This window comes from Flavobacterium xanthum (assembly GCF_900142695.1).
In the GTDB taxonomy this organism is placed as follows: Bacteria; Bacteroidota; Bacteroidia; order Flavobacteriales; family Flavobacteriaceae; genus Flavobacterium; species Flavobacterium xanthum.
In genome coordinates, this window is record NZ_FRBU01000007.1 from 1 (window position 1) to 57,671 (window position 57,671).

43 protein-coding genes, 1 tRNA gene and 1 pseudogene are annotated in these 57,671 nt (G+C 35.3%); 18 read left to right on the forward strand and 27 right to left on the reverse strand.

Annotation, left to right across the window (positions count from 1 at the left end; all coding sequences use genetic code 11):
• Positions 1-97 precede the first annotated feature (97 nt).
• Positions 98-889, reverse strand: a pseudogene (locus BUC11_RS04250) (AraC family transcriptional regulator); the annotation flags it as partial.
• A 188-nt stretch (positions 890-1,077) separates the two neighbouring features.
• Here BUC11_RS04250 and BUC11_RS04255 point away from each other — a divergent pair.
• Positions 1,078-1,674, forward strand: coding sequence for a hypothetical protein (locus tag BUC11_RS04255; RefSeq protein ID WP_073352255.1), 597 nt, complete (start codon positions 1,078-1,080; stop codon positions 1,672-1,674).
• 90 nt (positions 1,675-1,764) lie between these two features.
• Here BUC11_RS04255 and BUC11_RS04260 read toward each other — a convergent pair whose 3' ends face one another.
• From BUC11_RS04260 to aspS, 17 genes are all read right to left on the reverse strand, one after another.
• Positions 1,765-2,481, reverse strand: a complete 717-nt coding sequence (locus BUC11_RS04260; RefSeq protein ID WP_073352257.1) for a DsbA family oxidoreductase — start codon at positions 2,479-2,481, stop codon at positions 1,765-1,767.
• Positions 2,482-2,661: 180 nt separating this feature from the next.
• Positions 2,662-4,032 carry an NADH-quinone oxidoreductase subunit N gene (locus BUC11_RS04265; protein ID WP_073352259.1) on the reverse strand — a complete coding sequence of 457 codons (1,371 nt, stop codon included), beginning with the start codon at positions 4,030-4,032 and terminating at the stop codon, positions 2,662-2,664.
• Positions 4,033-4,045: 13 nt separating this feature from the next.
• Complete coding sequence (locus tag BUC11_RS04270) at positions 4,046-5,488, reverse strand: complex I subunit 4 family protein (RefSeq protein WP_073352261.1); 1,443 nt, start codon at positions 5,486-5,488, stop codon at positions 4,046-4,048.
• A 9-nt stretch (positions 5,489-5,497) separates the two neighbouring features.
• Positions 5,498-7,381 (reverse strand): NADH-quinone oxidoreductase subunit L, encoded by a 1,884-nt coding sequence (gene nuoL / locus BUC11_RS04275; protein ID WP_073352263.1) that lies wholly within the window; start codon positions 7,379-7,381, stop codon positions 5,498-5,500.
• Positions 7,382-7,387: 6 nt separating this feature from the next.
• Positions 7,388-7,708, reverse strand: coding sequence for an NADH-quinone oxidoreductase subunit NuoK (gene nuoK, locus BUC11_RS04280; protein ID WP_066079401.1), 321 nt, complete (start codon positions 7,706-7,708; stop codon positions 7,388-7,390).
• Position 7,709: 1 nt separating this feature from the next.
• Positions 7,710-8,222, reverse strand: coding sequence for an NADH-quinone oxidoreductase subunit J family protein (locus tag BUC11_RS04285; RefSeq protein ID WP_073352265.1), 513 nt, complete (start codon positions 8,220-8,222; stop codon positions 7,710-7,712).
• Complete coding sequence (locus BUC11_RS04290) at positions 8,222-8,767, reverse strand: NuoI/complex I 23 kDa subunit family protein (protein ID WP_073352267.1); 546 nt, start codon at positions 8,765-8,767, stop codon at positions 8,222-8,224. The genes BUC11_RS04285 and BUC11_RS04290 overlap by 1 nt, the downstream gene beginning before the upstream one ends.
• 150 nt (positions 8,768-8,917) lie before the next feature.
• On the reverse strand, positions 8,918-9,970 hold the full coding sequence (gene nuoH / locus BUC11_RS04295; RefSeq protein ID WP_073352268.1) for an NADH-quinone oxidoreductase subunit NuoH: 1,053 nt from the start codon (positions 9,968-9,970) through the stop codon (positions 8,918-8,920).
• Positions 9,963-11,012 (reverse strand): NADH-quinone oxidoreductase subunit G, encoded by a 1,050-nt coding sequence (locus tag BUC11_RS04300; RefSeq protein WP_073352270.1) that lies wholly within the window; start codon positions 11,010-11,012, stop codon positions 9,963-9,965. Before BUC11_RS04300 ends, nuoH begins: the two co-directional genes overlap by 8 nt.
• A gap of 67 nt (positions 11,013-11,079) precedes the next feature.
• Positions 11,080-12,447, reverse strand: a complete 1,368-nt coding sequence (gene nuoF / locus BUC11_RS04305) for an NADH-quinone oxidoreductase subunit NuoF (protein WP_073352272.1) — start codon at positions 12,445-12,447, stop codon at positions 11,080-11,082.
• A gap of 1 nt (position 12,448) precedes the next feature.
• Positions 12,449-12,979, reverse strand: coding sequence for a complex I 24 kDa subunit family protein (locus BUC11_RS04310; protein WP_073352274.1), 531 nt, complete (start codon positions 12,977-12,979; stop codon positions 12,449-12,451).
• A gap of 50 nt (positions 12,980-13,029) precedes the next feature.
• Positions 13,030-14,268 (reverse strand): NADH-quinone oxidoreductase subunit D, encoded by a 1,239-nt coding sequence (locus tag BUC11_RS04315; RefSeq protein ID WP_073352276.1) that lies wholly within the window; start codon positions 14,266-14,268, stop codon positions 13,030-13,032.
• Between the two features lie 35 nt (positions 14,269-14,303).
• Positions 14,304-14,825, reverse strand: a complete 522-nt coding sequence (locus BUC11_RS04320; protein WP_073352277.1) for an NADH-quinone oxidoreductase subunit C — start codon at positions 14,823-14,825, stop codon at positions 14,304-14,306.
• A gap of 3 nt (positions 14,826-14,828) precedes the next feature.
• Entirely contained in the window at positions 14,829-15,377 is a 549-nt protein-coding gene (locus tag BUC11_RS04325; protein ID WP_066079375.1) for an NADH-quinone oxidoreductase subunit B, read from the reverse strand.
• Between the two features lie 84 nt (positions 15,378-15,461).
• Positions 15,462-15,827, reverse strand: coding sequence for an NADH-quinone oxidoreductase subunit A (locus BUC11_RS04330; RefSeq protein ID WP_066079373.1), 366 nt, complete (start codon positions 15,825-15,827; stop codon positions 15,462-15,464).
• Positions 15,828-16,116: 289 nt separating this feature from the next.
• Entirely contained in the window at positions 16,117-16,311 is a 195-nt protein-coding gene (locus tag BUC11_RS04335; RefSeq protein ID WP_007137066.1) for a cold-shock protein, read from the reverse strand.
• Between the two features lie 132 nt (positions 16,312-16,443).
• Positions 16,444-18,189: an aspartate--tRNA ligase gene (gene aspS / locus BUC11_RS04340; RefSeq protein WP_073352279.1), complete on the reverse strand. Its 1,746-nt coding sequence runs from the start codon at positions 18,187-18,189 to the stop codon at positions 16,444-16,446.
• Between the two features lie 227 nt (positions 18,190-18,416).
• Here aspS and BUC11_RS04345 point away from each other — a divergent pair, with 227 nt between their 5' ends.
• The 7 genes from BUC11_RS04345 to BUC11_RS04375 all read left to right on the forward strand — a co-directional run bounded on the left by BUC11_RS04345 (position 18,417) and on the right by BUC11_RS04375 (position 27,253).
• Positions 18,417-18,764, forward strand: coding sequence for a toxin-antitoxin system YwqK family antitoxin (locus tag BUC11_RS04345; protein WP_073352281.1), 348 nt, complete (start codon positions 18,417-18,419; stop codon positions 18,762-18,764).
• Positions 18,765-19,276: 512 nt separating this feature from the next.
• The gene (locus tag BUC11_RS04350; RefSeq protein ID WP_073352283.1) at positions 19,277-20,872 is read left to right on the forward strand and encodes a site-specific DNA-methyltransferase; all 1,596 of its coding nucleotides are present in this window, start codon (positions 19,277-19,279) and stop codon (positions 20,870-20,872) included.
• Between the two features lie 33 nt (positions 20,873-20,905).
• Positions 20,906-21,901 carry a virulence RhuM family protein gene (locus BUC11_RS04355; RefSeq protein WP_073352285.1) on the forward strand — a complete coding sequence of 332 codons (996 nt, stop codon included), beginning with the start codon at positions 20,906-20,908 and terminating at the stop codon, positions 21,899-21,901.
• Positions 21,902-21,952: 51 nt separating this feature from the next.
• Positions 21,953-22,813: a hypothetical protein gene (locus tag BUC11_RS04360; RefSeq protein ID WP_073352286.1), complete on the forward strand. Its 861-nt coding sequence runs from the start codon at positions 21,953-21,955 to the stop codon at positions 22,811-22,813.
• A gap of 58 nt (positions 22,814-22,871) precedes the next feature.
• Positions 22,872-25,562, forward strand: a complete 2,691-nt coding sequence (locus BUC11_RS04365) for a DEAD/DEAH box helicase (RefSeq protein WP_073352288.1) — start codon at positions 22,872-22,874, stop codon at positions 25,560-25,562.
• Between the two features lie 210 nt (positions 25,563-25,772).
• Positions 25,773-26,741, forward strand: coding sequence for a hypothetical protein (locus tag BUC11_RS04370; protein WP_073352290.1), 969 nt, complete (start codon positions 25,773-25,775; stop codon positions 26,739-26,741).
• Positions 26,738-27,253: a hypothetical protein gene (locus BUC11_RS04375; protein WP_073352292.1), complete on the forward strand. Its 516-nt coding sequence runs from the start codon at positions 26,738-26,740 to the stop codon at positions 27,251-27,253. Before BUC11_RS04370 ends, BUC11_RS04375 begins: the two co-directional genes overlap by 4 nt.
• 73 nt (positions 27,254-27,326) lie before the next feature.
• Here the strand turns inward: BUC11_RS04375 and BUC11_RS04380 are convergent.
• Positions 27,327-27,406: transfer RNA gene (locus BUC11_RS04380), tRNA-Leu, on the reverse strand.
• A 290-nt stretch (positions 27,407-27,696) separates the two neighbouring features.
• On the opposite strand from BUC11_RS04380, the gene BUC11_RS04385 reads away from it, so the two are divergent.
• The 7 genes from BUC11_RS04385 to bioB all read left to right on the forward strand — a co-directional run bounded on the left by BUC11_RS04385 (position 27,697) and on the right by bioB (position 35,450).
• Positions 27,697-28,638: a ribose-phosphate pyrophosphokinase gene (locus BUC11_RS04385; protein ID WP_073352294.1), complete on the forward strand. Its 942-nt coding sequence runs from the start codon at positions 27,697-27,699 to the stop codon at positions 28,636-28,638.
• A gap of 89 nt (positions 28,639-28,727) precedes the next feature.
• On the forward strand, positions 28,728-29,339 hold the full coding sequence (locus BUC11_RS04390) for a 50S ribosomal protein L25/general stress protein Ctc (RefSeq protein ID WP_066079356.1): 612 nt from the start codon (positions 28,728-28,730) through the stop codon (positions 29,337-29,339).
• Positions 29,340-29,631: 292 nt separating this feature from the next.
• On the forward strand, positions 29,632-30,306 hold the full coding sequence (gene pth, locus BUC11_RS04395; RefSeq protein ID WP_073352295.1) for an aminoacyl-tRNA hydrolase: 675 nt from the start codon (positions 29,632-29,634) through the stop codon (positions 30,304-30,306).
• A 169-nt stretch (positions 30,307-30,475) separates the two neighbouring features.
• A complete protein-coding gene (locus tag BUC11_RS16900) occupies positions 30,476-32,512 on the forward strand; it encodes a M43 family zinc metalloprotease (RefSeq protein ID WP_175547726.1) in 2,037 nt (678 codons plus the stop codon).
• Positions 32,513-32,611: 99 nt separating this feature from the next.
• Positions 32,612-33,541 carry a bifunctional riboflavin kinase/FAD synthetase gene (locus BUC11_RS04405; RefSeq protein ID WP_073352430.1) on the forward strand — a complete coding sequence of 310 codons (930 nt, stop codon included), beginning with the start codon at positions 32,612-32,614 and terminating at the stop codon, positions 33,539-33,541.
• A 115-nt stretch (positions 33,542-33,656) separates the two neighbouring features.
• Positions 33,657-34,112 carry a hypothetical protein gene (locus BUC11_RS04410; protein ID WP_066079607.1) on the forward strand — a complete coding sequence of 152 codons (456 nt, stop codon included), beginning with the start codon at positions 33,657-33,659 and terminating at the stop codon, positions 34,110-34,112.
• Positions 34,113-34,364: 252 nt separating this feature from the next.
• Positions 34,365-35,450: a biotin synthase BioB gene (bioB, locus tag BUC11_RS04415; protein ID WP_073352299.1), complete on the forward strand. Its 1,086-nt coding sequence runs from the start codon at positions 34,365-34,367 to the stop codon at positions 35,448-35,450.
• A 62-nt stretch (positions 35,451-35,512) separates the two neighbouring features.
• Here the strand turns inward: bioB and BUC11_RS04420 are convergent, their stop codons facing one another.
• The 3 genes from BUC11_RS04420 to BUC11_RS04430 form a co-directional block, all read right to left on the reverse strand.
• The gene (locus BUC11_RS04420) at positions 35,513-39,346 is read right to left on the reverse strand and encodes a delta-60 repeat domain-containing protein (protein ID WP_073352301.1); all 3,834 of its coding nucleotides are present in this window, start codon (positions 39,344-39,346) and stop codon (positions 35,513-35,515) included.
• Positions 39,347-39,558: 212 nt separating this feature from the next.
• Positions 39,559-44,778 carry a T9SS sorting signal type C domain-containing protein gene (locus BUC11_RS04425; RefSeq protein ID WP_073352303.1) on the reverse strand — a complete coding sequence of 1,740 codons (5,220 nt, stop codon included), beginning with the start codon at positions 44,776-44,778 and terminating at the stop codon, positions 39,559-39,561.
• Positions 44,779-45,034: 256 nt separating this feature from the next.
• Positions 45,035-49,009, reverse strand: coding sequence for a T9SS sorting signal type C domain-containing protein (locus BUC11_RS04430; RefSeq protein ID WP_073352305.1), 3,975 nt, complete (start codon positions 49,007-49,009; stop codon positions 45,035-45,037).
• A gap of 461 nt (positions 49,010-49,470) precedes the next feature.
• Between BUC11_RS04430 and BUC11_RS04435 the strand changes: the two genes are divergently transcribed.
• Complete coding sequence (locus BUC11_RS04435; protein WP_073352307.1) at positions 49,471-49,950, forward strand: regulatory protein RecX; 480 nt, start codon at positions 49,471-49,473, stop codon at positions 49,948-49,950.
• Positions 49,951-50,121: 171 nt separating this feature from the next.
• Here the strand turns inward: BUC11_RS04435 and BUC11_RS04440 are convergent, their stop codons facing one another.
• The 5 genes from BUC11_RS04440 to BUC11_RS04460 form a co-directional block, all read right to left on the reverse strand.
• Positions 50,122-51,297, reverse strand: a complete 1,176-nt coding sequence (locus tag BUC11_RS04440) for a beta-ketoacyl synthase N-terminal-like domain-containing protein (RefSeq protein WP_073352309.1) — start codon at positions 51,295-51,297, stop codon at positions 50,122-50,124.
• Between the two features lie 155 nt (positions 51,298-51,452).
• Positions 51,453-52,724, reverse strand: a complete 1,272-nt coding sequence (bioA, locus tag BUC11_RS04445; RefSeq protein ID WP_073352311.1) for an adenosylmethionine--8-amino-7-oxononanoate transaminase — start codon at positions 52,722-52,724, stop codon at positions 51,453-51,455.
• Between the two features lie 57 nt (positions 52,725-52,781).
• Positions 52,782-53,399 (reverse strand): dethiobiotin synthase, encoded by a 618-nt coding sequence (bioD, locus tag BUC11_RS04450; RefSeq protein ID WP_073352313.1) that lies wholly within the window; start codon positions 53,397-53,399, stop codon positions 52,782-52,784.
• Between the two features lie 49 nt (positions 53,400-53,448).
• On the reverse strand, positions 53,449-53,835 hold the full coding sequence (locus BUC11_RS04455; protein ID WP_073352315.1) for a GxxExxY protein: 387 nt from the start codon (positions 53,833-53,835) through the stop codon (positions 53,449-53,451).
• Positions 53,836-53,883: 48 nt separating this feature from the next.
• Positions 53,884-55,023: an aminotransferase class I/II-fold pyridoxal phosphate-dependent enzyme gene (locus tag BUC11_RS04460; RefSeq protein WP_073352317.1), complete on the reverse strand. Its 1,140-nt coding sequence runs from the start codon at positions 55,021-55,023 to the stop codon at positions 53,884-53,886.
• Between the two features lie 295 nt (positions 55,024-55,318).
• Between BUC11_RS04460 and BUC11_RS04465 the strand changes: the two genes are divergently transcribed.
• A complete protein-coding gene (locus BUC11_RS04465; RefSeq protein ID WP_073352318.1) occupies positions 55,319-55,858 on the forward strand; it encodes a hypothetical protein in 540 nt (179 codons plus the stop codon).
• Between the two features lie 582 nt (positions 55,859-56,440).
• Complete coding sequence (locus BUC11_RS04470) at positions 56,441-57,460, forward strand: hypothetical protein (RefSeq protein ID WP_217651035.1); 1,020 nt, start codon at positions 56,441-56,443, stop codon at positions 57,458-57,460.
• Positions 57,461-57,671 lie beyond the last annotated feature (211 nt).

Genomic DNA, 57,671 nt, shown 5'->3' on the forward strand with positions numbered 1-57,671 from the left:
ACCTCGGAAAAGGCATCAATTTGATTCTCCAAATGAAGTATATTTACAATTATTAAACAATAATCAGGAATTCGCATTAATTAATTGAATCCACCTAACTAAAATTGTTGAAACCGCTTTCATAACAAATCTCAGTAATACTGATGGGTTTCTCCGCCAGCAATTTCGAAGCATGAACCAAGCGATAATCATTGACGAATTTGGTAAAAGTTTTATTCGTAATCTTTTTGAAATACCTACAAAAAGAAGGTTCTGTCATACTCACTAATTCTGAAACTTCTTCCAGCGTAATATGTTCCTGAAAATTATCTTTTACGTAATTAAAAACTGCGTTGATTCGGTCATTGTCTTGCATTTGCATTTCCATCGAAAATCCATCTGCATTCAAAACGGTCATTTCTTTAGATAATTAAAGTTCATTTAGAATACTTAACATGGTCAACAAGCGATCAAATTGCGTCTGCTGTTCCATTGATTCTATTTTCTTTCCTATATTTTTTTTGGTTTCATCATGAAAAGCAATTCCAGCTTTAGCTTGACTAAAAAGATTCCGAATATTCGTCATTTCCGAAATATCAAAAAATCCATTGCCCAAGAAATCTGGTTTCATTTGGATTACCGTTTCGTTTTTATTGCCGGTTTCTTCATTGGTAAACCCACAATGCGGTAAATTACTTCCTATCAAAATCAAATCACCATCGGTATAATACGAAATGTGACTTCCAATCTGCCGTTTTCCGGAACCACCATTCACATAAACCAATTCAATTTCAGGATGGTAATGCCATAAGTGCGCCTTACTATTCGCGTTTTCAACATATTTCGAAAAGTAAAAAGAACTCCCAAACGATGGCGCAATACTTTCAAAAGCTGGCGGTATAATTTTCATACGAATCCGTATTTAGAATGAGCACAAATTTACCAAAAACAGACACTCAATTAACTTTTTTAACCTTAATCGATTTCGTAAAAGGTAAAATAGCACACTAATTAGAAAATTCAGCATTACTCATACGCAGTAAGTTGCATTAATTTAGCACCAGATAAGTATCATTATAAATCTAAAAATTTACAATTATGAAAAAGATTTTAAAATTTAGTTTAGTGTTAGCCGCAGTAGTATTGACTGCCGTACAAGCACATGCAGGAAATGCAGATTTTTCACTGGATTTAATAAAAGAAGAAGGAAAAACGGTGAGTTTTAGTTTGAAAGAGACAAAGAAAATTGATTTGTCCATTTACGACACCAATGACGGATTAATCTATCAAGAAAAAGTTACATCCGAAGATAATATCAGCAGAACATACGATTTGACTGCTTTACCAGACGGAATCTACTTCCTGAAAGCAGAGAGTGAACTTAAAATTTCAAAGTATAAAATTGAAATTATAGGCAACAAAACTAAATTAGCAGCTGATGCTATTTCTGAAGTGTACAAACCCGTTTTGGTAAACAAAAACGGAATGATTACCGTAAACATTTTAAACTTAGAAAAAGCTCCAGTTACTGTTGCACTTTACGACCCTAATCAAATAGAAGTCTATAATGAAACTTTAGCTGCCGACCTTTATGTTGGGAAAAAGTTTGACTTAACTAATGCTCAAAACGGTATATATACGTTTGAGATTACTTACAATGGCAAAACGTTTATCGAAACTGTTGCTACAAAGTAGTGATTAAATAAATAATCGTAATTAAAAGGCTGTCTTTTTTTGGAACAGCCTTTTGTTGTGGTAAAAATTGAAAACACTACAATTTATAGTTTAATTACAACCATCTATCCCGCAGCTGTCTCCATCAGTAGTGTTTAATAGCGTTGGTTTAGCTTCAAATTTGCCCTCTTCCCATACTTTTTCCAATGTTTTCACAAATGTTTCGACATGTTGCGCACCCGAAACTGCATATTTATTATCGAAAACAAAGAACGGAACGCCTTGAACACCGATAGATTGCGCCTCATTAATATCCTGCTGTACTTCATCTGCGTAAGCATTAGAATGCAATACTTCATCAATGGATTCAGCGTGTAGTCCTACTTCCAGTCCCAATGCTCTCAATGTATCCAAATCATTAATATTCCTACCATCGGTTAAATAGGCTTTGAATAACAACTCTTCTAGGTCATTTGCCAAATTATACTTTTTAGCCAAATGCAATAAGCGATGCGCATGCAATGAATTGGCCATAACCGCTTTTTCAAAATGAAAATCCAATCCTGAATTTTTAGCATTTTGCGTCATATCATTAAGCATTCCTTGAGCCCAATCTGCATCTTGTCTATATTTTTCTGCTAAATGCTCGACCATATTATCTTCTGGAGAAGCAATAAAACTTGGGTCCAACTGAAAACTCTTCCATTCAATCTGGACTGCGTCTTTATGTTCAAAATTTTGTAAAGCACCTTCTATTCTTCTTTTTCCTATGTAACAAAATGGACACATGATATCGGACCAGATTTGTATTTTTAATGTATTCTGCATCTTCTTTTATTTAATAATGATTAAATCATTTGTATATACAAATTTACGAAAAACAAACAGAAAATGAGCATACATTGTATTTATATTATGAATAGACAAATTAGAATTAGTTTACAACAGAACATAAAAAAAACCATTAACATTGCTATTGATGGTTTTTGAATTATCTTAAAATTTGGTTTATGCCAATAAATCTAGTACTAAAGAAGGAAACAATCCTAACGCGATGTTCAAAACAATAGCTACGACAGCCACTGCATAAATTACAAATGGAGTTGGTTTTTTTTCTTCATTTGGCTCTTTGGAATACATTGCCAAAATCAATTTAAAGTAGTAACCAACACTTATAATAGAGTTTACTACGGCTACAATTACTAACGCTAAATAACCCGCCTGAATCGTTTGGCTAAATAAAACCAACTTAGCGAAGAATCCAGCAAAAATAGGAATACCCGCCATAGAAAGTAAAGAAGCAGTAAGAATAGCCGCTAACAAAGGATTCGTTTTTCCTAAACCATGAAAATTTACAACATCTTCATTATCTCTATTTTTACAAACGTATAAGATTACACTAAAAGCAGCGATTCCAGATAGCGAATACGCTGAAGCATAATACAACAAACTTCCTGCTGAAGTAGAAAGACTAAGTAAAGTCATTAACATGAATCCTGCATGTGAAATACCGGAAAAAGCCAACATCCTTTTTACATTTGTTTGTCTCAATGCCATAATATTTCCTACGGTCATCGACGCCATAGAAATCACTACTACAACAATTTTGAATGACTCTGACACATCAGCATTCATAACGGATAACAATTTGTACAAAGTAGCCATAGCAACTACTTTAGCCAAGGTACTCATTAATGCGGTTGTCAATGCTGGAGAACCTTCATATACGTCTGGTGCCCAAAAGTGAAATGGAACTGCAGCCACTTTAAACAACATTCCTATCGTAACTAATACAATTCCAATAGGAAACCATACCGGCAATTCCGCTGATTGTGATAACTCACTGATTTCAGTAACATCAAAACTCCCCATCGCTCCATAAATCAAACAGATACCAAAAAGAATGATTCCAGAAGCAAAGGATCCCATTAAGAAATACTTCATTCCCGCCTCGTTACTCTTTAGATTCATACGATCACTAGCAGCAAGTACATAGAGCGAAATAGACAATACTTCGATTCCTAAAAAGAACATGGCTAAGTTTCCAAAAGAAACCATTGCCACCGCCCCAGCCAATAAAAATATTTTTATGGCAATATAATCAGAGATTTTAGATTGGTGATTTTCGTAAAAATTATGTCCTAAAGTCACTAAGAAAATAGTTAGAACAATAAACAAAGACGAAAAAGTAGTCGAAAATTTACTCACAACAATCATATTGTTATAGTAACTTTCTGTTGAATTAAATTCAGAGATAGTCAAACCAAGAACTCCTAACAATCCAATAATTGTAAGTGGCACAATGGCTTTTCGTAAATTAAAAATTTCAAATAAAAGGCATAAAACACCTAATCCTATTATAGCTATTAATGTATTCATTTTTTTACTTGACTTAGTTTATTCGGTTTATTTGAATTAAAATTTCTTCAAGACTTGGTGTGATCAAATCTATAATCGGTTTTGGATACATTCCAAAAAAGAATAACACGGCGATTATTAGTACCAAAGTTATCCCTTCGTTGCTAGTTACATCCGTAAATATTCGTGTATTAGTTTCACCTAACATGGCCTGTTGAAACATTTTCAACATATAATAGGCTCCTAAAATTATCGTAGTTCCCCCTAATATGGCAAACCAAATATTAATTTGTGAAAGACTGTATAAAACGGTAAATTCTCCAACAAAGTTAAACGTAGATGGCAACGCAACTGAAGCCACAACTAAGATTAAAAACATGGAGGTGAATTTTGGTGTCTGCGAACGAATACCCCCCATTTCAGCAATTACTCTAGTTTCATATCTTCTGAAAATGATCTCCGCAATATAAAACAATCCAACAACCACAAATCCATGAGCAATCATTTGTAAAACTGCTCCACGTAATCCGTCTAACGTCAAAGTATAGCTACCTGCAGCAATTAAACCCACGTGCGCTAAGGACGAATAAGCCAATAATTTCTTTAAATCTTTCTGTTTCAAAGCCACGATAGATCCGTAAATCACACCTGCAATCCCAAGTCCAATAAAAATATACATATATTCTTTAGCGGCCATTGGAGCCAAAGGCAATTGCCAACGAATAACGCTATACAATCCCATTTTTAACATGATCCCAGATAAAAGCATCGTTCCAACGGTCGGTGCTTTTTGGTACACATTGGCTTGCCAAGTGTGAAATGGAATTAATGGAATCTTTATGGCATACGCCAAGAAAAAAGCTAGGAATATCCATAACTGTTCTGCAGCAGATAAATTTACTTTGTACAAGTCCTCTAATAAAAAGCTTCCCGCTTTTTGATACAGATAAACAAATGCTACTAGCATGAACAAGGAACCTGCTAGGGTATAAATAAAGAATTTAACAACTGCTTTTTTACGTTCTTCTGCATCTCCGTTACCCCAAACCAAAGCGATGAAGTAAATAGGTATTAAAGATAATTCCCAAAAAATATAATACAATAAACCGTCTGATGCTAAGAATGTTCCCGCCATAGCAAAAGACATAAACAAAATCAAAGCATAAAATGATTTGGAATTTTTAAATTCATTTCCAAAAGAAGAAAATATAATGATAGGAGTCAAAACAGTAGTCAGTAAAACCATAGCCAATGACAATCCATCTGCTTTCAGCGCAAAAGATATATTGGGTTGTGTGATCCACTGATTGATGAAACTAATATTTTCACCTAAATTATAGTGATTTAATAATACAATAGAAGCGCCTGCAGCAGCTAAGCCAAACAACAATGCTACTTTTGAAGCTAGTTTATCACCCGCGAGAAAGGTTGCAAAAGCACCAACTAAAAGAATAATTAAAATAAGAGATACGTTCATAATGAAAAATTATTGAGCTAAAAATAAATAAGAAACAATGGCACAAAGTCCTAAAACAAAGGCAAAAAGATAAAGACCTATACTTCCGTTTTGTACTTTCTTTCCTTGATAACTTATTTCGTTGGTCAGTTTTCCGAATCCAAAAACCAAAGCTGATAAACCTGATTCTACTGTATCTCTGAAAAAACGAGACAAGAAATTAATCGGTTTGACAAAAATAGCATCATAAAATTCATCAACATAATATTTATTGTAGAGCACTTTAGAAAATCCTGTAATCGCTGCATCTTCGCTTGGGACAGCATTTTGTTTTATGTATTTGGCGTAAGCAATACCAATACCAACTAATCCGCCTATAACAGCAATAGCCATCAAGATATATTCAGTAGTTCCTAAATGGTGTTCAGCGGTTGCTAACTTAGGTAAAATAGGAGTTAAATACTCATTCAACCAACTATTTCCAGGCAAACTAATCAATCCACCGATAGTAGCTAAAAATGCTAGAACAATCAATGGAATGGTGATCAACGGAGAACTTTCGTGCAAATGGTGTTTTTGTTCTGCAGTTCCTCTAAATTCTTTAAAGAACGTCAAGAACATTAAACGGAACATATAAAAAGCTGTCATTATAGAAGCAATAGAAGCCACAACCCATAACGGTATGTTGTGATGAAACGCCACTAATAAGATTTCATCCTTAGAGAAAAAACCAGAAAACAATGGAACTCCTGAAATAGCCAATGACGCAATAAGCATGGTCGCAAATGTAATTGGCATTGCTTTTTTCAAACCACCCATGTTGCGCATATCTTGTTCTCCGTGCAACGCGTGAATAACGGAACCGGATCCTAAGAACAAACAAGCTTTGAAGAAAGCGTGAGTAATCACATGGAAAACAGCCACTTCGTAAGCACCCAATCCCAAAGCCAAGAACATTAATCCCAATTGTGAAACGGTAGAATAAGCCAATACTTTTTTGATGTCATTTTGAACTAAACCAATTGTTGCCGCTACTAAAGCCGTAACAGCTCCCACTATGGCAATTATATTTTGGACATCCGGAGTCAAATCAAACAAGAAATTTAATCTCGTAATCATAAAAATCCCTGCAGTAACCATCGTCGCTGCGTGAATCAATGCCGATACTGGCGTTGGACCTGCCATCGCATCCGGCAACCACGTATATAAGGGTATTTGTGCGGACTTACCGCAAGCTCCAATAAACAAAGCAAATGCAGCTACCGAAAGCCAATACATATTAAGATCAGTTGCGCCAGAAATAGCCGTTTTCAATGTGGCAAAATCTAAAGTAGAAAATAACATTCCTAAAATAAAAATCCCAATCAACAACCCTAAATCACCAATACGATTCATAATGAATGCCTTTTTTGCCGCATCATTAAATTCTTGGTTTTTATGCCAGAATCCAATCAACAAATAGGAACAAAGACCAACGCCTTCCCATCCGATGAACATTACTAATAAATTGCTACCAATTACTAGTGTAATCATGAAAAATACAAACAGATTCAAATAGGCAAAATATTTATGCATATTCTCATCATCATACATGTAATTGATCGAATACAAATGAATCAATGAACCAATTCCAGTAACGAATAGCAACCATAAAACGGATAATTGATCCAATTGAAATCCAAAATCAACTTTAAAATTACTGATTTGAATCCATTCAAAAAGTGAAATATGAATCCCTTCTGGTATTGCAGCAATTGCTCCAAAGAAATAAAATGTGACCGCAAATGAAACAGCAACAGCCATTGTCCCGATTATTCCGGACAATGTTTTTCCCAAACGCGATCCAAATAAAATATTTAATAAAAATCCTAAAAAAGGAGCTAATAATAAGAGTAAAGCTAAATTCGTATTCATTATAGTTTATCCTTTTAAGTTTTTCAAATTATCGATAGTAATAGAGCCTAAGTTTCTAAAAATAGAAACTAAAATTGCCAATCCTACGGCAACTTCTGCCGCAGCAACTGCCATCGAGAAAAACACAAAAACTTGTCCTTGCGCATCTTGATGATAAGTCGAAAATGCAACGAACAAAAGATTCACGGCATTCAGCATTATTTCTATCGACATAAATACGATTATGGCATTTCGTCTGTACAATACTCCGAAAACACCAATACAAAAAAGTATTACGCTTAGGAATATATAATTTTCAATACCAATGTGGTTTAAAATATTGTTCATCTTATTTTTGCAATTTTTCTTTTTTAGACAATAATACCGTTCCAATCATAGCCACTAAAAGTAAAATAGAAGCAAATTCAAATGGAACCATATATTCATTCAATAGTACTTTACCCAATACTTTTATAGACTGATAATCTTCGCCAGTAGTTACATATTCACCAACAATAGGTTTTGAGTTGATGAAAATAGCGATCAATATTAAACAAATTAAGCAAAAAGAAACAATTGCTCCTAAGCGCGTAATCCTAGGTCGGTGCACTTCTTTTTCTTCATTCAAATTCATCAACATAATGGTAAACAGGAATAAAATCATAATCGCTCCAGAATACACAATAATATGAACAATCGCTAAAAACTGGGAGTTTAATAAAAGATAATGACCTGCTATCGAAAAGAAACAAATCACTAAATAAATAGCACTATGAATTGGATTTCTACTGAAGATTGTCAAAAAAGCGGTTGCCAAAGTTACCGCGGATAGTACGCAAAAAATTATAAGTATCGTAGACATTAATTAGCGTTTTTAAGTTGAGCATTTTTCATTGCGATATCTAAAGGCATCACTAATTTATCTTTTCCAAAAATAAAATCTTCTCTTTCGTAACTCGAAGGAACTAATACTTTGGAGGTAGTCAAATAAATTGCATCTTTAGGACAAGCCTCCTCACACAAGCCGCAAAAAATACAACGCAACATATTAATTTCATAAATAGAAGCATATTTTTCTTCTCTGTACAAATGTTTTTCATCGGCTTTGCGTTCTTCCGCCTTCATCGTAATTGCTTCCGCTGGACAAGACAACGCACACAAACCACAAGCCGTGCAATTTTCCCGACCTTCTTCATCACGTTTCAACATGTGTTGACCGCGATAAACCGGACTCATTTCACGTACCTGCTCTGGATATTGAATCGTTACTTTTCTAGTAAACAAATGCTGAATTGTAATTATTAATCCTTTGACAATCGCAACAAGATACATTCTTTCCCAAAAAGTCATCTCCTTGTTAGAGACTAGCTTTTTTCTTCCCGATAAGGATATACTTTCTATACTCATTTTTTATTTTATTTGTAGCTGTTTCCTGCTATCCGTTTCAATCTTTTAATCGCTGCGGCGATTAAAAGGATTTATACTGCTATCAGGGCTAGGGCTTTTTCTGTCTCAATTCTATTTTATCTTGCTATTTCTTGCTCTCCATTTGGATTGTTAAAAACCAAAATAGGCCGCAATATCCGCTCTTAACATTACAATTCCAGTAATCATAATATTTACAATCGATAACGGAATTAGTATCCTCCAACCCAAATGCATCAATTGATCGTATCTAAATCTTGGAATAGTCCATCGAACCCACATAAAGAAAAATATAAACCCACACAATTTGATAAACAAAGCACCAAATCCCATTATATTGGCAATATTTACACCCCAATTTTCAACAACCCAACTCATTCCTGGATAATTATATCCTCCAAAGAATAAAACTGCTAAAATGGTAGAGGAGATAAACATATTGGCATATTCAGCAAATAAATAGAATCCCATTTTCATCGATGAATATTCTGTGTGGTATCCTCCAATTAATTCTGTTTCACATTCCGCTAAATCAAAAGGTGTTCTGTTGGCTTCTGCGAAAGCACAAATTAAAAAGATAATAAAAGATAAGGGTTGGTAAAAAACATTCCAATCCATCCCAGCTTGTTGCGCCGAAATTTCTCTTAAACTTAAAGTCCCAGTCATCATTAATAAGGCGATCAAGGAAAGTCCCATGGCAACTTCATAAGAAACCATTTGCGAAGCAGCACGAACAGCTCCAATCAAAGAGAATTTATTATTTGAAGCCCAACCCCCAATCATAATTCCATAAACTCCCACGGATACAACTCCAATAAAATATAATAAACCTATATTCAAATCGGTGGCTTGTAATAAAATATCTCTTCCAAACAAGTGCAATCTGTCTCCCCAGGGAATCACAGCACTTGTCATCAAAGCCGTACTCATTGCAATAGCAGGACCTACAAAAAACAAAAAACGATTTGGTGTATTCGGTTCAAATTCCTCTTTCGAGAATAATTTTAAACCATCAGCTAGCGGTTGAAACAATCCAAAAGGACCCGCTCTGTTAGGTCCAACACGATCTTGAAGCCAGGCGGCCACCTTACGTTCCGCCCAAGTGGAATACATTGCCATCAACATTGTTAAAGCAAAAACCGCTACAATAATGACACCTTTTTCTATGATAATAGTACTATCCATTATTGCCCAAACTTTTTTGATTTATAATATCTTCTTCGGTCAATGGAAATTCAGCCATACTGATTTTTTTACGATCTTCTTCTCTACCAATAAGGATATGCGATTCAGTAGCTATTTCAACTTTTTCTAACTTTCTGTTGTATTTATTTTGATTGATAACCGAGTCTTTTTCAAAAGCTCTTGGCCCTTCAATAATCCAGTCTTTCACTTCTTTGTGATCAAAACGACAACCATTACAAATAAACTCATCTACTTCATGGTATTCGTCTTTTCTTCCAGTAACACGTTGAATTTCGTCACCAAACATCCAAACGGTAGTTTTTCCAGAACAAGTAGGGCAATCTCTATGTGCGTTATACGGCTTACTGAACCAAACTCTAGATTTAAATCGAAACGTTTTATCCGTCAATGCGCCTACTGGACAAACATCTATCATATTTCCTGAGAACTCATTATCAACCGCTTTTGAAATACAAGTCGATATATTCGAATGATCTCCTCTATCCATAACTCCGTGAACACGATCATCTGTCAATTGATCTGCTACCATTACACAACGGTAGCAAAGAATACAACGATTCATGTGCAACTGAATATTTGGACCTATATTCTCTGGTTCAAAAGTTCTCTTTTCCTCAATAAAACGAGTTTCTGATTTCCCGTGCTCAAAGCTTAAGTTTTGCAAATCACATTCTCCTGCTTGATCACAAACGGGACAATCTAAGGGGTGATTGATCAACAAAAATTCAGTTACTGATTTCCTTGCTTCTTGCACTCGAGGCGAGGATTTACTATTCACTTCCATTCCGTCCATGCAACCGGTTACACAAGATGCCATTAATTTTGGCATTGGTCTTGGATCCGCTTCACTTCCTTTAGCAACTTCCACTAAACAACAACGGCATTTTCCACCGCTTCCTTTTAGTTTAGAATAATAGCACATCGCTGGCGGAACTACTTCTCCACCTATCATACGTGCTGCCTGCAGGATGGTTGTTCCTGGTTCAACTTCTATTGAATGTCCGTCTATTGTTACTTTCATTATTTAACTCTATTTAACTCCTACGGAGTATCTTATTTCTGAAATCAAAAATCGTTAATCAGCAATCTTAAATCAATTCCTTCGCTACTAAATACTTTACTTTTTCAAAAGGTTCAGCAACAAAATGATCTCTATTTTTTATTTTTTCTGGGAAACGAATGTGGTATTCAAATTCCTCTCTAAAGTGGCGAATCGCTGCTGCCACTGGCCAAGCTGCTGCATCTCCCAATGGACAAATCGTATTTCCCTCAATTTTACTTTGAATACTCAACAGCAAATCGATATCTTCTTCACGACCGTGACCATTTTCTATTCGGTGCAATACTTTTTCCATCCACCCAGTACCTTCACGACAAGGGGAACATTGTCCACAGCTTTCATGGTGATAAAAGCGAGAGAAATTCCAAGTATTACGAACAATACAAGATGTATCATTGTAAACAATAAATCCACCTGATCCTAACATCGATCCTGTTGCAAATCCACCGTCACTCAAGGATTCGTATGACATCAAACGATCCTCACCGTTAGCTGTTTTATAAATTAAATGAGCGGGTAAAACAGGAACAGAACTTCCTCCTGGCACAAATGCTTTCAATGGTCTGTCAGAACTCATTCCACCTAAATATTCATCAGAATTCATGAATTCATAGACACTTAAACCCAATTCAATTTCGTAAACACCAGGATTTTTAATGTGTCCTGAAGCTGAAATTAACTTAGTTCCTGTAGAACGACCAATACCAATTTTAGCATATTCTGCACCTGAATTATTTACAATCCAAGGCACTGCGGCAATAGTCTCTACGTTATTTACAACCGTTGGATTTGACCAAAGTCCTGAAATAGCAGGAAAGGGTGGCTTAATACGAGGATTTCCTCTTTTCCCTTCCAAAGATTCAATCAGCGCGGTTTCTTCTCCACAAATGTAAGCTCCAGCACCACAATGAACATAAAGTTCTAAATCGTAGCCTGAACCTAGTATGTTTTTCCCCAAAAACCCAGCAGCTTTTGCTTCGTTTATGGCTCTCTCTAATATTTTATAAACCCACATGTACTCTCCACGAATGTAGATATAAGATAGGTTTGCTCCCAATGCATAACTAGAAGTAATCATTCCTTCAATCAATAAATGAGGAATAAATTCCATCAAATAACGATCCTTGAAAGTTCCTGGCTCTGACTCATCCGCATTGCAAACTAAATGTCTCGGTTTTCCTGATTTTTTATCAATAAAACTCCATTTCATTCCAGCTGGGAATCCAGCTCCACCACGGCCACGTAATCCAGAAGTTTTCACTTCCTCTACTACTTCATCCGGTGTTAATGTTTTCAGGGCTTTTTCTACAGATGCATATCCTCCGTTTGCACGGTATACTTCGTAGGTTTTAATTCCTGGAATAGTTACTTTGTCTAATAATATTTTTTGTGACATATTATATATCGTGTAGTATTATTGTATCATTTTTGCAATCTTCAATTAGCTGATCTACTTTTTCCTTTGTCAAATGTTCTTTGTAAAAATCACCTAGTTGCATCATTGGCGCATAGCCACAAGCTCCTAAACATTCTACACCTCTTACCTCAAAAAGACCATCTGGAGTAGGCTCGCCTACTTTTACACCTAGCTTTTCACAGGTATAATCCATAAGATCTTCTACACCATTCAGACAACATGGAGAAGTTTGGCAAAATTCAAACATGTATTTCCCGATTGGCCTTTGATTGTACATGGTATAAAATGAAACTACTTCATAAACCTCAATAGGTTTTATTTGAATAATTTCGGCTACTTTATCCATCAATTCAATACTCAACCAATTCTCGTGCGCATCTTGAACTTCATGCAAAACCGGCAATAGAGCCGATTTTCTTTTGTCTTCAGGATAATGATTGATTAACTCATTGATGCGAGACATCAATGCTTCAGTTATGTTTATTTCTTGTTTGTAATGTGTTCTTTCCATTTTTCTTTTAAATCTGAAATCTAAAATCGTTAATCAGCAATCTTAATTCGTTAAGCGTCTAGCTCGCCTGCAATAACATTTAAACTCGACAAAATAACAATCGCATCTGAGAGCAAAGCTCCTTTAATCATTTCTGGATACGCTTGGTAGTAAATAAAACAAGGTCTACGAAAGTGCAATCTATAAGGTGTTCGACTTCCGTCAGTAACTAGATAAAAACCTAATTCTCCATTTCCACCTTCTACAGGATGATAAACTTCGGCCACTGGAACAGGAACCTCTCCCATTACAATTTTGAAATGATAAATCAACGATTCCATACTTGTGTAAACATCTTCTTTTGGAGGAAGGTAATAATCCGGAACATCAGCGTGAAAGTCATTTCCTTCTGGCATCTTTGCTAGTGCTTGACGAATGATACTTAAACTTTCCCATACTTCAGCATTACGAACACAAAAACGGTCGTAGGTATCACCTGATTTCCCTACAGGAATAATAAAGTCAAAATCTTCGTAAGAAGAGTAGGGCTGCGATACTCGAACATCATAATCAACTCCTGCAGCACGTAAATTTGGACCAGTAAAACCATAAGCCATGGCTTGTTCAGCGGATATTGGTCCAACATTTACTGTTCTATCAATAAATATTCTATTTCTTTCAAATAAGTTTTCAAATTCCTTCCAAGCAGCTGGAAATTCTTCTAAAAACGTGTTTAGTAATTCAAATGCCTTTGGTGACCAATCTCTTTCGAAACCACCAATTCGACCCATATTAGTAGTCAAACGTGCTCCACAAATTTCTTCGTAGATCTCGTATACTTTTTCTCTAAATTGGAATACATATAAAAATCCAGTATAGGCTCCAGTATCCACACCAAGGATAGAATTACAGATGATATGATCCGTGATTCTTGCCAATTCCATTACTATAACTCTTAAATATTGCGCTCTTTTAGGAACTTCAATATCCAACAATTTTTCTAATGTCATCCACCAACCCATGTTGTTTATAGGTGATGAACAATAATTCATTCTGTCCGTAAGTGGCGTGATTTGGTAAAAAGGACGGTTTTCTGCAATTTTTTCGAAAGCTCTGTGAATGTAACCAATGGTTGGTTCCGCTTCCAGAATTCTTTCTCCATCCATCAGCAAGATATTCTGAAAAATACCATGTGTAGCTGGGTGTGTTGGTCCTAAATTCAAGATAGAAAGCTCGCTTCCGTCTTCATTTAGTTGTTCTTTAATTCTTTTAGCATAGCGATGCTCTGGTGGTAATAATAGTTCTGACATTTATTTAATGTGAAAAATTATAATAGTGTGTGTTTTTAATAATTGTCGGTTGTTCTTCCAAAGAAACGATCATCTTTATCTGTTCTTCCGCTATCTTCCATCGGGAATTCTTTTCGCATTGGAAAAGAAATCATTTCATCCATATTTAAAATTCTTTTCAACTGAGGATGTCCTATGAAGTTTATTCCATAAAAATCATACGTTTCTCTTTCCATCCAATTGGAGCATAAGAAAATATTTGATATTGATTTTATTTCTGGATTTTCACCCTTGATATAGGTTTTGATCTTGATTCTTTTGTTTTCATACCAATTATGTAAATGATATACCACTGCAAATTGATGCTCTTCATCATTGTCAGGATAATGAATCCCACATAAATCTGTTAAAAAATGAAAACGTAATGTTGGATCATTTTTCAAAAAAAGAATCACTGCAGTTATTTTATCCGCAGCGACTTCAAATGAAAACAGATCTCTTTCTTGCTTGAATTCAAAAACAACTGAATCAAATGATTCAACTAATTTTTCTTGAATTTGTATCGTTTCTAAAGCCATTATTTATTTGATGTTATAAGAAGCTAATAATTCTTGGTATTCAGGAGAACTTCTTCTTCTTACCGATTCTGTTCTCACCAACTCTTGCAATTTCATAACGCCATCTACAATTTGTTCCGGTCTTGGTGGACAACCTGGGACATAAACATCAACCGGAATCACTTTATCAATCCCTTGCAAAACGGAATACGTGTCAAAGATTCCACCAGATGAAGCACAAGCTCCCACAGCGATTACCCAACGAGGTTCCGACATTTGCTCATAAACCTGACGTAAAATAGGCGCCATTTTTTTTGAAATCGTTCCCATTACCATTAACATATCCGCTTGACGAGGAGAAAAACTAACGCGCTCCGAACCAAATCGTGCTAAATCGTAATGCGAAGCCATCGTTGCCATAAATTCGATTCCGCAACAAGAAGTGGCGAAAGGCAAAGGCCACAATGAATTTGCACGAGCCATTCCCACTACGTCATTAAGTTTTGTAGCGAAGAAACCTTCACCAACAACACCCTCTGGAGGGGCAACCATATTTATATTTGAATCACTCATTTTTTGTTATTTAGAATTAAAAATTCTGAATTATAAATTAAAAAAAACTTTTTATAATTTATAATTCAACATTTAAAATAAATTTTACTCCCACTCCAACGCTTTCTTTTTGATGATGTAGAAAAAACCCACCAAAAGCAAAAGCATAAAGATCACCATTTTCACCATTCCTTCCATTCCCAACTCCTTGAAATTTATTGCCCATGGATAGAGAAAAATAACCTCAACATCAAACAAAACAAATAAAATCGCAACAAGAAAATATTTTACTGAAAAGGGTATTCTAGCGTTTCCAACGGACTCAATTCCGCACTCGAAGTTTTTATCTTTGTTTTCAGAAGAACGTTTAGGACCTAATTTCCCTGAAACTATTATCGTTCCTACAACAAATCCTACAGCTAAAATAAACTGCATTAAAATAGGAATATAATTTAATTGATCGGATTGCATATGGCAGTTATTTATGAATAAGAATAAGCGACAAAGATAACTTTCAAATTATTAAATAACAATTAAAACAAAGAAATACATCGCCACTACATCGATGTAAATTTACAATTTTTATTTATTATAAATAAGAAACGACGGTTCTATTAAGATGTGTTTAACGTTTAGAGGATTTAACAACACTAATACATCGCATTCTTATGCCCATTTAGGATGGATATAAAACAAAAAAAACGTTCCGAATTTAATCGAAACGTTTTACACATTCTTAGACAAAAAATAAATTTTTTGCTTAGATAACTGCTACTTTCGCAGCAACTTTTCCTTTTCTTCCTTCTTCTTCTTCATAGCTTACTCTATCACCTTCGCGTAATTCTTCCGCGTTGATTCCTGATGCATGAACAAAAATGTCTTTTCCTGTTTCTTCGTCTGTAATGAATCCGTAACCTTTAGATTCATTGAAAAATTTAACTGTACCTGTACGCATTGTAATTGTAATAATAATTTATAATGAGGCAAATGTAATATTTAATATAATACGAAATACTATCTTATGTTTTTATTTTGTAAAAATATTGATATTCAACGTTTTCTAACAAATTTTACCGATGAACAACAATTAAACTAATTTAATGTGAAGCTCTTTCAGCTGCGATTCATCTATTTTAGATGGAGCATCAATCATAACATCTCTTCCAGAATTATTTTTTGGAAAAGCAATAAAATCACGAATGGTTTCCTGCCCACCTAAAATTGCGACTAACCTGTCCAGTCCAAAAGCCAAACCTCCATGAGGCGGCGCACCAAATTGGAACGCATCCATTAAAAATCCGAATTGTGCTTTCGCATCTTCTTCGGTGAAACCTAAATATTTGAACATTAATTGTTGTGTTGCTTTATCGTGAATACGAATTGATCCACCACCGATTTCATTTCCATTTAAAACCATATCATACGCATTGGCACGAACTTTCCCTGGATCTGTTTCTAATAAGTGCATGTCTTCCGGTTTTGGGGAAGTAAACGGGTGATGCATGGCATGGTAACGACCACTTTCTTCATCAAACTCTAATAATGGAAAATCAACTACCCAAAGCGGAGCAAATTCCGCTGGATTTCTTAAGCCTAAGCGAGTTGCTAATTCCATTCGCAATGCACTCAACTGTGTTCTTGTTTTATCCGTAGGACCAGAAAGTACAAAAATCATATCTCCAGGTTTTGCTCCGGTAATTTTTGCCCATTGCGCTAAATCATCTTGATCGTAGAATTTATCAACGGATGATTTATAGGTTCCGTCTTCATTGCATTTTACATAAACCATTCCGGATGCGCCTACTTGAGGACGTTTTACCCAGTCAATTAATCCATCTATTTCCTTACGAGTATAGTTTCCAACTCCCGGAACTGCAATACCAACCACAAATTCAGCAGCATTAAAAACAGGGAATTCTTTGTGTTGTGTTACTTGATTTAATTCCCCAAATTCCATTCCGAAACGGATATCCGGTTTGTCATTTCCGTATGTTTTCATCGCATATTCGTAGGTAATTCTTGGGAATTTTTCTACTTCGATGCCTTTAATTTCTTTTAGTAAATGTCTTGTCAATCCTTCAAAAACATTCAAAATATCTTCTTGCTCCACAAAAGCCATTTCACAATCGATTTGTGTAAATTCCGGTTGTCTGTCTGCACGTAAATCTTCATCACGGAAACATTTCACGATTTGGAAATACTTATCCATTCCACCCACCATCAATAATTGCTTGAACGTTTGAGGCGATTGTGGTAATGCATAAAACTGACCTTCATTCATTCTGGAAGGCACCACAAAATCTCTAGCTCCTTCTGGAGTAGATTTAATTAAATAAGGCGTTTCAACTTCACAGAAATCTAAATCAGAAAGATATTTACGCACTTCCATGGCTACTTTATGACGAAACATCAAACTGTTTTTTACCGGATTTCTTCGAATGTCAAGGTAACGATACTTCATTCGGATATCTTCGCCACCATCCGTTTCATCCTCTATTGTAAAAGGAGGCGTCAATGATGCATTTAGAATAGTCAACTCCGTAACTAAAATTTCAATATCACCCGTGGTCATGTTTTTGTTTTTGGCTTCCCGCTCAATAACAGCACCTTTAACTTGGATTACAAATTCACGACCTAATGTTTTAGCCAACTCAAAAACAGATTTTTCCGAACGACCTTCGTCAAAAATTAACTGCGTAACTCCATAACGGTCGCGTAAATCAACCCAATTCATAAATCCCTTATCTCGGGATTTTTGAACCCATCCCGCAAGTGTAACTTCTGTATTAATATGTGAGGCATTCAATTCGCCACAGTTATGACTTCTATACATGTTCTAAATTTTTGATTATTTTGCCCTTTGGACACCGCTGCAAATTTAGGACTAATTATGAATAATGAATTGCGAATTCACAAATTTTAGTGATTGGTTTCAAAGCCCATTTTATTTCGAATGTTAAATTTTACTCTAATGTTACTAAATTGTTAAGTAAAAGTTTTTTTATTGTAAAATGTTTTATACATTTGTTAAGCTAATATGAATTTAAAAATCCAAACGACATGAAAAAATATATAATATTAACCGCATTACTTTTCTCAGGGATAGCATTCGCTCAAGAAAACAATCCAAAACTAGAAGCTGTAGGTGAATTAGTTAAAACAACGTACTACTTTGAAAACGGAAAAGTACAACAAGAAGGTTTCTTTAAAAACGGGAAACTGGAAGGAGTTTGGACTTTATACGATACGAATGGTAATAAACAATCTGTTGCCACTTATAAAAACGGAGAAAAAACTGGAAAATGGTTTTTCTGGAATGGAAATAACCTAAGTGAAGTAGATTATTCTAATAGCCGCATCGCTTCCGTAAGAACATGGAAACAAGACGCATTGGTTAATCGAGATTAAAAAAAACCTCATTATAATTTACAAAAGCTTTCGTTTATGCGAAGGCTTTTTTTGTGGAATCATTTGTTTATTCGAATATTAAAAAAATGCAAAATTAGTTATTTCGCTTACTGCTAAAATTAAAAATAAAGTAGTCGGCACGAAGATGTTGCAATTTTAATGATCGAATTTTACTTAAAACTCGATGTTCAAATTTGCCTTACTTAGAATCCATAAACGCTTCGCAAAGTTTCCAACTTTGAGGATGTGAATTTCAGTTTTAAACTGACGATAACGCCCAAGTAAGCGAAATTTTTTTTATGGAGCGGTTCTTAAACAAGTGGGAGACACTTGAGAATTTCTAGGCCTCCGCGCTCGTTATTATAGGCATCTTTTACCAATTGAAAAGTCCGAAAAAGAATTACTACCAATACTATTTTAACTAATTTTAATCAATTCGAACAAGTCAGTGTAGTACCTATTTAACAATAATGTCCTATTTTTACCCAACTTAATAAAATACAAGAATTGCAATGCCTACACTAAACTGGATTGGAAAAGAAAAAGTAATCAATCATCATCAAGATGTTCCTTATAAAATACTAGAACCGCAATATGGTTTTACGGATGGAATAGAACAACCTGAACCCAATAACAGTGGTAATAAAATCATACATGGCGACAACCTTGAAGCCCTAAAAAGCTTATTACCCGAATACGAAGGCAAAATAAAATGTATTTATATTGACCCACCTTACAATACAGGAAATGAGAGTTGGGTGTATAACGACAATGTAAACCACCCAAAAATAAAAAAATGGCTAGGTGAAGTCGTGGGTAAAGATGGTGAAGACCTTACACGACACGATAAGTGGCTGTGCATGATGTATCCAAGATTGAAATTATTGCATAAATTATTAGCGGATGATGGTGCAATTTTCATTAGTATCGATGATAATGAACAGGCAAATTTGAAATTGATATGTGATGAAATTTTTGGGGTGAGAAATTTTGTTACAAATGTTATTTGGGAAAAAAACTATTCACCTAGAAATGATGCCAAATATTTTTCTGCATCACATGATTTTGTGCTTGTTTTTGCAAAATCTAAAAATAATTGGAAATTAAATCTTGCTCCCAGAACTGAAAAACAAAATAAATTCTACAAATACAACGACGATGATGGTCGAGGAGTTTGGAGACCAGATAATGTTTTAGTTAAGTCATTTTCTCAGTCAGGAGTTTTTGGAATTGAAAATCCAAATAACGGCAAAATACACTTTCCTCCTCAAGGAAATTGTTATCGTTTCAATGAAGAAAAATCCAAATTAATGTTAGCTGAAAATAAATTTTATTTCGGAAAAGATGGAAATGGAAAACCTCAATTAAAACGATATTTATCAGAAGTAAATGACGGAGTCGTTCCACAAACAATATGGAAATATGATGAAGTATCGCATAATCAAGAAGGTAAAAAAGAATTAAACATTATCATAGAGGGTAATGTTTTTGACAGTCCAAAACCACATCAATTAATTAATCGAGTTTTAGAATTATCAACCGATAAAAACTCTATAATCCTAGACAGCTTCGCAGGCTCAGGAACAACGGCTCATGCAGTTCTGAATCTGAACAAGCAAGATGGTGGTAATCGCAAATTCATTTTGATAGAAATGGAAGAGTATGCTAATACAATTACTGCCGAGCGAGTGAAAAGAGTTATTAAAGGCTATGGTGAAGACAAAAAAGGCGTAGAAGGCACAGGCGGTAGTTTTGATTATTACCAACTGGGCGAACCTTTATTTCTTGAAGAAGACATTCTAAACGAAGCCGTTGGGATTGATAATATCTTAAAATACATTTGGTATTCAGAAACGAGAACAGCATTCACAAACATTCAAAATTTAGAACAGGATAACTATCGTATTGGTTCAAAAGATCAAACCGATTATTATTTTTATTATACAAAACAAGCCGTAACCACAGTTGATTACGATTTCATGGCACGAATAAAACACAAAGCCAGTCAATATATCATTTATGCTGATAATTGCTTATTAGAGAAAGATTTCATGTTGAAACATCATATTATTTTCAAGAAAATACCAAGAGATATTACTCGTTTTTAAAATAAAACAAGAAATTTATAATTGCACAAGATTATGGAAGAAGGTTTAAGTAAATTTATATTATACACAGCACCGAGCGGAGCCATAAAAGTTGATGTTTTGTTGAAAGACGAAAGTGTTTGGCTTTCACAAAAAGCAATGTCGGCATTATTTGAATGTTCTACTGATAATATTTCATTGCATTTAAAAAACATTTTCGAAATCAATGAGTTAGAAGAAGATTCAGTTACCGAGGTTTTCTCGGCAACTGCTTCCGATGGTAAAAATTATAATACAAAACATTACAACCTCGATGCTATAATTTCAGTAGGATACAGAGTAAATTCGATAAAGGCAGTTCAGTTCAGAAAATGGGCGACACAAGCCTTAAAGGAATATATTGTAAAAGGATTTGTACTTGATGATGATAGATTAAAACAAGGACAAACACTTTTTGGCAAAGATTACTTTAGAGAATTATTACAAAGAGTACGTTCGATCCGCGCCAGCGAAAGAAGGATATACCAACAAGTAACTGATATTTTTGCGGAGTGTTCAATTGATTATGACAAAAATGCCGATATAACCAAAGGCTTTTATGCTATGGTTCAAAATAAATTCCATTTTGCCATAACCGGCAATACTGCAGCTGAGATCATAGCTAAAACTGCAGACAGTCAAAAAGAGAATATGGGATTAACTTCATGGAAAAATGCCCCTGTTGGACGAATACTAAAATCAGATGTTATTATTGCTAAGAATTACTTGCAGGAAAAAGAAATCAAACAATTAGAAAGAACCGTAACGGGTTATTTTGATTACATCGAAGGATTGATTGAGCGAGAAAACACTTTTACTATGGAAGGACTAGCAACTAGCGTTAATAAATTCCTATCTTTTAACGACTATAAAGTTTTAGAAGGAAAAGGCAAAATGAAAAAAATCACCGCTGATAAAAAAGCGATTGCAGCATACGAAACATTTAATAAAACCCAAAAAATAGTGTCTGACTTTGACAAGGTAGTTAAAGGATTGAGGAAAGGAAAATAGTTAGGAGTTATAGCTGATAAAAACTTGAAGAAGAACTAAAAACAGAAAGAGATGGAAGATAAGAAATATTATTCTCTTAGGAAAGAAATGATTTCAGACGAACAGCAGATGAGTTTTGAAAATCTAAAAAAAACATTTTTAATAGCTTATAATAGCCTAAAAGTAGGTCTTTATTTCCAGAAGTATTTAGAAGAAACCGTATCCCATCAAGATCATCCAATTAGCGTTGAAAATAAAATTTTTCTTAAATTAAGAAAAGACAGTTTATATCCAATTGAGGAATACTTACCTAATTATACTGAAGAGGATCTTTTTGATATAATAGAATTTCTACACGATCATTGTTCTAAGGGTTTAGACCCGGGATATTTAACGAATGAAACTGGTTGGAATTATTATGGCTGTACTGAATTTGATGATATTGAAGGACAAAAACATTATATAGAATTACTAAACCCAATTTTACAAGAATACAAACATGGGTTTGAGATTTCAGGAAGCGGGCATATTTTAAATCTCCCCGAAAATGGACTTTCTAATTTATTAGAGGCAATTATTCCAACAGACGATACCGAAAATATAAAAAACAGAATAGACTCTGCTATTCTAAAATTCAGGCGTTCTAAATCTACACATGATGAAAGATTTGCTGCCATTAGAGAACTTATTGATGTTTTAGAATTCATAAGACCATCTATTAAAGAACATTTGATAAGTGATGATGAAAAGGCTCTTTTTAATATTGTCAACAATTTCGGAATCAGACATCATAACCAAAAACAAAAGACAGATTATGATAAGCCCATTTGGTATAGTTGGATTTTCTATTGTTGCTTAGCGACATTACACGCTGTTTTACGATTAGCAGAAAAGAAAATAGTATTTAATCAGTTTGACGAAAATAAAAAATAATTATGAATGAGGAACAACAACTCATAATTCATAACTTAAAACTCATAATTTTAAAAATATGGAGTTAAAATCCTACCAACAACAAGTTATTACCGATTTAGATTTTTTTTTAGAATATCTCCAAAAATACGACACACCTTCCCTTGCCTTCAAACAGTATTGGGAAGACAAAGTAGGAGCATATGAATTGAAGCTTGACGGTACTTATAGTGGAATGACAGCCTATAAAGACAATATCAAAAACACGCCTCACATTGCCATAAAAGTACCTACCGCGGGAGGAAAAACCTTTATTGCTTGTAATGCTATTCATTCCATCTTTAGCAGTTATGAAAGTAGCCGTCCTAAAGCAGTTGTTTGGCTTGTGCCCTGGAGTAATCTTTTACAGCAAACCGCATCAAATTTATCAGATGCATCGCATCCGTATCGTCAAAAACTAAATACACTATTCAATCATAGTGTAGAAGTCTATGAAAAAGAAAGTTTGTTGCAAGGAGCTAATTTTAACCCAACATCGGTTTCGGAACAATTGAATATTTTCGTTTTCAATTTTAGCAGTTTACGCATCAATTCTAAGAAAAAAGACGACCGTAAAATTTACCAACAAAACGGAGCATTAGAAGCTTTTAGAGATAGTGTTGTCGGGCAAGATTTAGTGTTACCAGACACAGATGAAAGTGCTTTAATCAATATTATCAGAAGCTTGAACCCTTTAGTTATTGTTGATGAAAGTCATAATGCCGAAAGTGATTTAAGTATTGAAATGCTTCAAAACCTTAATCCTTCTTTTATTTTGGATTTAACGGCGACACCAAAGAAAAACAGTAATATTGTTAGTTATGTAAATGCCATCGAGTTGAAGAAGGAACACATGGTAAAACTACCAGTAATTGTATACAACCACAGCCGAAAAGAAGAAGTAATCAACAGTGCTTTACACTTACAAAGACAATTAGAACAATTGGCGATTCAAGAAAGCTTAGACGGTGGTAAAAAGATAAGACCTATTATTTTATTTCAAGCACAATCTAATATCAAAGGAAGCGACAATACCACCTATACTAAGATCAAAGAAAAGCTAATCGAATTAAAAATTCCCGAAGAACAAATCAAAATCAAAGTTAGTGGTTTAGACGAATTAAAAGGAATAGATTTAATGGACGAAAAGTGTCCAGTTCGCTACATTATAACCGTCAATGCTTTAAAAGAAGGTTGGGATTGTCCATTTGCTTACATCCTTGCATCATTGGCAGATAAATCATCGGCAGTTGAAGTAGAACAAATTTTAGGTCGAGTTTTGCGCCAACCTTATGTGATTAAACATAAAGAACCATTGTTGAACCTTTCATTCGTTTTAACAGCATCAGCTAAATTCAATGAAACTTTAGACAACATTGTTAGAGGTTTGCAAGATGCCGGTTTTAGCAACAAAGACTACTATGCGGAGGAAATCATAAGCGAAGAGGTAACTACTGTTCTTACAGATAAAGAGGTTCTAAGCAATGAATTGTTTGGTTCTACAGAAAACAGTACTATTCCTTCTTTTGACGATGCTGACATTACAAATATCAATGTAGGTGCCATTAATTTTGACCCTACAGAAAAAATAATACCATCTACTACCAATACAGCCATAAATCTAATAACTCAAAAAGCAATTGAGGAAGGCAAAGCGTTTGAAACAAGATTGACTACAGAGGATGGAGACAATACGGAATACCTTTTAAGAGAAATGGGAAAAGAACCAAAAAGATATAAAATAGTAGAACATTTTAATCAAGTAGCAGAAACAATATCACTACCTCAATTTTATAAAAAATTAGAGGAAAGTGTATTAAATCAAGAATTAGTTTTTGAAGAATTGAGCCAAGGAGAAGTATTCCTAAACAGAGACCAATTATTGAGCACCTTCAAGTTGTCTTCTAAAAACATTGAAATAGATTTTAATAGCGTTACTGCTGATGTAGTAAAAGTGGATTATGATGAAAAACGAAAAGATACTGTAATTTCAAAATTCAGTATTCAGGCAAAAAAAATGCTGACTGATACCATTCTTGCAAAGCCTAAGGAAAAACAAGTTAAAGACATAACGAGTATTATGGTGGGTAAAATTGGTAATATGACACCCATTGCAGAACAAGAAATAAAAAAATATATCGAGCGAATTTTTAGCGAATTTTCTACCGAAGAAATTATTGATGCCGTAAATAATGAATACAATTACATTTATAAAATAAAAGCTAAAATTATAGAATTAGCAAACCAACACGCTAAAGAAGAATTCAAAAAATTACTGGACACTAATAAAATAATTGTAAAGCCAAATTTCAAATTCAAAAGTACTTTAGTTCACAGCAAAGAAGGAGCTATGATTAATAAATCGCTGTATGAGCGTGAGGGAGACATGAATAATTTTGAACAAAGTTTAATAATGGATGTTGCCTCATTGGACAATATTTTATTTTGGCATAAAAACTCAGAGAGCAAGGACAAAGGTTTTTATCTTAACGGATTTAATAACAATCATTATCCTGACTTTATTATTTACACTCAAAAACAGAACATCATATTAGTAGAAACCAAAGGCGATTTTCTAGATAACGATGATAGTAAAGCCAAAAACATTTTAGGCAAAAAATGGGCCGAAAAATCAGGCGAAAACTATAAATACTTCATGGTATTTGAGAATAAAAATGTTGAAGGTTGTTATACAGCTAAGAATTTTTTAGATATTATTGGGGCTTTATAAAATTTTTGATGTAACATTTTTAAAATAAATCAATGGCTATTAATAGAATGATGAACTTTAAATTTATAAAATAAATCCGATTCAGAGATATTTAAATTGTGTAGACGAATAGTTACGTCAAAATATTTAATTAAATCTATGATAAATTAAAACCTCACAAAAAAAGACTTTATTTGTATAAATAATTAACAACAAAGTTATTATAGATAAATGGATATCATTCAAGAAAACCTTACAGAAGTTAAGTTTCAATATTTCTCCTTAAAATTTACTCCTTTAAATCATTTAAGCGAAAAACTGGATAGTAACGACATTATGAGAAACGTTATTACCTACATATCAAATAAACTTATACAAGATAAGGAAGGGCATTTAATTGACAGACATGAAGGAAGACCAAATAGCAATAGAGAACTCTTTATGAATCGAGCGGTATTTCTTCATAAAGACAAAAGAATTAGATGTTCTATAGCTTTATTAAGAAGTGGACGATTGCCTTTACTAAAACCCAAAGAGCAATATAAATTAGTTTCTATGAAAGAGCTCGGAAGCATTGCAGAAGAAACACATTTTTTTATTGATTATAGCAAAAAATTTCCTGTAATATGTTATGAATATCAACATTATGGCCCACGTATGTCTGATATTGAGTTCTATTTTAGAAATGTTGCTCATAAAGTTCTAAGGCAGAGTAAAGCCACGGAAGTAAGTATTTATATGGATGTATCTATAGATAAGGCATTAAGTAATTTAAAAAATGTTTTGAATATGGAAATAAAAGTTCAGCCAAAAAATCTCCCTCAACTCGATGCAGATATACAGGGAAAATATTTTAGTGGAATGAACAACATATCAAATACTTTAAAACCTAAATTCATTAAAATTGAAACTTTATTTCAAACTCCTGGAAAGGGTATTACAAGTAGCGAATTGAACAAGGAGGCAAATAAAATGTTTACTGAAATGCTTCAAAGATTTAAAAGACCTACTTTCAATTTGGACACTTTCGATTCATTTGTCGTAAAATATGAAGACAAAGAAGGACAAGAGGAAGTATTCAATCTATTAAATAGTAAACGGGAAACTTTACTCGTAGTCGATTTGAAGACTGTTACAAAATCAAAAGACTGGTATAATTTAATTAATGAAGACTTTAACACTTTGATGGATACATTATGATCTTAGACAAGTATTTCAAGAGACCTTTTTTATGGGATTCTTCGTTTGCAGTACTTTTTACAATATTAGGTTACTTATTAGTTTATAAACAAATAATTATAATACCTAAAATTGACGACTGCATTTCAATTACAACAGATGTTATAAACATTAGCCTAACGATGTCTGGTTTCATATTAACCCTTCTAACGGTTTTAATAACTTTTAAAGGAGGTTCAAAAATTAATAAGCTTGAAATTGATAGTAAGGAAACATTATTTGACCTCTTCTTTGCAACTGGTTTATATCATGAAACTGTTCGACATCTAAAAAACTGTATCAAGTCTCTAATTATTGTGGCTATTATTGGATTTACTGTAAAGATATTTTGTCCAGAAACCTTTAAGCCAAATATTTTTTATTTTAACATTTTTGGATTTACAATCATAATGATGACAATTTCTAGATGTCTTTTGATTTTAGAAAAGATTATGGACTTACAGAAAGAAAATGACGAAAACCAAAACTTATAAAAATTTGGCCACCCTTTTCGTCCCCCACTAAAATCAAAAAACCTCTCAATCATATGATTAAGAGGTTTTTAAGTACCCGGAGCCGGAGTCGAACCGGCACGGTTTCCCACAGGTGTTTGAGACCAGCGCGTCTACCAATTCCGCCATCCGGGCTTAGCAGACCTGAAATAGCGACAGCTATTTCAACGCAATAAAAGAGGTGATTGTGTTTAAATCAATCATCAATTCCTTTAACACGGTGCAAATGTAAAAAATAATATTAAATGTTCAACTAAAAATACTTAATTTTTTCCTTTCAGAGTTGAATAAATTTTATAAATTTGCACCTCGTTAAAAACACAACACACAACTAACTACACCCGAGGCAAATACAAACAGAGAGCAGATGCAAAATCACAAAGTAAGCCTGTTTGTAGCAAATCGGAATAAAAACAACAAACTAAATGTTACACCTAGAACCAGAAGCTAAAATTTTTGCTTGTTCACAAAGTGTCTATCTTGCTGAGAAAATAGCAAAGGAATACGGAATCCCTTTAGGGAAAATTACCATGTCAAAGTACAGTGACGGTGAGTTTCAACCTTCGTATGAAGAGTCTATAAGAGGATTGCGCGTATTTATTGTTTGCTCTACTTTTCCAACAGCAGATAATTTAATGGAAATGTTACTAATGATTGATGCTGCAAAACGTGCTTCGGCAAGACACATTACGGCAGTAATCCCATACTTCGGTTGGGCAAGACAAGATAGAAAAGACAAGCCGAGAGTTCCGATAGGAGCTAAACTAGTAGCTAATTTATTAGATGCAGCAGGCGCAACAAGAGTAATGACCATGGATTTGCACGCCGATCAAATTCAAGGATTCTTTGAAAAACCGGTAGACCATCTTTTTGCATCAACCATCTTTTTGCCTTATGTGAAAAGTTTAGGACTAGACAACTTGACTATCGCTTCGCCAGATATGGGTGGTTCAAAAAGAGCCTACGCCTATTCTAAATTTTTAGAGTCGGATGTGGTGATTTGTTACAAACAAAGAAAAGAAGCCAACATTATCGACACCATGGAATTAATTGGCGAGGTAAAAGGTAGAAATGTAATCTTAGTCGATGACATGATTGATACCGGAGGCACTTTGGCGAAAGCCGCTGATTTAATGATCGAAAAGGGAGCATTGAGCGTTAGAGCCATCTGTACCCACGCTATTTTATCAGGAGACGCCTACGAAAAAATAGAAAAATCTAAATTACTAGAATTAATAGTGACCGATTCTATTCCGTTGAAGAAAGAATCAAAAAAAATAAGAGTGTTGAGTTGTGCACCTCTTTTTGCTGAAGTAATGCACATGGTACACCACAACAATTCCATCAGTGGAAAGTTTATCATGTAAATCCTTACCTACTCGCGATGGCCATCGAGCCAATCAAAAGGAGAGGAGAGAAAAAATGAATAATAATTATTAACTATATTTTTTTTACAATGAAATCGATTACAATTAAAGGATCAGAAAGAGAAAGCGTGGGCAAAGTTGCGACTAAAGCCTTACGTAATGCTGGATTGGTTCCTTGCGTATTATACGGAGGAAATCAGGCAGTTCATTTCTCAGCAGAAGTTATGGCTTTCAAAAACTTGGTTTACACTCCAAACGCTCACACAGTTGAGATCGATCTTGGAAAAGGAAAATCATTTAACGCAATTTTACAAGACATTCAGGTTCACCCAGTGTCTGACAAGATTTTACATATTGACTTCTTTCAATTATTTGATGACAAAGAAATCACTATGGAAGTTCCTGTAAAAGTTGTTGGAACCTCTAAAGGTGTTCTTGCAGGTGGTGTTTTACGTTTGAACACGCGTAAACTTAAAGTAAAAGCTTTACCAAAAAATCTTCCAGATTTTATTGAAGCTGACATTACTCCACTTGAAATGGGGAACAAATTGTACGTTACTAAATTAGCAAACGACAACTACAAATTGATTCACCCTGAAAACACGGTTGTTGCTCAAGTAAGAATCTCTCGTGCGGCTATGAAAGCAGCTCAAGAAGCAGCAAAAGCAGCGAAAGCTCCAGTAAAAGGAAAGAAAAAATAATCTTTTTTCTATCAAATTTAAAAGCATCAGTTGTAAAACTGGTGCTTTTTTTATGATTTATAATCGCTACTTATTTCGCATTTTTAGGAGCAACACTCCTTCGATATTACACCCTAATCGTCCCGCTTTTCGTTGCAATCTTATTGCACGCTAAAAAGCGAGCAATAAGGATTTTCACTACAATCTGGGCTACTCTACACTTTTATTATTCTTTATGTAATTCCTCCCTAACATCTGGAAATTATCTAAATATGTAATAGTCAAATCATGTAATTAAGTTTACTTTTGCAATATGATAAAATGGATTTCAAATTTAATCTCATCACCACAAATAGAAGACAATACAGCTAATATGAAACCGGAGGTTCACGAACACAAAAAAAACAATATAGAAAGCGTGAGTAATAAATTTTTAATAGTTGGACTTGGTAATATAGGCGCTGAATACGTCAATACAAGACACAACATCGGATTTAAAATAGTGGATTTCTTGGCTAAGAAAGAAGGAATCAATTTTGAAACTGTCAAACTAGGCGCACTAGCGGAATACAAATTCAAAGGAAGAACGTTTCTACTTTTGAAACCAAACACTTATATGAATTTGAGCGGTAAAGCCGTTCAATACTGGATGGACAAAGAGAAAATTCCTTTGGAAAATATTTTGATAATTACTGATGATTTAAACCTCTCTTTTGGAACCATTCGCATCCGACAAAAAGGAAGCGATGGTGGACACAACGGATTAAAGAACATCAACTTAGTACTAAACACGCAGAACTACGCTCGATTCCGCTTTGGCATCAGTGATGAATTCAAAAAAGGAAAACAAGTAGACTATGTGCTTGGCGACTGGGATGATACAGAAAAAACAGCACTGCCAGAAAGACTAGAAGTAGCATCAGAGATAATAAAATCTTTTGGCACCGCAGGATTAGAAAATACCATGACTGCTTTTAATGGGAAATAAAAAAGCCTTAATGTCCATCGAAAAGAAAAATTATTTAATTTTATACCAAAATAGCATCTTTAACTTGACCTCGTTCACCTACTTACGTAGAAAAATATAACCCTAATCCTATTTTCGAATCTCACCAATAATTAAGCTGATTTCCTTGAATTCAAAAAATACTGACACCATGAAAAAAATTACTTTTCTTTTATTATTAACTCTCCATTTTACGGTCAGCGCTACTTTCGCTCAGGTCAGCAACACAAAGGAAGTAATGCTTTTTGGCAAAAAGAAAGTAATCAAAGCAGGCTCCATAATTCGATGTGCCACCACGGAATATGAAGACTATTTGAAAGCCAAAAATCCTAAACGATTGTCTACAGCTGAATTTGAACAATGGATTGCTCCCAAAGTCAACTTGGAGAAAAACAAACCAGAAAATTCGCCTAAAGAATTTAAAACAAATGCTGTTATAACCATTCCTGTAGTTGTGCACGTGATTCACAACGGAGACTTATTAGGTGCAGATGAAAATATATTTGATGAGCAAGTAATTTCTCAAATTCAAGTACTAAATGAAGATTTTAGAAAAAAACTAAACACTCCAGGCTATAACACCAACCCAGTAGGAGCCGATGTAGAAATTGAATTTGCTCTAGCAAAACGAGATCCTGCAGGAGTATTATCAAACGGAATAAACCATGTGAATTTAGAGCAAGAAAGCTGGTCTACCGATGACATTAATACTATTGTAAAACCACAAACACAGTGGGATCCTGAAAAATATTTAAACATTTGGATAGTAAAATTTACGAGTACAGAACTTTTAGGCTATGCACAGTTTCCAAGTGGATCTGGACTTTCTGGCATAAGCGCAGATCCTGGAACAGCTGCTACCGATGGGGTAGTCATTGGATATGCTTTTTTTGGATCATCCAGCTACTTTCCTGGTGGGACCTATTTAACAAATTACGACAAAGGACGAACTACCTCACATGAAGTAGGACATTGGCTTGGCCTAAGACATATTTGGGGAGACGGAGGTTGCGGTGTAGATGATTTTTGCAATGACACACCCATCGCGGGACAATCAAATGAAGGCTGTCCAACAGGTGTTGACTCCTGCCCCACTTCTCCTGGCTTAGACATGATTGAAAACTATATGGACTATACCAATGATGCCTGCATGAACATATTTACGGCAGATCAAAAAACGCGTATGATCACCGTTATGAATAATTCCATAAGAAGAGCCGCTTTAAAAACCTCTGATGCGCTTACCCCAGGCGTTGTATTTACCAATGATGCCGCTACAATTGTTCTAAACTTAAATATTATTCCTTGCAACAATTCTTTTATTCCAGTTATCAAAATAATCAACAAAGGAAGCGCAAGATTAACCTCGGCTTCAATTACTTACGGAGTTGACAATGCGAACTTGCAAACATATAATTGGACCGGCTCTCTTGCCAACAACGAATCCCAAAACATCACCTTAAATAACGTGACTTCAAGTGGAGGAAATCATAATTTCACTGCAACAATCATTAGCGCAAACGCAACCACGGATCAAAATTCGAATAACAATAGCAACACGGTAAATTTTGACATTACCAAAAACTACGCTACTAACACGGTGACATTTTCATTGCAATTAGACCGTTTTGGAACAGAAACTACCTGGGAACTTACTAATGCAACAGGGACTAAACTGTATCAAGGTGGTCCTTATACTGACACGCCTACAAACAGTCCACTTCCCGCACCTATAAAAACTAGTTTTGACCTACCAACTAATGGCTGTTATACCTTTACTATTTACGATACTGAACTGGATGGTATTTGTTGTGATTACGGAGTTGGTTCTTATACGTTATCGACACCATCAGATGAGATTATTGCTACCGGTGGAAAGTTTGGCGAAGTAGAGTCTAAAAGTTTTATAATTGGATCACTCGCTACAGCCGACATAACAAACTCAAACGCTGTCTACTTGTATCCCAATCCTACATCAAATATATTGAATCTTGTTGTTCAAAATAAATTAGAAACTCCGGAAGCCTACACCATTATCAATAGTTTAGGTCAAATCATAAAAACAAAAAAGATAGAAACAGAAGAGGATCTACGCATAAACGTTTCCACTTTGTCTCAAGGTATTTATTTTTTAAAATTATCTAAAAATCAAGCCGAAACAAGCACCGTTAAGTTCATTAAGAAATAAAATAACCCTTAATTAACTAAAAAAGGATTGAAGTTTTCAATCCTTTTTTAGTTATATCAATTGGATACCTTAAATTTGCGCTATTATAAAACACTTGCTTTGAATATTTTTCATTCTATAAACGATTTCAGTTCCACAAAAAAAACAATTATAACGTTAGGAACCTTTGACGGAGTTCACATTGGTCACAAAAAAATTCTGGAAAGAGTACTTCAAAACACTGATAATGAAAAATACGAAAGCTTAGTGCTTACTTTTTTTCCGCATCCTAGAATGGTCCTACAAGAACATTCGGACATACAATTGCTCAACACCATCAATGAAAAAATAGATTTACTGGAGAAAATTGGCATCGAAAACCTTGTAATTCATCCTTTTGACGAAACATTTTCAAGATTGACTGCTGAGGAATTCGTAAAGACGATTCTTGTAGATTGCTTTCATATCCAGAAAATAATTATTGGTCATGATCATAGATTTGGAAGAAATCGAACAGCAAACATTGATGATCTGATTGCTTTTGGAAAACAATATGATTTTGAAGTTGAACAAATATCGGTTCAGGAAATCAATGACATTTCCGTGAGTTCAACCAAAATTAGAAATGCGTTATTGCACGGAGACATGACTTTGTCCAATGAATATTTAGGTTATGATTATTTCCTAACTGGAAATGTTATTCAAGGAAAACAACTGGGAAGAACGATTAATTTTCCAACAGCCAACTTAAAAATCGAAGAAAACTACAAATTGATTCCCAAAAACGGAGTGTACATTGTAAAAAGTATATTGGACCAAAAAACTGTTTTTGGAATGATGAATATTGGATTCAACCCAACAGTTAATGGAGATGTTCAGTCTATTGAAATCCATTATTTCGATTTTGACAAAGACATTTACAACAAATCTATTTGTGTTTCAATACTAAAAAGAATTCGTTCCGAACAAAAATTTGAATCGGTTGACCTCTTAAAAGAGCAACTACAAATTGACAAAAAAAACGCACTTGCCTTTATAAACACTTTGTAATTTCTCAATAAATTCTTTCGTTTTTTGATAAAAAATTCCCTTTTTTTATTTAATTTTGAGTGTCACACATTTTTTATCTAAAAAAAATGATTTTTCAACTTTTAAAACCAGCTTTATGAAAATACCGAAAGAATTAGTAAATGGATTCATTATAGTAGTAGGCATTGGAATTTATTTCTTAATAATGGAACTTTTGGGTCTAGCAGATATTTATCTTTTACGCCTTTTCAACGTCCTGTTTATTTTTTATGGTACGCATAAAACACTTGAGGAAAATTTTGCTCAAGGGAAAAGGATACTGGTTTCTAATTCCGTTTCCGCACTATTCACAGCATTAACAGGAGTCTTTTTAAGCATTATTGCACTAATTATTTACAGCTATTCTAGAGGTGGAAATGCCTACATTGCATCATTGTCCAGAACGTTTTTATTTGGAGGTGATCCATCTATAATGAGTTATTCCATCTCCTTATTATTTGAAGGAATTGTTTCCGCGGTAATTGTTACCTTTATGCTTATGTTATACTGGGATACCCGTTATACTACAGACAAACACAATACAAAATCTTAAATTAATTTATCCTTAGTCATTTTTTAAAAAAACTTCGTAAAAGCAATATCAAAGTCTTTTACGCGGTTTTTTTATTTATTTATAATTATGAATTAATCCTATTTAATTAAAAACAGCTTTTTTAATACAAAAGCACTTGTACATCCCTACATAATTATAGTTGAGTAAATTTTTATACTGGGCTTTTCAATACTATTGCATTGGTTCTTTAGAACAATTTAACTACTTTTGACACATTATAAAATCGTATCAATGAGCATTACAAAACACAATTGGACCAAAGAAGAAATTATTGCACTATATAACAAACCTATGATGGACTTGCTTTATGAAGCAGCTTCTATTCATAGAGAGCATCACGATCCTAACGTGGTTCAAGTTTCGACTTTATTGTCAATAAAAACAGGTGGCTGTCCAGAAGATTGCGGGTATTGTCCGCAAGCGGCACGATACCATACTGACATTGAAGGAAATGATTTAATGTCTGTTAGTCAAGTAAAAGCACAAGCTTTACGTGCAAAATCAAGTGGTTCGTCCCGTGTTTGTATGGGAGCAGCATGGAGGAACGTAAAAGACGGTCCTGAATTTGATCAAGTTTTAGAAATGGTTCGCACCATCAACAAACTAGATATGGAAGTGTGCTGTACTCTTGGGATGATCACTGAAAACCAAGCACATCGGTTGGCGGAAGCAGGTTTGTATGCCTATAATCACAATTTAGATACCTCTGAAGAATATTATAAAGAAGTTATTTCGACACGCGGCTTTGAAGACCGCTTGCAAACCATAGTCAATGTTCGCAAAACCAACGTTACCGTTTGTAGCGGTGGTATCATTGGAATGGGAGAAAGCATCGAAGACAGAGCAGGAATGCTAGTGGCGCTTTCTACATTAAATCCTCAACCAGAATCAGTGCCTATAAATGCTTTGGTTGCTGTTGAAGGAACTCCAATGGAAGAAGAAAAACCAGTAGAAATATGGGAAATGATCCGAATGGTAGCCACTACCAGAATCATCATGCCGGAAACCCAAGTTCGTTTATCTGCTGGCAGAATGAACATGAGCCGTGAAGGTCAGGCCATGTGTTTCTTTGCTGGTGCCAATTCTATTTTTGCTGGTGATAAGTTACTTACAACTCCAAATCCTGACGTAAACGAAGACATGAAAATGTTTGAAATGTTAGGTTTAAACCCTCAAAAACCATTTACAAAAGTTTCTCAACCACAAACCGTTGAGGCTGAAAATTCTCAATTTGCTCCACTTGGTGAAAAACCAAAATGGTCCAGACCTGGACATACTATCGAAAAAAATATTGAGGCTTCTGCTAAAGAAAAATAATAGTTTTTTAAAATCAATACTAAAAACCATCTTGTTTAAGCAAGATGGTTTTTTTATGAAAATTAGTAGCGCACTTTCTTAGTAACAGAAAGCCCGTTTTGCATACCTATTTTTACCAGCACTATTTGAGGAGCTAAAAACCAATTTGTTATGGAAAAATCGGTCTTATTTATACCGTTTTTGTGGTATATTTTTTTCCCTTCTAGACTGTAGATTATAATTTCCTCGATGAATTCCTTGGTTGAATTTATGCGCAATTCTTTATTTTTACATGAAACAAAAAGGGATTCTGTATCCTTTTCCGTATCCTTCACACTCAAGATTCTACTTATAAAATGAATAACAAAACGGTCATTAAAAGTCCCAATTGCAGTAGTAAAAGCATAATCTTCCTGGGTTACATCCACTACGGTATTACTCCATTTATCCTCGATAAAAATGCTTTGATTTGCTAAAAGCCCATCTGTTTCATCGATTTCAATTGTAAAGTTCCCCGCTACTGTACTAGTGAATCCCAATTTAATTTCATCTGTTGGATCAAAGGGTAAAGCTCTCCCTTGTATCACTAAATTCTTCTCTTGATTAATGCTGTAAAAGTCTAAATACTGATTCCCATCAAAACTCTCTCCATCAATAGAAGGATCAAAATCATTTGTAGCTCCCTCGGCATATCCTATCAAAATCTGCTTGAAAGCTCCATCGCTATTCGATAAATTGAGCCAAATACGATGTTTTTCCATCGTGCTGGATTTGGATTTTTTTGGTGAACTTACTTTAAAAAAATTAGTATTCTGACCCACAAGCCGCATTGTATTATTAAAAACAGCAAATCCACCGCCATTATTACTCGTCACAAAAAAAGACTGTCCAGAGGCTATTTTTCCATCTGGTTTTGCATTATTAACTCCTGAATTTAAAGCAGCACTTGTACCTACACCTCCTAGAAGATTGTATACTGCATAATCATCTGAAGTATATACGTTTTTATTAATAGCAGTATTGTGTGTCCAGAAATAAATGGTTCCGTCTATAACTCCTTTGTTCCCATTTATAAAGGAATCTGCATTTATGGCTGAAGGGTAAGGATTACCAATCAAGTTGGAAGTATCGGTTGCCGCTATTGGAACTGAAACCAAACCATTATTTGGAACTCCTTTAAAAATAGCTTCGTAGTTTGCTGCGGTAGTTTCGGAAAAAGCCTTTGGACCACGTATAATATAACCTCTACCGACGGACATTAAATTACTTGCATTCTCATTAAACCAGGAATCTCTCAATGCATCAAACGAATAAAATTTATCTATAGGCGTGTCGGGAGAAACGTCAATCAATTTTTGTCTTGAAACGGGTGAGGACCAATACGTGTAGTCAGTCACGAGCATAGGAGTTGTTTTTCTTTTCTGCTCAATGGTGCCTGAATTATTGACTTGCTCTTCAGATTGATACAAAGCCGCATTATTTTCTAGAATTAAGGTCCCTAAACCCCCGTAGTCAAAAGCCAAACCTAAGGTGTTTCCATCTAGAACTGTAACTGTATTTCCTGCACTGATAGTACAAGAACAGGAATTTAGGTTACTTACTGCGGTATAATTTTTGTTAAAAATAAGAGTCTTTTCTGCCGAGGGGATTCCATTGTTCCAAAAAGACCCATTCCAAACAGAGCTATTGGTACAAAGCTTAATCCGAGCCAAACGATGCTTTGCTACACCAGAAACAGAATTAAAATTACCTCCAATCATCACTTTATTACTTGGTGTAAAACAAATACTAAATAACGTATTGTTTAAATTCACACTAAAGGTCGCATCATAGATTCCAGTGGAAAGAAGACGCACCATTCGCCTGACTGCTGTTCCATTATAATTTCCAGCAAACGTTCCTCCAATCAACAATCGGTCATCTGGCTGGACAAGGATTGCCCTAATTTCTCCGCTACTAAAACCAGTTCCGGTTGTAAATGACGTATCTAAACTACCGTCACTGTTCAATCTCAGGATTCTTTTGGCGGAAACGCCTTTGTAATTTAAAAATACGCCACCCACAATTAGCTTGTTATCTGATTGTAATACAATTGTGTAGACATTTTTATCAAAACCAACACCTGTTGAAAATCCCAAATCTAAATTTCCATCTGCATTCAACCGAACCATCCTATTGTGAGACACCCCATTAAAAAGAGTAAACTGGCCACCCAAAACAATTTTTCCGTCTGGTTGCAACAAAATACAGTCTACAATAGCATCCGCACCAGAACCAATGGCAAAACCAGAATCCAAAGTTCCATCAGGTAATAATCGAACAATTCTATTGACATTAATACCATTGTAACTGGTGAAATTTCCCGCTACAATTATTTTGCCATCTGGCTGTAACGCCAAAGCATATACCTGAGTATTGAAACCCGTACCAATAGTAAAAGCCGCATCAATTTCTCCATTCGCTTCGATTCTGGCAATCCTATTTCTTACGATACCATTGTAATTTGTAAAAACGCCGGCAATAAGAACTTTGCCATCAGGCTGTACAATAGCGGTTTTTACAGAATTATTGGCTCCGGTAGCAGCAGTATTAAAAGAAGAATCAAGAATTCCATCTTCGGACAAGCGCGTTACTCTGTTGCAAATGGTTCCATTGAATTTGGTAAAACTTCCAAAAACCATCGTTTTATTATCTGCTAAAGCAATTACTTTTAAAACCGAATTATTAAAACCCACTCCAGCGGTAAGGTAACCGATATCTAAAGATCCAAAAACATCAATTCTAGCTAGACGACCTTGAGTTTGGGAATCAAAAACTAAAAACGAACCACCGATATACCACGAGTTTGTTACTTCCTCTGTAATCGCATTCACTGTGCCAGTTGAGGGTCCAGATCCAATATCGAATGCTGGATTTATCACTCCATTAGCCTCTAACAAGATGATCTTATTAACATCAGTTCCATTATAAGTGTCATTAAACGAGCCTCCAATTATTATAGCACCGGCAGCGCTTACATTAATAATTTCAACTGTACCGCTACTAAATCCTGATCCGGAAATAAAAGAGCTGTCGACCGATCCGTTGGAGTTCAACCGAATTATTTTATTAGCCGTAACACCATTAAAATTTAAAAAGGAACCTCCTATCAAAATCTTGCCATCCGTTTGCGTTGTAAGTGCTGATACGTTGGCATCAAAACCCGTTCCTGTAACAAAAGTAGCATCAACAGAACCATTGGAGTTCAATCGCATTATTCTACCACAGGCAACGCCATTGAATGAAATAAAGGAACCTCCCAACAGAATTTTTCCGTCTTGCTGTATATGGACTTCCTCTACCAATGAGCTGGCACCAATTCCCATTGCGAATGTTAGATCCAAATTTCCATTGGGTAAAATTCTAGCCACACGGTTTGCAGTAGCTGAACCATACTTTGTAAAGCTACCAACTATGATAATGCTACCATCAGATTGCAAGGCTAAGTCATACACGATTCCAGTAGTTGCCGCATTCGAAGTATCAAAAGTAGGATCCCGAGAGCCATCAGGATTCAATCGAATCATTTTTCCGGCGCTAGATCCATTAAATGCTGTAAAGTTTCCTCCTACAATTATTTTTCCATCCGGTTGTATTAAAGTACAATACACATTAGCCTGAAAACCGGTACCCAATGTAAAGGAAGGATCTTTAGAACCATCCGGCAGCAATCGACATAAATAGGGAGTTGCACCTCCATTAAAGTTCAAAAAATCACCTCCCACAATCAGTTTTCCATCAGCCTGCAACGCCGTTGTTCTGACTGTTCCATCAAAACCGTCGCCCTGTAAACCGTCATCATAGGTGTTGAATGCTACATCTACCTTTCCTTGTTGAGAATAAGCGGGATTTAAGGTCGAATAGAGAAATGCAATCACGAAGTAAAGTAGTTTTGTTTTCAAATCTAGAGTGGCTTTAAAAATCTATTAGCAATAGCGATAGTATCAGAACTAAAGTATTTTTAATAAAAGTAAAGACAATCTTTCCTATTCACAATACCCACATTTAGTGATATTTACATAAATAAAAACCCCATTCAGTCTACAACAGAATGGGGTTTTTATCGGATTCAAAATTTAGTTCCTTGAGTCTAGAAAACAACTTTTTTTGAGAGGACCTGACCGTTGGTCAATGTCACTTTTACTATGCCTATTTGGTTCTTCAGAGCACTATTTGAAGTTCGGAATTCATTGCTGTTTACTGCTGGATTATCAATGATTTTTCGACCCAGAATATCAAAAACCATAATTTTTTTTATGGTTTCCAATTCTGATTTTATCTTTAATTCATTTTTATCTTTAGAAATAACAATTTGCCGCTCTAGGATACCAAAATCATCCGTGCTTAGTGTTTTATCCGTATAGCGCAATACAAAGCGATCATCAAACGTTCCGACTGCAGAGATAAAATTATAAGGATCTTCTTTTAAGTTATGAATAACATTTAATACTTTATCTTCTAAGAAAATACCTTGTTCTTCTAAAAATAGGCCGTCATAATTGTACACCGCTATGGTTGCTGGTCCAGCTTGATTTATAGCATAGCCCAATGGAACAACATCCGTATCTACAAATGGAACTGCTCTACCTTGAATAACCATTTTGCTTGTGCCAATTAAACTGTACATGGCATACGGCTGCGCATCATCATAAACATAACTGTCGTACCCATTTTCAAATTCATTAGTTGCATTTGTCACATACGCAACTGTGGTTTGGCTTGAATTAACCGTATTATTCGTCATCCTTAAATAAATTCGGTGGCGCTCTTCTACTTCCTTTTTTGCTTTTGTTCTATAAAAATTGGTATTGTCAATATTATCACGCATAGAATTGTTAAACGTAAGATTGCCTGCTGCATCGGTTTCTATAAAAAATCCTTGGCCTGATGCTATGTATTGCGTTGGATCTATTACATTTCCAGTGCCCGTATCGACTCCAGACCCTCCTGATAAGTTATAGGTAGCGTAATCCGACGCCACATAATCATTCCCTGATAACGTGTGATTATGAGTCCAGAAATACAAAGTTCCTGTTATGGTTTGATTTATAGTCCCTGGATTTGCTGTACCTAAGATATTTGCAGCAATAAAGGCATCAGCATCAAGTGCTGATGGGTATGGATTACCAACTAATCTTTCCCCCAAATTATCTGAACTTCTAACCGTTAAAGGCACAGTGATTGTTCCATTGTTAGGCACACCTACAAACTGAAAGGATGTTGCAGTTGGAACTGTGGCATTAGTACCTTCTGGGGATCGAATGGCGTACCCTATTCCAGGTGTAAATACTGTTGTACTCTGGTTAACATTTGCCCAATCATTATTATAATCAAAAAATTTATCACTTTGAGTATTTGGAGAAAAATCATATAAAGTTTGTGAACCACTTGTAGGTGATGACCAGTACGTAAAATCATCATTTATTATTGGTGTCGTATTTCTTTTTACCATTATAGTTCCTGTATTTACTCCAGTATAAGTAGTCTGAATTAAACTGGCATTGTTCTCTAGTGTTAAGGTGCCTGGCGTAGTAACTGTAACCGCATTATCTACACTTACTGAAACTCCACCTTGTACTGTAACTGCTCCATTGCTAACGGTAAGTGTATTGTTAATGTCTAGATCATTTGTGACACTATAACTTCCTGCTACACCACTGAAGAGTAGATTGTTATAACTTCCGGCTGCTACAGTCTGTCCAGCACCGTAATATTCAACTGTACCAGATGAAAAAGCCTTTCCATTGGCAGCACCAGAAAAACGAATCGTTCCATTCATATTCACCAGAATGCTATGAGTTAAAGCGCCTCCAATCATGTCCAAAACCGCATTTTGGGTAGCTATATTAAGACTTCCTACTGACAAATTAAATCCATTCATACTAAACCTGGAATTGCCACCCGTTACTATATTAAATTGATTTCCAACTGCAATATTGCCCGAAGCTGTTTGAGTTCCAGATGTATTATTAAGTGCTAACGTACTACTGTATGTTCCTCCAACGACAGTTTGACCGCCTGTTAAAGAAGTATACAGAACGGAATTTGCCCATGTTTTTCCAGATGGGATTGGAGTAGCTGATGCATTTGCTGTTCTTATTTGACCCAAACCAGCATTAGAAAAAGAAACGCCTCCAATCAATGCAAAATTTGACATGTCCAGCACTGAATTAACAGTGCTGTTATTCAATATTCCGTTTATAGTTATCCCAGCCAATGCATTTAAAGGGGTGGTGCTTTTAGAATTGGTTAAATTATTAAATACATTTATTCCAGTACCACCTATATTTTGAGCAATAGAGCCATTAAAAGTAGTAGTACCACCGCTAGTTAAAGTGCCATTGTTAATCCAATTACCGCTAATGGTCAAAGTGCTCGAACCTAAAATAGTCAATGTAGCTCCACTCGCAATACTTAAATTACGACAAACACCACCTGTCGTGCCAATATTAGGTTGATTGGACGCAGCGGAAATAATTACATTCGTGCTGGCGATTGGAATAGTTCCACCGCACCAGTTTCCCGCCGTATTCCAGTTATTACTAATAGTACCTAACCAAGTCCCAGGGGTACAAGCGATAGCAACATTTATAATTCCTGTTGTGGAAGTACCAAACCTTGCAGCATCACTATTTGTCGCGAAAGAGGCTGTGCCTCCCCAAGATGTTGAAGCTTGTGTAACTCCGCCAAAAGTAAGTGTTTGTACAGTTGAAGTTGTACCGTTTAATAGGAATGCAGTGGCTGAAATACCGATTGCTAGTTCATCTGCTACCGTTGTTGCTCCTGTAAAAGTTTTATTCCCTGAACCGCTAAGAGATAAATTTCCATAATTTTGTGCCGCAATAGATTGAGCACCTCCATTATAATCTACGGTACTTGCTAATGTTAAATTATTGGTCGCAAAACCAGAAGGAAAAGCTCCTGTCCCACTTACAAACAATGTAGCCCCATCATCAACCGTTAATATTCCTGCACCTGAAAGCGCAAAACCTCCAGTACTTAAACCACCTCCAACACTATTATCGACTGTAAGTGGTACCGACGAGCTAAAAATTTTATTGCCATTACTCGTAATTATTCCTGTATTCAAGACAGTTACTCCTCCTGTCGCCTCAAACGGCGAAACCCATTCCGATCCCGCAGCCAAAGGTGAGGTTCTATTGTACTGCAGTTTAGCTATTGTTCCATAAATAGGCATTGTATTTACGGTGGCTATATCTTCCATAGAAAGAATGCCGATAATTGTAGGAACCCCTGTTAAAGTTTTTAGTCCAGAATTAGAAAATATAAGATTATAAAAAGTAGACGCAGTGGCTAATGTTTGAGCTACTCCACCAAAATTTACTGTTCCAGTTCCAGCCATAAAATTAGTACCGGTACCATTCCAAGCAGTACTACTAGTTGCATTTACATTAAGCCTGCTTGAACCACCGTTTAAAATTCCGTTTGATAAAGTAACAGTACCTGATAAAACATGAGTGAATCCTGCGCCTAGATTTAAAGTTCCTCCAGTTCCATTAATGGTTAGAGCACCTCCGCTGACAGGGCCAGTAAAAATTGCTGTACCTGCAGTTTTTGTCATAGCTATTGTTCCCGTTGTTGAAAAAGCTCCAATATTCTGAGGCACTGTACCAGCAATAGTAACACCACCTGTCGTTCCGCTTACGGTCCCATTATTGCCTAGGTCTCCATTTAAAGTCAATAAAGACGTTGTTAGCGCTAAATTACCGTTACTATTTACAGTCAATGGGATACCATTATTAAAAGATCTAGCTGAAGTTATCGATACTGTACCAATATTGTCAATTACAACTCCGCCGGTAGCTGCAAAAGGCGTAACCCACTCTTCCAAGGTGGCGACATAAGCAGTCCCTTTACTATATTTTAAACTCGCATTAACACCATAAGTAACCACTCCAGTAGTAACCACGATACCTGCTGTTGTACCTCCCAAAGTTAATGTTCCATTAACCGTAGGTGTTGTTGGAAAAGTCTTATTCGAAGTACCTGAAATTATGAGGTTATTGTATTCTCCTACTGCTGCAGTTTGAGTACCAACCCTATAATATTCTACTGTCCCAGTTCCTCCAATAAATACTGCAACAGTTCCAGAAAAACTTCCACCTACTTTCAGGTAACTTGAGCCACAGTTTAATGTGCCAGCCGTTCTTGTAATATTTCCTGTAAAAGTATGTGTAAGCCCTGAGGCCCCAAGATTTAATGTCCCACTAGTTCCATTTAGCGTTAAAGAAGCACCATTTACATTTCCTGTAAATGTAACCGTACCGCCAGTTTTAAACATGCTTGTTGTACCAGTAGTTGTGTATCCTTGAATAGTTTGATTGGCTGCTCCCGTAAAGTAAACCAACCCTCCGTTAGTTAGCGTAAATGCTCCTGAATTACTATAATTACCTCCTAAATATAATCTTCCATTGGCAGAATAAGTTACTGTTCCTAGGTTGCTAAAATTACCGATAGTCATGGTAATTCTTCCTGTTGTTGTTAAGGTAAAGATACCCGTACTTGCATTGGTAAAATCACCCGATGTTAGATTTACTTGTCCTGAAGTAAGCGACACATTTCCATTATTAGTAAAATTCCCCAAAAGTGTTACGACACTTGAGGTCCCTGTTATTGTACCACTATTATTAAAATTCCCGTTAACGGAAATTGCTCTAGCCCCAGTACTCAAAGTAGCTCCTGTGTTAACGGTAACATCATTAATTAAGGTGTTTGCTCCAACGGTTACAGTATTTGCGCTTATCCCATTTCCAATTATAATATTAGGCCGATTACCTGTTGGTGTTAAATTCCCAAAAGTAGCCGTCCCGGTAAACAGTATTGTGCCAGGCCCATTTACTCCATTACTTGTCGTTCCGCTATTTAAAAAAGTTCCTGCAACGGTTAATACTTGACTACTATTTATGTTTAATTTACTGGTTGCGGTACTCAAATTAAGATTAGTAATACTCGCAGCGGTTGTCACCGTTACTGCATGTCCTGCAACTATAGTAACATTATTTGCAGCACTAGGAACCACGCCTCCAACCCATGTCGCTGGGGTATTCCAATTTCCGCTTCCAGCAGAAGTTATCGTCTGTGAATTAGCCACTATAAAAGAAAAAAGCAACACAACAAAGAATAGTGTTTTTCGAACTGTAAAACCAAAACGAAACGCACCCAATAGATCACCAAATTCGAAAGGAAAATCAGTACTACTATTACTGTTTTTTTCTATTTTTTGGGTTTGTAATGAAGCGGCAAACTGCGCTAAAAGTATAAATAATGGGGAACGTAATTTTTTAATCATAAGGATGTAGAATTGATTTGCGGGGCGATTATAAGAAAACAACTAAATCTGTTTTATCATAATAGTTACAAAAGCAAATCATATTCCCCACAATTCAAAATTAATCCGATTAAAAGCAACTAACATAGACCAAATACAAAAAATGATGCGTTTTGTTTTAAATTTTACAAACTAAAAAAATTATAAAGCAAAAAAAATCCCATCATATTAAAAATAAAATGGGATTTTTACTCGATTCATAAATTTTTATAAAGTGTTAAAAAGCCACTTTTTTAGAGATTACTTGACCAGTAGCCAAAGTCACTTTTACGATTCCCGTTTGCTTAAATAAACTAACATTTGAAGAACGGAATTCAGTTTCATCTAAAGCTTCCTTATCAAACACTTTTTTTCCTTGTAAATCAAAAATAGTAACTCGTTTTATCGTTTCGTTTGCTGATTTTATCTTCAATTCATTCTTGTCCTTAGAAATAATCACTTGATCCTCTAGTTGGTCCAAATCAGCTATTCCTAATGTTTTATCTGTGTACCGCAAAACTAAACGATCATCAAAGGTTCCTATTTTGGTTTCAAAAGTATACCCTGATTTCTTAAGATCATGAACAGAGCCATTTAGTTTATCTTCCAAGAATATATTTTGAGACGTAAATAATCCGTCTACCTCATCAATACTGATGGTGAAACCACCTTCAATTGCGGAACTATATCCCAAGGGGACAACATCATTTTCTTCAAAAGGCAAGGCTCTTCCTTGTATGGTCAGCGTTTCATCATCAGTGATACTGTAAAAATCAATAAACTCATTTCCATTAAAACTTACTCCATCAAAAGAGGGGTCATAAGCATTTGTAGCTGCTGTAATATAACCCACTAAAAGTTGTTTGAATGCACCTTGCGTATTAGTAAGGTTCAACCAAACGCGGTGATTTTCGGAAGTAGTTGTCGCATCAAATTTCTTGTTTGCTGTTCTAAAAAACTGACTATTAGTTCCTGTTATACCACCAACACCTACTCGCATACTATTTTCAAATTTTACTGTACCAGCAACTGCTTTAATTCCCGCAAAAAAAGACTGGCCTGAGGCAATTTTTCCTGAAGGTTTATTTACAATTTGAGTAATTCCTCCCAAAATATTTCCTGTTGCAACTACTGTAACACCTCCAGTCAAATTATAAGTAGCATAGTCATCAGAGGTATAAGCTAAAGCTCCTGATCCTTGGGAACCATTTGTAATGTTTCCTACATCTTGAATTGCCGTATTGTGCGTCCAAAAATATAAAGTTCCTTCTAATATCGAAATATTATCCCTTAAAAACTTGTTTGCATCTAATGCCGATGGATAAGGATTCCCCAAGAGCGCTGACGACTCTGAATTTGCAGCAGTAGAAGGAATTGCTACAGTAACTAAACCGTTATTTGGAATTCCAAAGAAAGACGCTTGATGAAGTCCTGGTGGTGTAGGCAATACATAATTAGCCCCTCGTATGATATAACCAACTCCATTAGTCATTTTTGAATTTGAATCTTCCGGCTTCCAGTCATAAGTAGCAACATCAAAAGAATAAAATTTATCTGAAGGTGTAAGTGGAGAGACATCTCGTAATACCTGCCCTTCAACGGGCGAAGACCAATAGATATAATCAAATGGTTTATAAGGTGAAGTTTGCCGTTGATAGGTGATTTTACCTGAATTAATTGCATTATCATTTACTTGAATCAAACTCGCATTGTTTTCAAAAGTTAACTTACCATTTACTGTAAGCCTGTCTTGCAACTTTAAAGAAATATTTGGATCAACTAGCATTGTAGTACCTGAATTCACTGTACAAGAACATAATTCTGTATTACTAGAGATTTTAATCGGAACTGCAGATGGAGCTGCTATAATTCCTATTTTTAAAAGTGTAGGCGGCGAAGTCCAGCTAGTACCATTGTAAGTAGTTGTTACCACATTATTAATAACCACATTAGAGGAAACAGAAGAAGCACAAGTCCCATTCGAAACTGAAAAAGTATAGGTCGTTCCAACTACTAAGCCTCCCACTGTTGCAGTTTCTCCATTTCCTGTTAATCCTGTTAAACCAGTTGTATTTGGACTTGCAATAATTGTCCAACTGCCAGTTGTAGGCAACCCACTCAACGGTACGCTGCCTGAAGACAGTACACAGTTCGGCTGATTTATTATACCTATAGTAGGTACCGCAAGTGCAATATAAACGTATGAAAAACTAACTCTAGACTGACCTCCTGTTTCAAAATACTCTAACACAAAATTAGTGGAACCACTAAGATATGCTGTATAAACTGTACTTTCGTAGGCATGATCATCCCAGTTATTGACTACATAAGTAGCTCCTCCATCTAAACTCAAACGGTAACCGTCGTCACCACCTACAGTAAAGGTGTAACAACCTGCAGGTAAATTTTGTGTCATTTTATATCGTACAGCAAAATTCGTATCATAAGTACCGCATAAATTGGGGCCTGAAATTGCACCGTTTGCCAAATCTAAATTGAAAATTTCCGGCTGTGTTACATATCCTCTATACGTGGTGGTAAATGGATTGTTTGGCGGATTGCCACCATTCGTATTCGCATAAACATACCCTATCCATGAATTTGCTCCATAAGTTACTTGATCTCCAGATACAGGAGAAACAGTTATAGTTACCGGAGAAGTATATGGACTATTACAAGTAATACCACCGCTTACTGAAACTGTTCTTCGTTGAAAACTTGTTGTTGCGGTAAGTGCAGGTGGATTGTATGTTGCACCGGTAGCTCCAGCAATAGTAACATAACTTCCGCTTGCATTTGTTTGCCACTCATAAGTAACGGTTCCAGAACCAGTTCCATTTAATGTAGAAGTAATAGGCGCGGGTGTCCTACCACTACAAATTGCTTGATTGGCTCCTATAGAACCAGCACCAACTACTGCATTTACCCTAACTAAAACGATGGCAGATGTACTCGTCGTGCTGCAAGAGGTAACTACTCTGCGGAACCAAGTAGTTTGAGTAAGTGCTCCTGTTGAATAATTTAAACCATTATTAGTTCCAGCCGCAGCTACAAAACCGGACGTTGCGCTTGTTGTGCTACTTTGCCATTGATATGTAAAAGTTCCCGTGCCTCCTGAAGGTGCAGTTCCAGTAATAGTTACAGCAGTACCATTACAGATAGGTTGTGCATAAGTTGCTGAAACATATAATCTTTTTAAAGTTCCTTCACAAGGATCTCCAAAAACACTATTTGTTGCGGATATCGAAGCTGTGGTATTGCCTAACAGATAACTTTCAGCTACACTTTGACTAGTATTAGAATGGCAAGCCCCTAGAATAAAGCTTGGAGCAGAACCGTTAGGCGTTCCATAACTTGCAAAATTCACTGTAGCAAAATACGTATTAACTGGTGCATTTAATCCTGCATTATTATTTTCATTCGCAGTGGCATTAACTTGTCCTGACGTACCATTGGAATATGAGACATTATTATTTGATATTGGGGGGCAAACGGGTTTTAGAGCAATTAATATCGTACCAGTCCTATCATTATCCTCTGACAGGCGAACTAAACCCGCTCCAGTAGTCCCAACTGTTGGCTTTAAAGCCCAAGCCATAGCGACTGCGGCATCACCAGAACCTTGATTGTCAAAAGATTCAGTTAAAGTCCCTGGAGTTGTAGTTTGCCAATTATCAAACGTGAGATTTTTTTTTGACATACCAAATAGTAAAACAGCCGCATTTGGAGTAACCGTCGTTATTGCAGACGTAGAAGTATCTCTATCATTATTGTTACGCGCTAGATTACTAATTGCTTCTATAGGATTATTTATATCTACTCCCGAAAAAGCGACAATTGTACCAACAACTTTTTTTGATTCTTCACCCAAAGTAAAGGTGTAACTCGTTGTGGATAAATCTGAGGAGGTAACAATTCTATACAAAATTGATCCCCAAGCATTCTTGCCTCCACCTTCGATATCACCATTAGCAATTGAATTCCAACCTATAGCTGTTGTATTTGTTTGTTTGTCATTTTCTTGTTGAGCAATAGTAACCAACATAATATCACCAACATTTATACCAGTAGGTTTATTAATTGTTATCTCTGGTAAATCATTTTTTTTTATGTCTGCACTTCTAGTTGTGATATTCCCCGATAACTGTATTTGCGCAAATGATGCTTCGATAGACAAAAAAAATAGAATTAGAAAAAGTATTTTTTTATTCATAATGAGATTTATATTTTATCAGCTAATTTTGTACAAAAAGCCTTTAATTTTTTAAATTAAGAACTGAAAATCAATTCATTCATTAAAGGTACTATCCCATTTTAAATACAAAGGCATATTGTCGATAAAAAGCAATAATAACCGATTAAATACACTTTTTTATTACCTAAGATCACAAAAAAAACTTTTGAAAAATGAAAATCTTCCAGCATTTTCATTAGGTATTTCTAAGAAATGCGCTCCAAAAAAATTAATAGGAAAGCGCTCCAAAAATTATACTAGCAAGGCTGCTGATAATCAGTATCGGTACAGACGAAACTGCTCATGATTTGGTCTTAAAAAAATAGTCTTTATTGTTACGTTTTACAATCAAAAGCAGTTCCTTAATCACAAAACTATCTTTAGAATAAAAGATAAACACTACTTTTGCTTGTTGACCCGTTTGCCTTACAAAAGAATTTATGAAAGAAATCTTTTCCATAAAAGAAGCCATCCACAAAATAGAGCATTATTGCGCCTATCAAGAACGCTGTCATGAAGAAGTAGTTCAAAAATTACGCAGCATGAAAATGGATTCAGATGAAATTGATACTATTCTAGTGCATCTGATCAAAGATAATTTCCTGAATGAAAGTCGGTTTGCCTGCAGTTTTGCCAGAGGAAAGCACCGTATCAAGTTTTGGGGAAAAATGAGAATTGTGAATGAATTAAAATTTCGGAAAATCACACAATACAATATCAATCTGGCACTCAGAGAAATCTCAGCAGAAGAGTATTTAGCTACTTTCCATACCGTCGCAGAAAGAAACTGGGAATCTGTACGAGAAACTAATTTGTTAAAAAAACGTAAAAAATGCTGTGATTACCTGCTTCGAAAAGGCTTTGAAAGCACTTTAGTTTACGAAAAAGTAAAGGAGCTGATGGATTTGAACACGGATTAGTACCGATTATTACAATTTAATTGCAAACTAAAACTAGTATTTATAGGTTATCTCAATCACCAATAATAGTAACCAACTCGAATTTGTAGGTCACTATTTTAAAAAGCACTAAAAACTAGAGCAATTTTATGGGCTTACTTTTTTTGTATTTTAATGAGTGCAAGTAAATCGTTACAAACTCAAAAGAATACTCACCGCATTTCCACCAAAACCAACCGCATTAATCAAGACTTTTCTGATGGGTTTGGTTTGGGTTTGTGCTTTCGCAAAAGGCACTCCGATAAACCTATTGTGTTGCATCATCAATATAGCGAATTCCAGACTCAAAATTCCTGATGCGCCAAAAGTGTGGCCTATCTTCCATTTATTAGTGGTCAACAAGGGCAGGTTTTTTCCAAATACTTTTTCAATAGCGTTATATTCCGTTATATCCCCTTTGATGGTTCCTGGTGCGTGCATCACGATTACATCTACTTCGGATAATTCGGTGTTTTCCAATGCCATTTTCATAGATTTCTGGAAGCAAGTTGCCTCTGCCGAAATAGAAATATTATGTTCCAAAATTTCTGTGGCATAACCTATTCCTTCGATATACGCTAAAGCATTGTCAGTCGCCCCTATTTCGAGACAACAAACGCCAGCTCCTTCCCCTAGAATCATCGTGCTTCGTTTCTTCTCTAAATCTAGTGCTCGGTTAGGCCATTCAATATGCCCCGATTGCGGATTGTCGCTTTCTGCATAAATTTTCAGCGCTCGCATTTGAGCAATTGTAAAATCAGTTAATGGAGCTTCACTACCGCCTATTAAAAATTTATCTGCCATTCCAGCGCGAAGCCAAGCCACGCCGTTCAACAAAGCATGCAAGGCCGTTGAACACGTGATAGAATGTGAAATTTCGGGTCCTGAACTTTGTAAATCATGAGCGACCCAAGAGGAAATATTTCCCAAAGTCGTCGTTGGTGATGCAAGGGTTTGTGCTTTACCTGTTTGTAAATAATCCCGATGGTGTTTTTCGAATAAAACCGTCGCACCACGAGAGGATCCAATATTGATTCCAAAAACGTCATTTTGAGTCCAACCCGCATTTTCAATCGCTTTGCGAGAAGCTGCGATAGCGTACAATACGGATTTATCTAGCGACTTGTATTTGTGATCTGACTCTCGTAAAGCACCAACAACTTGCTCTGAATTAGCGTCTAAAGTCGCTACAAAAGTCTTTTTATGATCTAAAACATGTTCCGTAAAACAATGGTTTTCATGGAGGTAGTTTTCCCAAATTGTTTTTGAGTCAGTACCCAATGGAGAAATAGAAGCTATGGCGGTTATGGAGATTGTTTGTTGTTGCAAGTGGATAATTTTTTATTTTGTTTCACGAAAATTCAAAAAGAAAACTCTAAGATCCGCTACGTTTTTCTATTATTAAAGAAAATTTTCAATCCTCTTTCTTTGTGAATCTCTGCGTCTTCTTTGTGAATATTTGTGTAATAACTTTGGAGGCAAAATTAAACTATTTCTAGAGCATTTTCGACCACTTGATACACTTTTTGCAACTGCTCATCAGTAATAACATACGGTGGCAAAATGTAGACAATATTACCAACCGGACGCAAAATCACTCCGTTTTCGATAAAAAAATCATAGAGTTTATTCCGCAATGTTCCATAATAACTAGCAGCACTTTCAGTTTTTATTTCTAATGCAAAAATAACGCCCAGCACTCGGGTTGTGACTACTTTCGGATGATTTTTAACACGCTCCTGAAACTCCAAATGTTGGTGATTGACACGAACTATGTTGGCTTGCATTTCATCCGTTTGCAACAATTTCATACTAGCTAAAGCCGCTGCGCAACCTGTAGGATTTGCTGTAAAAGTATGGCCATGAAACAATGCTTTGTTAATGTCGTCATCGTAAAAAGCATCGAATAAATCTTGCGTGAAAGTCGTAATTGCCATAGGAATCGTTCCTCCAGTCAACGCTTTGGACAAACACATCATGTCTGGTTTTTCAACCAAATAATCTGTTGCAAACGTTTTACCAGTTTTCCCAAAGCCTGTCATTACTTCATCCGCAATGGTCAGCACATTATGCTTCTGACAAATTCGCATCAATTGATCTAGCGATTCCGGTTCGTACATCACCATTCCTGCGGCTCCTTGAACGAGAGGTTCAAAAATAAAACCTGCACAGTTGTTGTTTTTTAGTACCGCTTGCAACGCTTCGTAACTCTCTTGCTCTTGTCCTTTAACTGGAACCGGAATCCGAACCACATTAATAAACATTCCTTCAAAAGCTTCGACAAAAAAAGAAATTCCACTTGCTGCCATCGCACCAAAAGTGTCGCCATGAAAAGCATTTTCGAAAGCAATTATCGTCGTTCTCTTTTCTCCTTTATTGAAAAAATACTGCAAAGCGACTTTAATTGCGACTTCAACAGCCGTAGAACCATTATCCGAAAAGAATATCTTTTGTTGGTTTTTTGGCAAAATTTCCATCAACTTCTCGGCTACCAAAATAGCGGGCTCATGTGTAAATCCACCAAATAACACATGTTCTAATGTGGTGAGTTGTTTGTAAATGGCATCGGCAATAAATGTGTTGGAATGTCCGTACGGATTGACCCACCACGAAGCGATGGCGTCAATATATTCTTTATTATTTTCGTCCCAAAGCAAAGCACCTTTTCCTCTTTTGATGGCAATAGGCAAAGCTGCGGTTTTATGTTGAGTATACGGATGCCAAAGATATTGGCCGTCTCTTTCTGTTAAAGTCATTTTAAATAATATATTTCACAAAGATACACAGAGAAAGTACAGAGTCTCACAAAGATTTTATAAACTCAATAGCTGTTCCCGAAACAAATCAGCGTATTCTTTGATTACATTTTGATCAAAATAGGGCTCTCGTTCTATTCTACCAATGCATTTAACTCCTGTTTTAGATAAAATGATAGATTCAGTAGCTTTATTTTCATCGCCCGAAAAAACAATTCCCGCAACTGCGATTTTTCTGTTCTGCAAAGCTTCAATAGTCAATAAAGTATGGTTAATGCTGCCCAAATAATGACGGGAAACCACCACAACTTTATAATCCGGCTGAATCAAATCGATGACACAATCATTTGAATTTAATGGAACAAAAACTCCTCCTGCACCCTCAATTACTAAATGATTAGCTGTTTCCGGTTCGATAATTTTCTTTAAATCAATAGTAATTTTGTCTATTTCAGCTGCAAAATGTGGACTCGCTGGCGTATTCAACGCATAACTATTGGGATGTATGACGGTCTTTGTATTCGATAAAAACGATTTGACTTTGTGACTGTCGGAATTATCTAAATCTCCCGCTTGAATAGGTTTCCAATAATCAGCTTCTAAAGCTTCTGTAATGATAGATGATGCAATGGTTTTACCAACATCGGTTCCAATTCCTGTTATAAATAGTTTCATAGATATTTGGCCACGGATGACACGGATTAAACGGATTTATATAGATTCTTTAATTTTTTCTATTATTTGTGAAAATCAGTCTTTTAATTTCTGGTTTTTCTCCAAAGTTTAATAACAACCCTATTTCAATATTTGTAGCTTTTAGATAATTTAAAGTTTGAACATAATGCGCCTTTACCAAACTCTCACAAGCCTTTAATTCTAAAATTATAACACCATTAATTAATAAATCAGCAAAAAAGTCACCAACAAGTTCGTTTTTATAATATACTTTAATTTGCTTTTGAGGTTCCACTTTAAAACCTTGCGATTTTAATTCCAAATACATTGCATTTTGATACACCTTTTCAAGAAAACCATACCCCAATTCATTGTAAACTTCATAAAAAACTTTCAAAATAGATTCCGACAATTCTTTGTGCAAAATTTCAGTCATTTTTTACTATTTAAAAGTTAAAATCCTTTTAATCCGTGGCATCTGTGGCTAAAAAACAAAAGTACTCAACAATCGCAACACTTCGGATATTTCCTCATGCGAATTATAACTGTGCAAACAAAAACGAAGTCGTTCCTGACCTTCTGGAACGGTTGGCGAAAGAATTGCTTTCACATCAAATCCTTTTTCTTGAAGCTGGCTGGCTATTGCTTTTACTTTTTCATTTCCTGGAACAATAGCCGATTGTATCGCGGATTTACTTCGGACAAAAAGTGGTTTTAATCCCAACATATTCTTTTCTTGATTGAACTGAATGATGTTTTCTCGAAGTACTTCTATATTTTTTTTATCTTTTTCTAAAAATTGATAGGCTACCAAAATCGTGGCTACCGAATGCGGCGAAAGCCCTGTGGTATAAATAAAACTTCGGGCAAAATTCACTAAATAATCCCTCAATTCAACCGAACCTAAAATCGCGGCTCCATGACACCCCAATCCTTTCCCGAAAGTCATAATGCGAGCAAAAAAATGCTCTTGCAATCCCAGCATTTGAACAAATCCTTCACCTTTTGAACCAAAAACTCCCAAAGCATGTGCTTCATCAACAACAAGATAACAATTGTGTTTAGTTGAAACCGAAACCAATTCTTCTAGATTTGGACAATCGCCATCCATAGAAAAAACAGATTCGGTGACAATATAAATAGTGGTGTCTGGATTCCTTAAAATTAACTTTTCTAAATCTTCAAAATCATTATGATTGAATTTATAGGCCTTGGCATTGGATAATTGAATTCCGTCCCGAATAGAAGCATGGCACAATTCATCGTATAAAATCAAATCGCCTTTTTGTGGAACGGCACTAAAAAAACCAACATTGGCATCGTAACCGGAATTGAAGATTAAGGCGGTGGCTGATTGGTGGAACGTAGCAATAACGTCTTCTGTTTCCTCAAATAAACTATGATTCCCTGACAACAGTCGGGAGCCAGTCGCACCGTTTTGAACACACTTTTTATCTATTAAATACTGATGTGTTTTATGAAAAATACATTCCGACTTCGACAATCCAAGATAATCATTCGAAGCAAAATCAATTAAATTACTTGAAATGGGTAACTTTCGTAAAGCATTAGCTTGTTTTCGAATTTGAAGTTTGCCTGTTAGATTCTCTGGAAATTGTTTCATAGTCTGCAAAAATAAGCATCTTTTTTGTTTTATGAATTCTGTGTGTTATTTGTTTCGTTTTTAAGTAAAATTTCAAAAAAAATCTGTTTTTATTGATGAATAAAAATTATTTCGGTTTTCATGAAGCAATAATTTAATTATGATTTAACAATTACAATAAAAGAATAGATAAATATTATACAATTTTTTACGAAAACGGTTTCGATTTTCAAATTTCATGAAAATGTGTTAAAAAAAACTTAAAATAAATAATAGAACTGTTAACGTATTGAATAGTTTTTTACTTTCGACGACAATGAAACGAATTGCATCACTTTTCTTACTCGTAACTTTATTCTACAATGCGATGGGTTACTATCTTATGTTTGCTTATCAAGAAGAGCAAGCGTGGGTAGCTGCTATGGAAAAAAGACACGATTCAGAGTTTCAAGTAATCGAGTTGAACGCCACTTTATACTCATTTATCGAAGACACTGATTTTGAGTATGTCAATGAAGATGTTGTCATTAACAATAAAAGCTACCATATTTTCAAGAAAAGAATTCAAAACAACATACTTAGTTTGTACTACCTGCGCAATTCACATCAAGATGCGATCAGTCAAGATTTAAAAGACATTGTAGACAATCAATTATTCAACGGGTCTTCATCAAAAGAGTCTCCGGTTAAAAAACTCATGAAGTCTTTTCTTCAAGATTATATTCCAAACACTACTGTTTGCCTGAATTTTTCTCCAAAAACAATCCTACATTCAATTGAATCTATCATTACTCCAACTCAAGCACTTGCTTCCGGGTACTATTCGGTGTCATATTCACCACCCGATTTCGCTTAAATCCTCTTTCATTTTAGTGAAATCATTCGCTTTGATCTGGCATTTGTAAAGCCAAGATACTTCACGATTGCTTTTTGGCTAAAGCTGTACATTTATCAAACCTTTCATTAGAAATTAAGCCTGCAAAAAAATACGAAATAAACTTTTGTGTTTTCTGATTTCATTTTTTTAGATGATTTCATCGGCATACTATATTTCAATTCTGGTTTGTTTTGTAGCACTAGCTTGTAGTATCCTGAATTAAATTGATAGCAAATTTAGATTTTGAACAGCGTCACTATTTCACAGAAATGCTTTAATTCATCGAATTTCCATCTAAAAACATGTACATTTTTGGAGAAAGTCAACTGTAATTCTTGTTTTAAAGTGAAACATTTCATCAACAAACCACTATTTTAAAAAATGACTTCCTTTCTGGAAGAAGTTGTTACAGGCTTATTTTATATCAGTAACTATTCAAAAAAAACCAAAAATTGAAAAATCTATCTCCATTACAATCCGTTTGTAGTTTTATCCTATTTGTAACAATGGCATTTAATTCGGAAACAACAGCTGCGCAAGGATGTGTGGCTATCAAAGGGAATGCGACAAGTTGCATGTCGATTCACGCTGACAGCAGTGCCGTTTCCGGATGGCAATTTGCCAGCAGCGGTCGCTATTTTAGATCATTTAGACACTTTTCAGGAAGAAAAGAAAACAAAGATAGGTTGCTTCAAAAAAACAGAAGTAATCAATTATACCTCTGTTTTCAATCTTTCGTTAACCAGAATATTAAACAACCGCTGGTCCGTTATGGTCGATCTTCCTATTTCGAACAATGTTCGTTCCTCCTTATACGAACATGGATTAGTCAATGGCACTTACGTAAAAAGAGAACGCAACTCTACTAGTTCATTTGGAATAGGCGACATCCGATTCGCCGCTTACCGATGGATGTTAGATCCGACAAAATACGCTAAAGGCAATCTGCAATTAGGATTAGGGATAAAGTTACCAACCGGTGATTACAACTATAAAGATTATTTTTACAATGTAGGTCCAAACGGGACAAAAGAGTTGCGTCCAGTAGATCAATCCATACAGTTGGGAGACGGCGGAACCGGATTTACTTTTGAAGTAAATACATTTTACAACTTCATAGAAAACTTTGGCGTTTACGGAAATTTCTATTATTTAATAAATCCACGCGAGCAAAACGGTACAAGAACTTACAGAGAAACGTTAGCATCACGATTAGCCAACGAAGCGACTATGAGTGTTCCAGATCAATATATGTTTAGAGCAGGTTTTACTTATTCCGTGAATCAAATAAAAGGTTTGTCTGTAGCCGCAGGAGTTAGATTAGAAGGAATCCCTGTGAATGATCTCGTGGGTGGAAGCGGAGATTTCCGTCGTCCTGGATACATTTGGTCCGTAGAACCTTCTTTAAACTATGAGTATAAAAAAGTAATAGTATTTGCTTCTGTACCATTTGCAGTAGTTCGCAATCGTACGCAAAGTGTAACCGACAAAGAAAATTCGATCAAAACAGGAACTCATGTTCAAGGTGACGCGGCATTTGCTGATTATATTATCAACATTGGTATATCAACTAGATTTTAGCTACAAACAGTTTCTAAAACATCATTAAAACACACATGCGAAAAATGAATTAAAAAGAATCCATATTGATTTTCACGGTTGATAATTTGTTTAAAGGTTTGTTTAAAAATTCTTTATCAACTCAAGCCTAACAGATGTTGGAAACCTGTTAGGCTTTTTTAATGAAAATCTATAAATCGACTTCTCTTGACATAGTTTCAATCTTAGAATT

Excerpts from the sequence above, each read along its gene's own strand:
- BUC11_RS04255 (WP_073352255.1), top strand. The coding sequence starts at position 1,078 with ATGAAAAAGATTTTAAAATTTAGTTTAGTGTTAGCCGCAGTAGTATTG.
- BUC11_RS04260 (WP_073352257.1), bottom strand. The coding sequence starts at position 2,481 with ATGCAGAATACATTAAAAATACAAATCTGGTCCGATATCATGTGTCCA.
- BUC11_RS04265 (WP_073352259.1), bottom strand. The coding sequence starts at position 4,032 with ATGAATACATTAATAGCTATAATAGGATTAGGTGTTTTATGCCTTTTA.
- BUC11_RS04270 (WP_073352261.1), bottom strand. The coding sequence starts at position 5,488 with ATGAACGTATCTCTTATTTTAATTATTCTTTTAGTTGGTGCTTTTGCA.
- nuoL (WP_073352263.1), bottom strand. The coding sequence starts at position 7,381 with ATGAATACGAATTTAGCTTTACTCTTATTATTAGCTCCTTTTTTAGGA.
- nuoK (WP_066079401.1), bottom strand. The coding sequence starts at position 7,708 with ATGAACAATATTTTAAACCACATTGGTATTGAAAATTATATATTCCTA.
- BUC11_RS04285 (WP_073352265.1), bottom strand. The coding sequence starts at position 8,222 with ATGTCTACGATACTTATAATTTTTTGCGTACTATCCGCGGTAACTTTG.
- BUC11_RS04290 (WP_073352267.1), bottom strand. The coding sequence starts at position 8,767 with ATGAGTATAGAAAGTATATCCTTATCGGGAAGAAAAAAGCTAGTCTCT.
- nuoH (WP_073352268.1), bottom strand. The coding sequence starts at position 9,970 with ATGGATAGTACTATTATCATAGAAAAAGGTGTCATTATTGTAGCGGTT.
- BUC11_RS04300 (WP_073352270.1), bottom strand. The coding sequence starts at position 11,012 with ATGAAAGTAACAATAGACGGACATTCAATAGAAGTTGAACCAGGAACA.
- nuoF (WP_073352272.1), bottom strand. The coding sequence starts at position 12,447 with ATGTCACAAAAAATATTATTAGACAAAGTAACTATTCCAGGAATTAAA.
- BUC11_RS04310 (WP_073352274.1), bottom strand. The coding sequence starts at position 12,979 with ATGGAAAGAACACATTACAAACAAGAAATAAACATAACTGAAGCATTG.
- BUC11_RS04315 (WP_073352276.1), bottom strand. The coding sequence starts at position 14,268 with ATGTCAGAACTATTATTACCACCAGAGCATCGCTATGCTAAAAGAATT.
- BUC11_RS04320 (WP_073352277.1), bottom strand. The coding sequence starts at position 14,825 with ATGGCTTTAGAAACGATACAAATTCAAGAAAAATTAGTTGAATCATTT.
- BUC11_RS04325 (WP_066079375.1), bottom strand. The coding sequence starts at position 15,377 with ATGAGTGATTCAAATATAAATATGGTTGCCCCTCCAGAGGGTGTTGTT.
- BUC11_RS04330 (WP_066079373.1), bottom strand. The coding sequence starts at position 15,827 with ATGCAATCCGATCAATTAAATTATATTCCTATTTTAATGCAGTTTATT.
- BUC11_RS04335 (WP_007137066.1), bottom strand. The coding sequence starts at position 16,311 with ATGCGTACAGGTACAGTTAAATTTTTCAATGAATCTAAAGGTTACGGA.
- aspS (WP_073352279.1), bottom strand. The coding sequence starts at position 18,189 with ATGTATAGAAGTCATAACTGTGGCGAATTGAATGCCTCACATATTAAT.
- BUC11_RS04345 (WP_073352281.1), top strand. The coding sequence starts at position 18,417 with ATGAAAAAATATATAATATTAACCGCATTACTTTTCTCAGGGATAGCA.
- BUC11_RS04350 (WP_073352283.1), top strand. The coding sequence starts at position 19,277 with ATGCCTACACTAAACTGGATTGGAAAAGAAAAAGTAATCAATCATCAT.
- BUC11_RS04355 (WP_073352285.1), top strand. The coding sequence starts at position 20,906 with ATGGAAGAAGGTTTAAGTAAATTTATATTATACACAGCACCGAGCGGA.
- BUC11_RS04360 (WP_073352286.1), top strand. The coding sequence starts at position 21,953 with ATGGAAGATAAGAAATATTATTCTCTTAGGAAAGAAATGATTTCAGAC.
- BUC11_RS04365 (WP_073352288.1), top strand. The coding sequence starts at position 22,872 with ATGGAGTTAAAATCCTACCAACAACAAGTTATTACCGATTTAGATTTT.
- BUC11_RS04370 (WP_073352290.1), top strand. The coding sequence starts at position 25,773 with ATGGATATCATTCAAGAAAACCTTACAGAAGTTAAGTTTCAATATTTC.
- BUC11_RS04375 (WP_073352292.1), top strand. The coding sequence starts at position 26,738 with ATGATCTTAGACAAGTATTTCAAGAGACCTTTTTTATGGGATTCTTCG.
- BUC11_RS04385 (WP_073352294.1), top strand. The coding sequence starts at position 27,697 with ATGTTACACCTAGAACCAGAAGCTAAAATTTTTGCTTGTTCACAAAGT.
- BUC11_RS04390 (WP_066079356.1), top strand. The coding sequence starts at position 28,728 with ATGAAATCGATTACAATTAAAGGATCAGAAAGAGAAAGCGTGGGCAAA.
- pth (WP_073352295.1), top strand. The coding sequence starts at position 29,632 with ATGATAAAATGGATTTCAAATTTAATCTCATCACCACAAATAGAAGAC.
- BUC11_RS16900 (WP_175547726.1), top strand. The coding sequence starts at position 30,476 with ATGAAAAAAATTACTTTTCTTTTATTATTAACTCTCCATTTTACGGTC.
- BUC11_RS04410 (WP_066079607.1), top strand. The coding sequence starts at position 33,657 with ATGAAAATACCGAAAGAATTAGTAAATGGATTCATTATAGTAGTAGGC.
- bioB (WP_073352299.1), top strand. The coding sequence starts at position 34,365 with ATGAGCATTACAAAACACAATTGGACCAAAGAAGAAATTATTGCACTA.
- BUC11_RS04425 (WP_073352303.1), bottom strand. The coding sequence starts at position 44,778 with ATGATTAAAAAATTACGTTCCCCATTATTTATACTTTTAGCGCAGTTT.
- BUC11_RS04430 (WP_073352305.1), bottom strand. The coding sequence starts at position 49,009 with ATGAATAAAAAAATACTTTTTCTAATTCTATTTTTTTTGTCTATCGAA.
- BUC11_RS04435 (WP_073352307.1), top strand. The coding sequence starts at position 49,471 with ATGAAAGAAATCTTTTCCATAAAAGAAGCCATCCACAAAATAGAGCAT.
- bioA (WP_073352311.1), bottom strand. The coding sequence starts at position 52,724 with ATGACTTTAACAGAAAGAGACGGCCAATATCTTTGGCATCCGTATACT.
- bioD (WP_073352313.1), bottom strand. The coding sequence starts at position 53,399 with ATGAAACTATTTATAACAGGAATTGGAACCGATGTTGGTAAAACCATT.
- BUC11_RS04455 (WP_073352315.1), bottom strand. The coding sequence starts at position 53,835 with ATGACTGAAATTTTGCACAAAGAATTGTCGGAATCTATTTTGAAAGTT.
- BUC11_RS04460 (WP_073352317.1), bottom strand. The coding sequence starts at position 55,023 with ATGAAACAATTTCCAGAGAATCTAACAGGCAAACTTCAAATTCGAAAA.
- BUC11_RS04465 (WP_073352318.1), top strand. The coding sequence starts at position 55,319 with ATGAAACGAATTGCATCACTTTTCTTACTCGTAACTTTATTCTACAAT.
- BUC11_RS04470 (WP_217651035.1), top strand. The coding sequence starts at position 56,441 with ATGCGACAAGTTGCATGTCGATTCACGCTGACAGCAGTGCCGTTTCCG.